43 protein-coding genes (2 of these 43 only partly in view) are annotated in these 57,671 nt (G+C 71.9%); 20 read left to right on the top strand and 23 right to left on the bottom strand.

Translation table 11 applies throughout. The features are described from left to right. On the bottom strand, positions 1-1,540 hold the 5' portion of the coding sequence (locus FYW99_RS17330) for a bifunctional acetate--CoA ligase family protein/GNAT family N-acetyltransferase (protein ID WP_150253067.1). 1,181 nt of this gene lie to the left of the window's left edge; the window shows 1,540 of its 2,721 coding nt (coding positions 1-1,540); its start codon is at positions 1,538-1,540; its stop codon lies beyond the left edge, outside the window. Between the two features lie 300 nt (positions 1,541-1,840). Here FYW99_RS17330 and FYW99_RS17325 point away from each other — a divergent pair, with 300 nt between their 5' ends. Further along, positions 1,841-2,776, top strand: coding sequence for a carbohydrate kinase family protein (locus tag FYW99_RS17325; RefSeq protein ID WP_150253268.1), 936 nt, complete (start codon positions 1,841-1,843; stop codon positions 2,774-2,776). Between the two features lie 243 nt (positions 2,777-3,019). On the opposite strand, the gene FYW99_RS17320 is transcribed toward FYW99_RS17325, so the two are convergent. Further along, positions 3,020-5,191, bottom strand: a complete 2,172-nt coding sequence (locus FYW99_RS17320) for a RecQ family ATP-dependent DNA helicase (RefSeq protein ID WP_150253066.1) — start codon at positions 5,189-5,191, stop codon at positions 3,020-3,022. Positions 5,192-5,588: 397 nt separating this feature from the next. Here FYW99_RS17320 and FYW99_RS17315 point away from each other — a divergent pair, with 397 nt between their 5' ends. The 5 genes from FYW99_RS17315 to FYW99_RS17295 all read left to right on the top strand — a co-directional run bounded on the left by FYW99_RS17315 (position 5,589) and on the right by FYW99_RS17295 (position 13,633). After that, the gene (locus tag FYW99_RS17315) at positions 5,589-8,393 is read left to right on the top strand and encodes a glycosyl hydrolase (protein WP_150253065.1); all 2,805 of its coding nucleotides are present in this window, start codon (positions 5,589-5,591) and stop codon (positions 8,391-8,393) included. A gap of 289 nt (positions 8,394-8,682) precedes the next feature. Beyond that, entirely contained in the window at positions 8,683-11,163 is a 2,481-nt protein-coding gene (locus tag FYW99_RS17310; RefSeq protein ID WP_150253064.1) for a DNA gyrase/topoisomerase IV subunit A, read from the top strand. A 90-nt stretch (positions 11,164-11,253) separates the two neighbouring features. Then, positions 11,254-11,781, top strand: coding sequence for a beta-class carbonic anhydrase (locus tag FYW99_RS17305; protein ID WP_150253063.1), 528 nt, complete (start codon positions 11,254-11,256; stop codon positions 11,779-11,781). A gap of 210 nt (positions 11,782-11,991) precedes the next feature. Further along, positions 11,992-12,318 carry a tetratricopeptide repeat protein gene (locus FYW99_RS17300; protein WP_017565283.1) on the top strand — a complete coding sequence of 109 codons (327 nt, stop codon included), beginning with the start codon at positions 11,992-11,994 and terminating at the stop codon, positions 12,316-12,318. Between the two features lie 172 nt (positions 12,319-12,490). Continuing rightward, entirely contained in the window at positions 12,491-13,633 is a 1,143-nt protein-coding gene (locus FYW99_RS17295; protein WP_150253062.1) for an L-cysteine desulfhydrase Cds1, read from the top strand. Positions 13,634-13,642: 9 nt separating this feature from the next. Here the strand turns inward: FYW99_RS17295 and FYW99_RS17290 are convergent, their stop codons facing one another. Beyond that, on the bottom strand, positions 13,643-15,748 hold the full coding sequence (locus FYW99_RS17290; RefSeq protein ID WP_150253061.1) for a DNA gyrase/topoisomerase IV subunit B: 2,106 nt from the start codon (positions 15,746-15,748) through the stop codon (positions 13,643-13,645). Positions 15,749-16,103: 355 nt separating this feature from the next. Between FYW99_RS17290 and FYW99_RS17285 the strand changes: the two genes are divergently transcribed. Then, positions 16,104-16,322 carry a DUF7455 domain-containing protein gene (locus FYW99_RS17285; protein WP_013154321.1) on the top strand — a complete coding sequence of 73 codons (219 nt, stop codon included), beginning with the start codon at positions 16,104-16,106 and terminating at the stop codon, positions 16,320-16,322. Between the two features lie 46 nt (positions 16,323-16,368). On the opposite strand, the gene FYW99_RS17280 is transcribed toward FYW99_RS17285, so the two are convergent. Continuing rightward, entirely contained in the window at positions 16,369-17,046 is a 678-nt protein-coding gene (locus FYW99_RS17280) for a GNAT family N-acetyltransferase (protein WP_150253060.1), read from the bottom strand. 157 nt (positions 17,047-17,203) lie between these two features. On the opposite strand from FYW99_RS17280, the gene FYW99_RS17275 reads away from it, so the two are divergent. Both FYW99_RS17275 and yaaA read left to right on the top strand, forming a co-directional pair. Then, the gene (locus tag FYW99_RS17275) at positions 17,204-17,932 is read left to right on the top strand and encodes a hypothetical protein (RefSeq protein WP_150253059.1); all 729 of its coding nucleotides are present in this window, start codon (positions 17,204-17,206) and stop codon (positions 17,930-17,932) included. Between the two features lie 209 nt (positions 17,933-18,141). Further along, a complete protein-coding gene (gene yaaA, locus FYW99_RS17270; RefSeq protein WP_150253058.1) occupies positions 18,142-18,882 on the top strand; it encodes a peroxide stress protein YaaA in 741 nt (246 codons plus the stop codon). A 418-nt stretch (positions 18,883-19,300) separates the two neighbouring features. Here the strand turns inward: yaaA and FYW99_RS17265 are convergent, their stop codons facing one another. Both FYW99_RS17265 and FYW99_RS17260 read right to left on the bottom strand, forming a co-directional pair. Next, complete coding sequence (locus tag FYW99_RS17265) at positions 19,301-21,004, bottom strand: RNA polymerase sigma factor (RefSeq protein WP_150253057.1); 1,704 nt, start codon at positions 21,002-21,004, stop codon at positions 19,301-19,303. A 366-nt stretch (positions 21,005-21,370) separates the two neighbouring features. Further along, a complete protein-coding gene (locus FYW99_RS17260) occupies positions 21,371-23,452 on the bottom strand; it encodes a SpoIIE family protein phosphatase (RefSeq protein ID WP_150253056.1) in 2,082 nt (693 codons plus the stop codon). Positions 23,453-24,021: 569 nt separating this feature from the next. On the opposite strand from FYW99_RS17260, the gene FYW99_RS17255 reads away from it, so the two are divergent. Beyond that, positions 24,022-24,309 (top strand): hypothetical protein, encoded by a 288-nt coding sequence (locus tag FYW99_RS17255; RefSeq protein ID WP_017565293.1) that lies wholly within the window; start codon positions 24,022-24,024, stop codon positions 24,307-24,309. 199 nt (positions 24,310-24,508) lie between these two features. After that, entirely contained in the window at positions 24,509-26,125 is a 1,617-nt protein-coding gene (locus tag FYW99_RS17250) for a hypothetical protein (protein WP_150253267.1), read from the top strand. A 55-nt stretch (positions 26,126-26,180) separates the two neighbouring features. On the opposite strand, the gene FYW99_RS17245 is transcribed toward FYW99_RS17250, so the two are convergent. From FYW99_RS17245 to FYW99_RS17230, 4 genes are all read right to left on the bottom strand, one after another. Then, a complete protein-coding gene (locus tag FYW99_RS17245; RefSeq protein WP_150253055.1) occupies positions 26,181-26,978 on the bottom strand; it encodes a tyrosine-protein phosphatase in 798 nt (265 codons plus the stop codon). Between the two features lie 53 nt (positions 26,979-27,031). Continuing rightward, positions 27,032-27,766 carry a nucleotidyltransferase family protein gene (locus FYW99_RS17240; protein ID WP_150253054.1) on the bottom strand — a complete coding sequence of 245 codons (735 nt, stop codon included), beginning with the start codon at positions 27,764-27,766 and terminating at the stop codon, positions 27,032-27,034. A 42-nt stretch (positions 27,767-27,808) separates the two neighbouring features. Beyond that, positions 27,809-30,280, bottom strand: a complete 2,472-nt coding sequence (locus FYW99_RS17235) for an AAA family ATPase (protein ID WP_150253053.1) — start codon at positions 30,278-30,280, stop codon at positions 27,809-27,811. A gap of 186 nt (positions 30,281-30,466) precedes the next feature. Continuing rightward, positions 30,467-31,165: a ribonuclease HII gene (locus FYW99_RS17230; protein WP_150253052.1), complete on the bottom strand. Its 699-nt coding sequence runs from the start codon at positions 31,163-31,165 to the stop codon at positions 30,467-30,469. Between the two features lie 326 nt (positions 31,166-31,491). On the opposite strand from FYW99_RS17230, the gene FYW99_RS17225 reads away from it, so the two are divergent. The 3 genes from FYW99_RS17225 (at position 31,492) to FYW99_RS17215 (ending at position 33,201) form a co-directional block, all read left to right on the top strand. After that, a complete protein-coding gene (locus tag FYW99_RS17225) occupies positions 31,492-32,064 on the top strand; it encodes a DoxX family protein (protein ID WP_150253051.1) in 573 nt (190 codons plus the stop codon). 77 nt (positions 32,065-32,141) lie between these two features. Further along, positions 32,142-32,798 carry a hypothetical protein gene (locus FYW99_RS17220; protein WP_150253050.1) on the top strand — a complete coding sequence of 219 codons (657 nt, stop codon included), beginning with the start codon at positions 32,142-32,144 and terminating at the stop codon, positions 32,796-32,798. Between the two features lie 211 nt (positions 32,799-33,009). Next, the gene (locus tag FYW99_RS17215; protein ID WP_013154335.1) at positions 33,010-33,201 is read left to right on the top strand and encodes a hypothetical protein; all 192 of its coding nucleotides are present in this window, start codon (positions 33,010-33,012) and stop codon (positions 33,199-33,201) included. 101 nt (positions 33,202-33,302) lie between these two features. Here the strand turns inward: FYW99_RS17215 and FYW99_RS17210 are convergent, their stop codons facing one another. After that, the gene (locus FYW99_RS17210) at positions 33,303-34,778 is read right to left on the bottom strand and encodes an SPFH domain-containing protein (RefSeq protein WP_150253049.1); all 1,476 of its coding nucleotides are present in this window, start codon (positions 34,776-34,778) and stop codon (positions 33,303-33,305) included. Next, positions 34,779-36,593, bottom strand: a complete 1,815-nt coding sequence (locus tag FYW99_RS17205) for an SPFH domain-containing protein (RefSeq protein ID WP_150253266.1) — start codon at positions 36,591-36,593, stop codon at positions 34,779-34,781. Between the two features lie 286 nt (positions 36,594-36,879). On the opposite strand from FYW99_RS17205, the gene FYW99_RS17200 reads away from it, so the two are divergent. Beyond that, positions 36,880-37,185, top strand: coding sequence for a hypothetical protein (locus FYW99_RS17200; RefSeq protein ID WP_150253048.1), 306 nt, complete (start codon positions 36,880-36,882; stop codon positions 37,183-37,185). Positions 37,186-37,252: 67 nt separating this feature from the next. Here FYW99_RS17200 and FYW99_RS17195 read toward each other — a convergent pair whose 3' ends face one another. After that, positions 37,253-40,096: a vitamin B12-dependent ribonucleotide reductase gene (locus FYW99_RS17195; RefSeq protein ID WP_150253047.1), complete on the bottom strand. Its 2,844-nt coding sequence runs from the start codon at positions 40,094-40,096 to the stop codon at positions 37,253-37,255. Positions 40,097-40,203: 107 nt separating this feature from the next. Then, on the bottom strand, positions 40,204-40,707 hold the full coding sequence (gene nrdR, locus FYW99_RS17190) for a transcriptional regulator NrdR (RefSeq protein WP_150253046.1): 504 nt from the start codon (positions 40,705-40,707) through the stop codon (positions 40,204-40,206). A gap of 652 nt (positions 40,708-41,359) precedes the next feature. Here nrdR and lexA point away from each other — a divergent pair. Continuing rightward, positions 41,360-42,079 carry a transcriptional repressor LexA gene (lexA, locus tag FYW99_RS17185; protein ID WP_150253045.1) on the top strand — a complete coding sequence of 240 codons (720 nt, stop codon included), beginning with the start codon at positions 41,360-41,362 and terminating at the stop codon, positions 42,077-42,079. Between the two features lie 108 nt (positions 42,080-42,187). After that, positions 42,188-43,279 (top strand): alpha/beta hydrolase family protein, encoded by a 1,092-nt coding sequence (locus tag FYW99_RS17180; RefSeq protein ID WP_150253044.1) that lies wholly within the window; start codon positions 42,188-42,190, stop codon positions 43,277-43,279. A 13-nt stretch (positions 43,280-43,292) separates the two neighbouring features. Here the strand turns inward: FYW99_RS17180 and FYW99_RS17175 are convergent, their stop codons facing one another. The 3 genes from FYW99_RS17175 to leuS form a co-directional block, all read right to left on the bottom strand. Continuing rightward, on the bottom strand, positions 43,293-43,919 hold the full coding sequence (locus tag FYW99_RS17175) for a hypothetical protein (protein WP_150253265.1): 627 nt from the start codon (positions 43,917-43,919) through the stop codon (positions 43,293-43,295). 275 nt (positions 43,920-44,194) lie between these two features. Next, positions 44,195-44,785: a carbohydrate kinase family protein gene (locus FYW99_RS17170; protein ID WP_150253043.1), complete on the bottom strand. Its 591-nt coding sequence runs from the start codon at positions 44,783-44,785 to the stop codon at positions 44,195-44,197. 86 nt (positions 44,786-44,871) lie between these two features. Beyond that, positions 44,872-47,367, bottom strand: a complete 2,496-nt coding sequence (leuS, locus tag FYW99_RS17165) for a leucine--tRNA ligase (RefSeq protein WP_150253042.1) — start codon at positions 47,365-47,367, stop codon at positions 44,872-44,874. A gap of 364 nt (positions 47,368-47,731) precedes the next feature. Here leuS and FYW99_RS17160 point away from each other — a divergent pair, with 364 nt between their 5' ends. Then, on the top strand, positions 47,732-49,291 hold the full coding sequence (locus FYW99_RS17160; RefSeq protein ID WP_150253041.1) for a long-chain-fatty-acid--CoA ligase: 1,560 nt from the start codon (positions 47,732-47,734) through the stop codon (positions 49,289-49,291). A 337-nt stretch (positions 49,292-49,628) separates the two neighbouring features. On the opposite strand, the gene FYW99_RS17155 is transcribed toward FYW99_RS17160, so the two are convergent. Beyond that, positions 49,629-50,528 carry a carbohydrate ABC transporter permease gene (locus FYW99_RS17155; RefSeq protein WP_061078901.1) on the bottom strand — a complete coding sequence of 300 codons (900 nt, stop codon included), beginning with the start codon at positions 50,526-50,528 and terminating at the stop codon, positions 49,629-49,631. A 169-nt stretch (positions 50,529-50,697) separates the two neighbouring features. Here FYW99_RS17155 and FYW99_RS17150 point away from each other — a divergent pair, with 169 nt between their 5' ends. Further along, positions 50,698-50,997 (top strand): hypothetical protein, encoded by a 300-nt coding sequence (locus tag FYW99_RS17150; RefSeq protein ID WP_150253040.1) that lies wholly within the window; start codon positions 50,698-50,700, stop codon positions 50,995-50,997. 23 nt (positions 50,998-51,020) lie between these two features. On the opposite strand, the gene FYW99_RS17145 is transcribed toward FYW99_RS17150, so the two are convergent. The 5 genes from FYW99_RS17145 to FYW99_RS17125 form a co-directional block, all read right to left on the bottom strand. Next, positions 51,021-51,926 carry a carbohydrate ABC transporter permease gene (locus FYW99_RS17145; RefSeq protein ID WP_150253264.1) on the bottom strand — a complete coding sequence of 302 codons (906 nt, stop codon included), beginning with the start codon at positions 51,924-51,926 and terminating at the stop codon, positions 51,021-51,023. Between the two features lie 112 nt (positions 51,927-52,038). Next, on the bottom strand, positions 52,039-53,322 hold the full coding sequence (locus FYW99_RS17140; protein ID WP_150253039.1) for a sugar ABC transporter substrate-binding protein: 1,284 nt from the start codon (positions 53,320-53,322) through the stop codon (positions 52,039-52,041). 195 nt (positions 53,323-53,517) lie between these two features. Continuing rightward, complete coding sequence (locus FYW99_RS17135) at positions 53,518-54,003, bottom strand: hypothetical protein (RefSeq protein WP_150253038.1); 486 nt, start codon at positions 54,001-54,003, stop codon at positions 53,518-53,520. Positions 54,004-54,241: 238 nt separating this feature from the next. Beyond that, positions 54,242-55,528, bottom strand: a complete 1,287-nt coding sequence (locus FYW99_RS17130) for an SAM-dependent methyltransferase (RefSeq protein ID WP_150253037.1) — start codon at positions 55,526-55,528, stop codon at positions 54,242-54,244. A 77-nt stretch (positions 55,529-55,605) separates the two neighbouring features. After that, positions 55,606-57,051 carry an FAD-binding oxidoreductase gene (locus FYW99_RS17125; protein ID WP_150253036.1) on the bottom strand — a complete coding sequence of 482 codons (1,446 nt, stop codon included), beginning with the start codon at positions 57,049-57,051 and terminating at the stop codon, positions 55,606-55,608. Between the two features lie 251 nt (positions 57,052-57,302). On the opposite strand from FYW99_RS17125, the gene FYW99_RS17120 reads away from it, so the two are divergent. After that, positions 57,303-57,671, top strand: the 5' portion of a protein-coding gene (locus FYW99_RS17120) for a glutamate racemase (protein ID WP_190394699.1). Its footprint extends 417 nt past the window's final position; the window shows 369 of its 786 coding nt (coding positions 1-369); it begins with the start codon at positions 57,303-57,305; its stop codon lies beyond the right edge, outside the window.

Genomic DNA, 57,671 nt, shown 5'->3' with positions numbered 1-57,671 from the left:
GCGGCTTGAGCCCCTGGCGGACGGCCGCGTCCTTGACCAGCAGCTCCAGGGAGTCGGAGTTGCCGATGATGCCCACGCGGGGCCCCTGGGGCAGGGGTTGGTAGGCGAACACCTGGGCGGCGTCGAACATCTGCGTGATGTCGTCCACCCGCACCACCCCGGCCTGCTGGAACAGCGAGGTGACCGCGTAGTCGGGCAGGGAGAGCCCGCCCGCGGCGTGGCCGGTGGGCGTGGTCCGCGCCGAGCCTCCGCTGCGCACCGCCACGACCGGCTTCTGCTTGGCCAGGCGCCGGGCCAGGCGGGTGAACTTGCGCGGGTTGCCCAGCGACTCCAGGTACTGGAGCACCACCTCCGTGGCCGGGTCCTCCTGCCAGTACTGCATGAGGTCGTTGCCGGACACGTCGGCCCGGTTGCCCGCCGAGACGAAGGTGGACAGGCCCATGCCGCGCTCGGCCACGCGCTGGAGGATGGCCCTGCCCAGGGCGCCGGACTGGGAGAAGAACCCGATCGTGCCCGCGGGCGGCAGGTCCGGGGACAGGGTGGCGTTGAGCGAGATCTCGGGGTCGGTGTTGGCGATGCCCAGGCAGTTGGGGCCGACCACGCGCATCCCGGCCGCGCGGGCGGTGCGCACCAGCTCGTCCTGGCGGGCGCGGCCCTCGGGTCCGGTCTCGCCGAATCCGGAGCTGACCACGACCAGGCCGTGCACGCCCTTCTCGGCGCACTGCTCGACCACGTCGACGACCATGTCGGCGCGCACCGCCACGACGGCGAGGTCGACCTGGTCGGGGATGTCCAGGACCGAGGGGTAGGCGCGCACGCCCACGACCGCCTTGGCCTCGGGGTGGACCGGGTAGACCGGTCCCTGGAACTCCCCGCCCAGGAGGTTGCGCAGGGCGGTCTGGCCGATGGTGTGCGCGGTGCGACTGGCGCCGATGACCGCGACCGAGTTCGGGAAGAGCAGGCGGGCGATGGAGCGCGACTCGGCGCGCTGTTCGCGGGCCCGCATGACCTCGGTGGAGTCGTCGGTGGGCTGGAGGTCCAGGGTGAGGCGGATGACGCCCTCGTCGAAGGTCTGCTGGGCGGTGTACCCGGCCTCGCGGAAGACGTTGATCATGCGCCGGTTCTCGGGCAGCACGTCGGCGATGAAGCGGCGCATGCCGCGCTCACGCGCGGCCGCACCGATGTGCTCCAGCATGACCGAGGCCAGGCCGCGGCCCTGGTGGGCGTCCTCCACGACGAAGGCGACCTCCGCCTCCTCCGGCGCCACCTTGTCGTAGCGCACCACGGAGACGAGGGAGTCGGAGATGGTGGCGACCAGCGCCACGCGGTCCTCGTAGTCGACCGTGGTGAAGCGTTTGACGTCGCGGTCGGAGAGCTTGGGGTAGGGCGCGAAGAACCGGTAGTAGATGGTCTCCGGGGAGAGGCGGGCGTGGAACTCGCGGAGCAGGTCAGCGTCTTCGGGGGTGATGGGGCGCAGGTGCGCGGTGCCTCCGTCGGTCAGGACGACGTCGGCTTCCCAGTGGTTCGGGTAGGACTGCACGACTGCGAGACTAGACGACAAACGGCCGAATCCGGGGAAAGTCCGTGCGGGCGGCGCGAAAACCCCGCCCGGAACCGCGCACGGTGTGTCCCCTCACTCCCGAAGTCGCGGGCCGGGGCCAGCGTCCCCGGCCGCGGACCGGATCGGCCGTCCAGTAGGCGATCGCGGCTCCGCGGGATGTCCGGAGGCGGTGTGGCCGGGGTGCTGTCACTTCGTTACACGCCGCTGACGGTTGACCTGTTAACGTCGTGCGAGCACGGATTCTGATAACCCTCGGTGGTGGCTGGCGAAATGACACGAGTGGTCGTGATCGGTGACCTGATGACCGACGCCGTCGCGCGCGCGTTCCACCCGTTGGCCCGCGGCAGCGACACTCCGGCGTCCGTGATCATGTACGGCGGCGGGTCGGGGGCGAACATCGCCTCGTGGCTGGCCGTGGAGGGCACCGACACCACGTTCGTCGGCCGCCGCGGCTCCGACATCACCGGGCGCACCCGTGAGATGGAACTCATGGGATACGGCCTGGACTCGCGGATGGTGATGGACCCGGAGCGGCCCACCGGCACCTGCGTGGTGATGATCACACACCGGGGCGACCGGACGATGCTGAGCGACCCGGGCGCCAACGCCCGCCTGCAACCCGAGGACCTGCCCCGCGACGTGTTCGGCCCCGACGGGCACCTGCACGTGTCGGGGTACACGCTCATCAACGACGACTCCCGGCGCGCCGCCCGGGTGGCGCTGCGGATGGCCCGCGAGAGCGGGATGTCGATCTCGGTGGACGGCGGTTCGCACGCGCCGCTGGAGCGCGCGGGCGCGGAGAACTTCCTGGACTGGACGCAGGGCGCGCGCCTGCTGTTCGCCAACGTCGACCAGGCCCGGGTGCTGACCGGCCGGGACGAGCCCGAGGCCGCCGCCAAGGTGCTGACCGCGTGGTACCCCAACGTGGTGCTCAAACTCGGTGAGCAGGGCGGCCTGTGGGCGTCCAAGACCCGCGACGACTGCGTGACGGCGCCGGCCGAGCCGGTGGACCCGTCCCCGGGCTCGGTGGGCGCCGGTGACGCCTTCATCGCCGGGTTCCTGCCCGCGTGGCTGCTCGGCCGCCACCCCAAGGAGGCGCTGGGCCGGGCGCACCGCCTGGCGGCGCGCGCCCTGCACCAGCCGGGCGCCCGCCCGGACCTGGGCGAGGGCCAGCCGGTGCGCCGCGGCGCACCGCGCGGCCAGCGCATCCGCTGAGTCCCAGCGACCAAGGCTTCGGGAGCCCGCCCGCACGGCCAGCGCGTCCGCTGAACCCCTGCCGCCCGGGGCCGAAGAGCCAAGGCCCCGGGAACCCGCCCGCGCGGACCAAGCCACCCGCTGCCAGCGGCCCGCACCTTCGAAAGCCCTACGGTGCAGGGACCCGGCGCCCGTGGTCGACGCGTCCGCCCGCGGCGGGCCACCCCCGTGGGGCTCCCGCCGCAGCCGCGGCCAGGCCGTCGCTCACCCCCCTGCGGTGGCCAGGGTGAGCGGCAGCACCTGGGGCGCCCCGGCTCTGCGGAGCAGGGCGGCGCCCACCGTAAGGCTCCAGCCGGTGTCGGTGACGTCGTCGACCAGCAGCACCGGTCCGGGGGTGTGCTCCTGCAGCCGTGCCATCCGCTCGGTGAGCTCCTCCCCCGCCACGAGGGCTGCGTGGACCTGTTCCAGCCGCATGGCGCTGTTGTGCCTGCGCGGCCCGGTGCCCCGCTCGGTGCGGTACTCCAGTGCCCCCACGGGCGTCAGCCGCCCGAGCCGGGACAGCCGCTCGGCCAGGTCGGTGATCATCCCGGGGCGGGTGAGCGAGGGCATCGCCACCACGCCGACGGGGCGCCGTTCCCAGTTCCAGTCGGCCAGGACGCGCACCACGCCCTGGAGCACGCGCTCGTCCACGGGAGCGTCGGGGGCGTCGGGGGCCAGGACGCGGCGCAACTCGTTGCCCCAGCCGATGTCGGTGATGCGGCCCAGGGCGCGCCCCTCCCCCGCCCGCAGCTCCCCGGGGATCTTGCCGGACAGGTCCACGCCCAGGGTGGCCATCCCGGTCGGCCACTGGCGCCGGGGCGCGATGGGCGTGCCGGGCCGGTCCAGGTGCTCGGCCGCGGCCTCGCGCCGGGTGGAGTCGACGTCCGCGGGCCAGTACTCGCCCGTGCACACGTCGCAGCGTCCGCAGGGGACGGCCTGGGGGTCGTCCAGCTGGCGGCGCAGGAACTCCATCCGGCAGGTGTCCAGGTCGAGGTAGTCGAGCATGGCGCGCTGCTCGCGCTCGCGCGCCCGGCTGACGGCCGCGTAGCGCTCGGCGTCGTAGGTCCACGGCTGGCCGGTGGCCTCCCAGCCGCCCCGCACCCGACGGACCGCCCCGTCCACGTCCAGCACCTTGAGCATCTGCTCCAGGCGGGTGCGGCGCAGGTCCACCCGGGTCTCCATGTGCGCGACGGACAGCGGCCCGCCCGCCTCGGAGAGCACGTCCAGGGTCTGGCGCACGGTCTGCTCGGGCGGGAAGGACAGTCCGGCGAAGTACTCCCAGATGCGGGTGTCCTCGCGGCCGGGCAGCAGGACCGCCTCGGCCCGCTGCACGCCGCGCCCGGCGCGGCCGACCTGCTGGTAGTAGGAGATCGGGGACTGCGGGGCGCCCAGGTGGACGACGAAGCCCAGGTCGGGCTTGTCGAAGCCCATGCCCAGCGCGCTGGTGGCGACCAGCGCCTTGACCCGGTTGGCGAGCAGGTCGTCCTCGGCCTCGCGACGCTCGTCGGGATCGGTCTGGCCGGTGTAGGCACGCACCTCCATGCCCTGCTGGGCGAGGAAGCGGGCGGTCTCCTGGGCGGCGCTGACGGTGAGCGCGTAGACGATGCCCGAGCCCTGGATCTTGGGCAGGTGCTCGGCCAGCCAGCTGAGCCGGGCGGTGGGGTCGGGCAGCCTGACGACGGCCAGGCGCAGGCTCTCGCGCTCCAGGGACCCGCGCAGGACCAGGGTGTCGCCGTGCTCACCGCCCGCCTGGAGCTGCTCGGCCACGTCGCGGGTGACGCGCTCGTTGGCGGTGGCGGTGGTGGCCAGCACCGGGACGCCCTCGGGCAGGTCGTGCAGCAGGGAACGGATGCGCCGGTAGTCGGGGCGGAAGTCGTGCCCCCAGTCGGAGACGCAGTGGGCCTCGTCGATGACGACCAGGCCCGCCCCCGCGGCCAGCTCGGGCAGAACCCGGTCGCGGAACTCGGGGTTGTTGAGGCGCTCGGGGCTGACCAGCAGAACGTCGACCAGGCCCGCGGCCACGTCGGCGTAGGCGTTCTCCCAGTCGGTGGTGTTGGAGCTGTTGATGGTGCGCGCGCGGATGCCCGCGCGCTCGGCCGCGGCGATCTGGTTGCGCATCAGCGCCAGCAGCGGGGAGACGATGACGGTGGGGCCCGCCCCCTCGGCGCGCCGCAGGGCGGTGGCCACGAAGTACACCGCCGACTTGCCCCAGCCGGTGCGCTGGACGACGAGGGCTCTGCGGTGCTCGACGGCCAGGGCGTGGATGGCGGTCCACTGGTCCTCGCGCAGCCGGGCGGAGTCCCCGGCCAGGGCGCGCAGGTGCGCCTCGGCGCGCTCGCGCAGCGCGCCGTCGGACGCGGCGGTGGGAACGGTGCTGTCAGGGGTGGGTGTGGCCATACGTCCCTTGGTACCAGAGCCGGGGGACGGTCGAGCGGTTGTCCACAGGCCCGGTCGCGCGCGACGGGGACCCAGCCCGTGTGCCGCCCCGCCCCGCCCGGCGCCGGTGCGCCCCGGAGGGACACGCGGCCCACCTGGGACGGAGTCCCCCGCCATCCTCACGGGCACCCCCGGTAACAGAAAGGATACTTTCCACTTTCCTGGCATTGCGCTCCTCCGACCGGGACTGAACACTCATTTACCAAGGCTCAGGCCTGGGAGCGCTCCCGCCGCAGAGGGCGGACGCTCTCCCGCGGAAGCGAGCGAAAGGCGCAGTATGCGGCACCCTTGGAGTCGACCGTCCCCCCACCATCCCCCCAACGGACCGACGACCGCACGGCGCGCGCGGTCCCCCCGCATGGGCGTCCTGGCCGCCGCCACGGCCCTGGTCTGCGCCGCGGGCGCGGCCTCCGCCCCTCCGGCCGCCATGGCCGCCGAGGTCCCCGTCGGCTCCGGCGGCTACAGCGACACCCTCCCCGCCGGAGCCCCCGGACCCTCCGACCTGAACGGCGCCCCGGTCGACCCCAAGGTGACCGACGACTTCGAGGGCCACGCCCCCACCAACGAGTGGTGGTCGTCGCTGATCTTCCAGCGCTACCCCGACAGCCCCCACGGTGAGAACCTCTTCGCCCACCCCGCCAGCTTCCACCCCCACGAGGGCGGGCTGGAGATGGGCTACCCGCAGGACCCCCAGCTCGTCGCCGACGGCCTCAAGTACGAGCACCCCCACACCGCGGACCTGTCCCTGGGGGTCCAGGGGCTGTCCTCCCCCGACACCCGGGTCGCCGACCACGGCGACTGGACCGTCACCGCGCACTGGGAGGGCTCCGGCCGGACCCTGCGCGTGACCATCGGCCAGGGCCTGCCCTTCGCCTACGCCGACACCGCGGGCGGCGACGCCCAGGTGACCTTCTCCGGCACCCCCGAGGTCTGGCACCAGGACGGCTCCGTGGTCGGCGCCAGCGTGGGCGGCCGCCACTACGCGCTGTTCGCCCCCTCCGACGCCCCCTGGACGCGCTCGGGCGACACCTTCACCGCCCCGACCGGCGCCGAGGGCCACTACTCCGTGGCGGTCCTGCCCTCCCCCGAGGACCTGGACGCCTTCGCCCCCTACGCCCACTCCTTCGTCACCGACTCCCGCGTGGAGTACGACTACGACGAGGCCGCCGCCACCCTGACCAGCACCTACCGGGTGGAGACCGAGCCGCGCGAGGGGAGCGGGGAGGGCACGCTCATGGCCCTCTACCCGCACCACTGGCAGGAGGCCGCCACCCCCGTCACCGACCTGTCCTACTCCTCCCCCCGGGGCGAGATGCGCGTGGCGGAGGGCGCGAGCTTCACCACCGAGCTGGCCGCCCAGGGCATCCTGCCCAGCCTGCCGACCGTGGACAGCGCCGACCACGACCGCATGCGCCAGCTCATCGACGAGGTCCTGACCGAACAGGAGCACTTCCCCGAGCCCGGCGACACCTACTGGGACGGCAAGGCGCTGGGCAGGCTGGCCCAGCTGGTGCCCATCGCCGACTCCATCGGCTACACCGAGGGCCGCGACGCGCTGCTGGACCTGGTCAGGGACCGCCTGGAGGACTGGTTCACGGCCGGGGGGACCCGCCAGTTCGCCTACGAGGCCGACTGGGGCACCATGCTCGGCTACCCGGACAGCTTCGGCTCCGCCACCGAGGTCAACGACCACGACTTCCACTACGGCTACTTCGTCTCCGCGGCGGCCGTCGTCGCCCGCTACGACAGCGCCTGGGCCGCCGAGGACGCCTGGGGCGGCATGGTACGCCTGCTGATCCGCGACGTGGCCGAGACCGACCCCAACAGCGACATGTTCCCGCGTCTGCGCTCCTTCTCGCCCTACGCGGGGCACGGATGGGCCTCCGGGCACGCGGGGTTCGCCGCCGGGAACAACCAGGAGTCCTCCTCCGAGGGCATGCACTTCGCCGCCGCCACCGCGCTGTTCGGCGCCCTGACCGGCGACGAGGAACTGCGCGACCTGGGCGTGTACCTGCACACCACGCAGGCCTCCGCCATCACCCGCTACTGGCAGAACCACGGCGGCGACACCTTCCCCGAGGGGTTCGAGCACGACGTCGTCGGCATGGTGTGGGGCGACGGCGGCGACTACCGCATCTGGTGGGACGGCGGCGACGAGGAGCACTACGGCATCAACTACCTGCCCATCACGGCGAGCTCGCTGTACCTGGGACACGACCCCGGGCACGCCGGAGCGATGTACGAGTCGCTGGTGGACCGGCTGGGCCGCGAGCCGCAGATCTGGCGCGACATCCACTGGGAGCACCGCGCCCTCTCCGACGGCGACGACGCCCTGCGCATGTTCGAGGAGCAGTGGAGCACCTACGAGCCGGAGGCGGGCGAGTCCAAGCCGCACACCTACCAGTGGGTCTCGACGCTCGCCGAGGTCGGCACCGTGGACACCTCCGTCACCGCCGACACCGCGCACTACGCCGTCTTCACCGACGGCGGGGAGCGCACCCACGTCGCCTTCAACCCCTCCGGTTCCCCGCTGACCGTCACCTTCTCCGACGGCGTCGAGCTGGAGGTGGAGCCGCGCTCGCTGGCCTCCACCACGGGCGAGGGCGGCGGCGGTGACCCCGGAGACCCGGGCGACCCCGGCGATCCGGGAGATCCGGGCGACCCGGGTGAGGGCAATGTCGGCGACGGCGGCCTGCACCTGACGCCCTCCGCGCTCTCGGACACCCCGCACGGCTCCGCCGACGAGATCACCGTGGCCTCCGCAGGGGGACGCAACCAGGACGGCCTGCCACCGGGCGACCGCGTGGTGCTGCGCGCCGACGACCTGACCGGCACCCACACCGGCGGCGCCACCGCGTTCTCGCTGCCCGTGGACTCGGGGGACGCTGTCGGCAACGCGGTCCAGGTCCGCGTGGTCTACGACCTGGACGGCGACGGCATCGACGACCGCACGGAGACCTACCGCTACTTCGCCACCAACGACCTGAACGGCTGGGAGGAGTACACGCAGGGCCAGGGCTCGGCGAGCGCCGACGGCTCCCTCGGCGACCTGGAGGGCGGCTCCGTCCGAGTCGAGCTGTGGAGCGCACTGGGCAACGCCTCCTCGCGGGTCCTGGTCGGCCCCGACGGCGGGGCCTCGGTCACGATCCCCTTCACCGACTGACGGAACCGGCCCCCGGCGCCCCTCCCGGGCGTCGGGGGTGCCGGCCGCCCCGCCCCGGGAGGCGCGAACCGAAACGGGACGCGCCCACGGCTCCGTTTCGGGAGTTCTGGGCATGATCGGTGTGTTGTGCGTCTGTCCGGCACCGAAGCACAGAAACATCGCGGACCGCCCACCGCCACACAACCCGCACGTCGCACGGGTACGCGCGACACCGCGTCACGAGACTCACACTCCTCCGGCGACGCGTCCTTGTACGTTTCAGTCTCTGGCACAGGCCAGAATTACGGACATGGCCCGTACTACTTCCCGTCCCCCCGAGGATCTCGCCGAGAAGATCATCGACATCGACGTCTCCGAGGAGATGCGCGGCAGCTTCCTGGAGTACGCCTACTCGGTCATCTACCAACGCGCGCTACCGGACGCGCGCGACGGTATGAAACCGGTGCAGCGGCGCATCCTCTACCAGATGAACGAGATGGGGCTGCGGCACGACCGCGGCCACGTCAAGTGCGCCCGCGTCGTCGGGGACGTGATGGGCCGCCTCCACCCCCACGGCGACAGCGCCATCTACGACGCGCTCGTGCGCCTGAGCCAGTCCTTCGCCATGCGCGTGCCCCTGGTGGACGGCCACGGCAACTTCGGCTCCCTGGGCGGCGACGACGCACCCGCCGCCATGCGCTACACCGAGGCGCGCCTGGACCGCGCCGCCGAGCAGCTGGTCGCCTCCATCGACGAGAACGTCGTCGACTTCCGGCCCAACTACGACGGCCAGGAGACCGAGCCCGAGGTCCTGCCCGCCGCCTTCCCGAACCTGCTGGTCAACGGCGCCTCCGGCATCGCGGTGGGCATGGCCACCAACATGGCCCCGCACAACCTGGGCGAGGTCGTCGCGGCCGCCCGCCACCTGATCGCCAACCCCGAGGCCACCCTGGAGGAGCTCACCGAGTTCGTACCGGGCCCGGACCTGCCCACCGGCGGCACCATCGTCGGCCTGGACGGCATCCGCGACGCCTACCGCAACGGCCGGGGCACCTTCAAGACCCGCGCCACCGTCGCCATCGAGAAGGTGTCCGCGCGCCGCACGGGCCTGGTGGTCACCGAGCTGCCCTACAACGTGGGCCCGGAGAAGGTCATCAGCCGGATCAAGGAGCTGGTGCAGTCCAAGAAGCTCCAGGGCATCTCGGACCTGAAGGACCTGACCGACCGCGCCCAGGGCCTGCGCCTGGTCATCGAGCTCAAGAACGGCTTCAACCCCGAGGCGGTCCTGGAGGAGCTGTACCGTCTCACGCCGATGGAGGAGTCCTTCGGCATCAACAACGTGGCCCTCGTGGACGGCCAGCCCCAGACGCTGGGCCTGCGCGAGCTCCTCGACGTCTACGTCAACCACCGCATCGACGTGGTGCGCCGCCGCAGCGAGTTCCGCCGCGCCAAGCGCCAGGAGCGCCTGCACCTGGTGGACGGCCTGCTCGTGGCCCTGCTGGACATCGACCGGGTCATCTCCCTGATCCGCGAGGCCGAGGACACCGCCGCCGCCCGCGAGTCGCTCATGGGCGCCTACGACCTGTCGGAGATCCAGGCCCGCTACATCCTGGAGACCCCGCTGCGGCGCCTGACCCGCTTCGACCGGATGGAGCTGGAGACCGAGCGGGACAAGCTCAACAAGGAGGTCGACGCCCTCACCGCGGTCCTGGAGTCGGACAAGAAGCTGCGCCGTCTGGTCTCCAAGGAGCTGGGCGACGTCGCCAAGGAGTTCGCCACCCCGCGCCGCACGCAGCTGCGCGAGAGCGACGGCGTGGCCCGCAGCGCGGTGATCCCGCTGGAGATGGCCGACAAGCCCTGCCACGTGCTGATGGGCGTGGACGGCGCGGTCGGCCGCAGCAAGGGGGCCACCGTGCCGCGCGTGTACGAGGGTCTGCGCACCCGGCACGACGCGGTCCACGTGTCCGTTCCCACCACCTCGCGCTCCGACGTCGGCCTGGTCACCGACCTGGGGCGGATGATCCGCGTGCCGGTGGTGGAGCTGCCGGAGCTGCCCGACGAGGGCGGGGACAGCCCGCCGCTGGCCTCGGGACTGGACGTGTCCGAGTTCGTCCAGCTCGACGGGGACGAACGGGTGGTGTCGGTGGTGTCCATGGACACCTCGGGCCCCGGCTTCGCCCTGGGCACGCGCGGCGGTGTGGTCAAGCGGGTCTCCCCCGACTACCCGCCCAACAAGGACGACTTCGAGGTCATGGCGCTCAGGGACGACGACCGCATCGTGGGCGTCACCCAGCTGTCCACGGGCGAGGAGGACCTGGCCTTCATCACCTCCGAGGCCCAGCTTCTGCGCTTCTCCGCGAACACCGTGCGGCCCCAGGGACGGCCCGCGGGCGGCGTGGCGGGCGTGCGCCTGTCGGAGGAGGCGCGGGTGCTGTGGTTCGGCGCCGTACCCAGCCCGCAGGACTCGGTGGTGGTCACCGTCTCGGGCACCTCCGGCGCCCTGGACGGCACCCAGGCCGGTTCGGCCAAGGTCACGCCCTTCGAGGCCTACCCGACCAAGGGCCGCGCCACCGGCGGCGTGCGCTGCCACCGCTACCTCAAGGGCGAGGACACCCTGCTGTTCGGATGGATCGGCCGCTCCCCCGCCCGCGCCGCGCGCGCGGACGGCAAGCCGGTCCGCCTGCCCGACCCGATCGACCGTCGGGACGGGTCCGGTGACGCGCTGCCCCGCGCGATCGTTACTGTAGGTAGTGGACAGACCGACTCCGGGATCACCGTTCCCGGAGCGTAAGCCTGACTCGTCTCGGAGAGCGCCGCGCGCACCGGATCCACCCGGTGCGCGCGGCGCGTCCGCGACCACGGGACAAGGGAGCGCCTCCACGTGAGCGACAACAGCGGTACCACCCCCTCCGGCGTCTTCGACGACTTCCTAGCCGCCAACGAGGACTACGCCAAGTCCTTCTCCCTCACTGGGCTCGAACCCGTCGCCGCACGCGGCCTGGGCCTGGTGACCTGTATGGACTCCAGGATCGAGCCTCTGGACATGCTCGGTTTGAAGCCCGGTGACGCCAAGATCCTGCGCAACGCCGGCGCTCGCGTGACCGACGACACCCTGCGCACCCTGGTGCTGGCGGTGTACCTGCTCGGTGTGGACCGGGTCCTGATCATGCCGCACACCCGGTGCAAGATGGCCTCGGTAGAGGGCGACGACGCCGTCCACGACCTCATCGAGGAGGAGTACGGGGTGGACACACGCAGCCTGGAGTTCCACACCGACAACGACCAGCTGGGCGCCCTCCGGCACGACCTGGAGCGCATCCGCCACCACCCGCTGCTGCCCGAGGACCTGCCGGTCGCGGGCGGGCTGTACGACGTGGACACCGGCCGGCTCACCCTGACGGACCTGTGACCCCTCCCGAGCGGAGGCGGTGACCGCGGCCGACCACGTGTGCGCCGCACGTGCGCGGGGATCTCTTCAGTGGGGCCGGAGACGCGGGAGGGCCCGGCGGGCTCCTCCCGGCGCCTCCGCCCCACACGCCCTACACGCCCCACCAGGGAATGCGACCGGTACACCGGCCGTTGTGATCCGGGACGGCCCCGCGCCGTCGGAAGGAGCACCGTGGAAGAGAACACCTACGACACCTTCAACCGCGCCCGCATGTTCATGGAACTGGGCGACCCCATCTACGCCGCCCGCACCCTCGAACCGATCGTCGAGGACGAACCCGACAGCCGCTCCCTGCTGGAGCTGCTGGGCCGCGCCTACTTCCACTCCGCGCAGCTCAACAAGGCCGAGCGGACCTTCCGCAGGATCATCGAGCTCGACCCGGTGGACAACTGGGCGCACATCGCCCTCGCGCGCACGCTGGAGCGCCAGAGCCGCCACGAGGAGGCGGCCACCTACCGGCGCATGCACGCGGTGATGTCCGGCGGCTCACTGGACTGAGCGGCCTCCCCCGGCCACCGCACCCGCGTGCGCGGGCGCACCGGGCCGGGAAACCCCTCGTCCCCGAACCGCTCCCCCGCGGCCGGACCGGCCGGAGACCCCGTCCGGGGCAGGAGCGAGGCCGGGCCCCTCTGGGCCCGGCCTCTCCCGTGTGCGGACTACGCTGCTGGGCATGGCATCCTCACCGACAGGTCCGCGGCCCGGCGACGACACCCCGTGGGTGGACCGGTGCGACGACAGCGCCCGCTCCTGGGCGGACGAGGCGGTACGCAGGGTCGTCGCCGACGCCAACCGCTCGGCCGACACCCACCTGCACGTGTTCCCCCTCCCGCCGGAGTGGGGCATCGACCTGTACCTCAAGGACGAGTCCGTGCACCCCACGGGCAGCCTCAAGCACCGGCTGGCACGCTCGCTGTTCCTGTACGGGCTGGCCAACGGGTGGATCCGGGAGGGCACCACCATCGTGGAGGCCAGCTCGGGCTCCACCGCGGTGTCGGAGGCCTACTTCGCCCAACTGGTCGGCCTGGACTTCATCACGGTCATCCCGCGCAGGACCAGCCCGGAGAAGATCGCCCTGATCGAGCGCTACGGCGGCAGGTGCCACTTCGTGGACGCCCCGCCCGCGATGTACGCCGAGGCCGAGCGGCTGGCAGCCGAGACCGGCGGGCACTACATGGACCAGTTCACCTACGCCGAGCGGGCCACGGACTGGCGCGGCAACAACAACATCGCCGAGTCGATCTTCGAGCAGCTGGCCATGGAGCGCCACCCGTGCCCGGAGTGGGTCGTGGTGGGCGCGGGCACCGGCGGCACCTCCGCCACCATCGGCCGCTACCTGCGCTACCGCCGCCTGGGCACCCGGCTGGCGGTGGTGGACCCGGAGAACTCGGCGTTCTTCCCCGGCTGGGTCACCGGCGCGCCCGACTACGCCACGGGCATGCCCTCCCGGATCGAGGGAATCGGCCGCCCCCGCATGGAGCCGAGCTTCGTGCCGTCGGTGATCGACCTGATGATGCCGGTGCCCGACGCCGCGAGCATCGCCGCGATGCGCCACCTGCACGACCGCACCGGGCTATCCGCCGGAGGTTCCACGGGCACCAACCTGTGGGGTGTGTGGCACCTGGTGGCCAGGATGCTCCGTGATGGGCGCAGGGGCAGTGTGGTCACCCTGATCTGCGACGGCGGCGAACGCTACCAGCACAGCTACTACAACGACGCCTGGGTGTCGGAGCGGGGACTGGACCCGGAGCCCTACCGCGCGACCATCGACCGGTTCCTCGCCGAGGGGGTCTGGGAACCGCCCCAGACCCCCTGAGGGACCCGGTCAGGCGTCGATGCGGGCCACGTCCAGCTCCTGGGCGCCCTGCTGGATGAAGCGGCGGCGCGGGGCGACCTCGTTGCCCATCAGCAGGTTGAACACGGCCGAGGCCTCCTCGCCCTGCTCCACCCGGATCCGGCGCAGGGTGCGGTGGCGCGGGTCCATGGTGGTCTCGGCCAGTTGGTCGGCGTCCATCTCGCCCAGGCCCTTGTAGCGCTGCACCGGCTCCTTCCAGGAGATCTTGCGCTTCTCCAGGTCCAGCAGCGTGCGGGAGAGCTCGGCGTCGGAGTAGGTGTAGATGTAGCGGTCCTCGGGCTTGCTGCCGCGCTTGCGCCGGGTGTTGGTCAGCTCGATGCGGTGCAGCGGCGGCACGGCCGCGTACACCCGCCCGGCCTCCAGCATCGGCCGCATGTAGCGGTAGATGAGCGTGAGCAGCAGGCAGCGGATGTGCGCGCCGTCCACGTCGGCGTCGGCCATGAGGATGATGCGGCCGTAGCGGGCCGCGTCGATGTCGAAGGTGCGCCCCGAGCCGGCGCCGACCACCTGGAGGATGGCCGCGCACTCGGCGTTCTTGAGCATGTCGGTGACCGAGGACTTCTGCACGTTGAGGATCTTGCCCCGGATCGGCAGCAGCGCCTGGAACTCCGAGTCCCGGGCCAGCTTGGCGGTGCCCAGCGCCGAGTCGCCCTCGACGATGAACAGCTCGCTGTGCTCCAGGCCCTCGCTGCGGCAGTCCACCAGCTTGGCGGGCAGCGCCGAGTTCTCCAGGGCGGTCTTGCGCCGCTGGGTCTCGCGCTGCTGGCGCGCGGCCAGGCGGGCCTTGGCGGCGCCGACCACCTTCTCCAGGACGCTGCGCGCCCTGGCCTTCTCCACCTTCTTGGTGGAGGTCAGGAACTCGCGCAGCTCCTTGCCGACCACCTGGGAGACGATCCTGGTCGCCGCGGAGGTGCCGAGGATCTCCTTGGTCTGGCCCTCGAACTGGGGCTCGGGCAGACGGACGGTGACGACCGCGGTGAGCCCCTCCTGGGTGTCGTCCTTGGTGACGGGGTCGTCGCTGTTCCTCAGCAGCTTGGTGGTGCGCAGCTGCTCGTTGATCACCCGCACCAGGGCCCGCTCGAAGCCGTTGATGTGGGTGCCGCCCTTGGGGGTGGCGATGACGTTGACGAAGGAGCGCACGGTGGTGTCGTAGCCCGTGCCCCAGCGCAGGGCCACGTCCACGTCCAGGCGGCGCTCGACGTCGGCGGGCACCATGTGCCCGGCGTCGTCCAGGACCGGGACGGTCTCGGTGAAGTTGCCGCTGCCCTGGATGCGCAGCACGTCGCTGACCGGCTCGTCGGGGGCCAGGAAGGTGCAGAACTCGCCGATGCCGCCGTCGAAGCGGAACTCCTCCTCGTAGGCGGGTTCCCCCTCCACGCGCTCGTCGCGCACGGAGATGGTCAGCCCCGGCACCAGGAACGCGGTCTGGCGGGCCCGGTCCAGGAGCGCCTCGCGGGCGATGTCGGCGTCCTTGAGGAAGATCTGCATGTCCGGCCAGAACCGGACGCGGGTGCCGGTGATCTTCTGGGCCACCTTGCGGACCTGCTCCAGGCCCGAGACGGGCGTGAACTCGGCGTCGGGGCCGGATCCGGCGAAGCGGCCGGGGATGCCCCGGCGGAAGCTGATCGCGTGGGTGTGGCCCTGGCGGTCGACCTCGACGTCCACGCGGGCCGACAAGGCGTTGACCACCGAGGCGCCGACGCCGTGCAGGCCGCCGGAGGCGGTGTAGGAGCCGGAGCCGAACTTGCCTCCCGCGTGGAGCTTGGTCATGACCAGTTCCACACCGGACAGGCCGGACTTGGGCTCGGCGTCCACGGGGATGCCGCGTCCGTCGTCGCTCACCGACACGGACCCGTCGGAGTGCAGTGTGACGTCGATCCGGAGGCAGAAGCCGCCCAGGGCCTCGTCCACGGAGTTGTCGATGATCTCCCACATGCAGTGGGTGAGGCCGCGGCTGTCGGTGGACCCGATGTACATGCCCGGCCGTTTGCGCACCGCCTCAAGACCTTCGAGGACCGACAGGTGTCGGGCGGAGTAATCCTCGGGGTCGTGGATGGCTGCGGTCAAGGCGGTCACTCGGACATCTCCTGCGTCTTCAGGGCCATCAGGGCGCTGTGCGGTGCGTGCCCTTTGTACCGCGCCGCACTGACGAATGGGGGGGCGGCGTGCCGGTCGCTTGCTACCGCCGGGACATGGCGGGAGGACGGGGGCCTGCCCCGCGCGAGACTACCACCTCCGGTGGATGCGACCCGGATGCTCCCCTTTTCCTGGGATGCAGAGCCAAGAGGCGGGTACAACAAGGACATGAGACGACATCCAGGCATCAACCAGGCAGATTCCGCTGTCGGCGTACACGGGACCAGGTTGGGAACGTCCTGGTCGGGTTAAATGTTGTCAGAGGTGACTAACGCCGAGTATTGAGGATGGCGAAGTGACTGGAACCCTTGCCCCCACCCAGCCGCTGACGGCTGCTGACCGTTGCGACCGCTGTGGTGCGCAGGCTTACGTCCGGGTGCTGCTGAACTCCGGCGGCGAGCTGCTGTTCTGCGCCCACCACATGCGCAAGCACGACGACTCTCTCCGCAAGATCGCCTCGGACATCCAGGACGAGACCGACAAGCTCACCGAGAGCAAGACGGACGAGCGTTAGCCACAGAGCACAACAGAACAGGCCTGAACACCGGCGGCGGCTCCCCTCAGGAGCCGCCGCCTTCGTGCGAGCCCTCCCACACACGGCTGTGGTACCGGGACACCTCGGCGAACCCCGCGCGCCCGTACAGCCGCAGCGCCGGGACGTTGTCGGCGACCACGCACAGGTAGGCCCGCCGCGCGCCGCGGTCGTGCCCCCAGCGCAGCAGGTCGGCCAGCAGCCCGGCGGCCACGCCGCGTCCGCGCGCCGCGGGGTCGGTGAACATGGCGCAGACCGCCACCGACTCCCCGTCCAGTACCGCCGCGCCCCGCCCCAGGCCCCGCTCGGCCACCCCGTAGGCGGCGTCGACCCGGCCGAGGATGCGCGCGGCCTCGGGAGCAGGCCACCCGGGTCCGGGTGAGGTGGACACCGAGGACGTGCCCGGGGCCTCGGGGCGCCCACCGAGGTCGCGGGCCAGGACCAGGGAGGGCTCCACCACCGCGTAGCCGTGCTCCGCCAGCCTCCGGTCGACCTCCTCCTCGCCCGGCCACACCTGCACGCAGGGCCTCAGCCCGCGCCCGGTGTAGTAGGCGGTGACCTCCGCGACCCGCGCGTCCGGGTCCAGTACGAGCGCGCAGTTGGCGCGCTTGGTGATCCCCTCGGCGAAGCCGAACCGCCAGCCGCCGCGCTCCTCCACCTCGAACGGCGGCCAGTCCCGCGTCACCCGCCGCGCCCACTCGTGCACGCCCGCTCCCCTCTCCCGAAGCCGCCGATACTATCCGGTGGGCTCACGGCGCCCGAAGGCGCGCCCCCGATAGGGGCGCCCGGGGGGTGTGGGCACCCGGCGGACCGTCGTGGCAGCGTTCCTGACACGGCATCCTCCCGGCACCGAGGATGACGGCATGCGCTCCACTTCCCGAAAGGGCCCTTCCACGTCCGGCCCCCTGAGGACGGCCCTGCTCCGCGACCTGCCGGGACGGGCCGAGGCCCCCGTGCCCGGCCCCCTCCCCGGCCGCTGGCCGACCGCCGTCTCGCTGGCGGCTGCTCCGCCGCTGCTCCTGGCGGGCGAGCTGGCCAAGGCGCCGCACCACTTCTACTTCCCGGACCAGATCGCGGCGTACTCCAGTGATCCCGGCCAGATGACCTGGGGGTACGGGCTCTGGTTCGCCGGGCTGCTGTTCCTGGTGCCCGCCTTCGCCGGACTGGCCACCGCGATCGCCGGGACCCGGCCCGCGCTGGGCGCCGCTGCGGGGATCGTGTGTCTGCTCGGCCTGATGGCGGCGGCCTTCTTCGAGGGCGCCAACTTCGTCGCCCTCCAGCTCGCCGGCGCCCACTCCCCGGAGCTGGCCACCGCGTTCGTCGAGTACCTCTATCCCCGTGCGCACGTGGTGTACGCGCTGGTGTGGGCCCCCAACCTGGGCTGGGTGCTCCTGGCCGCGGGGCTGCTCGCGACCCGCTGTGTGGGCCCGGTCCGCTTCCTGTGCGTCCTGTCGATGGCGCTGCACGCCAACGGCATCCTCAAGGGCTTCAGCCTCGCGGGCACCGCCCTGGACGTCCTGCTGTGCGTCGCCTTCGTCACCCTCGCCGTCCAGGTCCTCCGGCGCCGGACGCCATCCCCGCACACGCCTTAGGGCATGTCCGGCGGACACATACCCTGCTGCGCGACGCCCCAACACAACCCTCGCGGCGTTCTCATCAGTCGACAGCCAAACCAGGATGACTCCTTCTTCGGCCTTGCGAGAGCCGCACTGGATGCGCCGCTCGCGACGGGCAGCGTCCACCGAACACGCCCTAGCATGGGCGGGTACCCGACCACCGCCTCCACCTGGGAAGTTCCACCATGCTCATCCTGCTGCCGCCGTCCGAGGGCAAGGCCGCCTCCGGCGAGGGGCCCCGTCTCGACCTCGGGACGCTGACCCTTCCGGAGCTGACCGGGGCCCGCGAGCGGGTCATGGCGGCGTTGGCGGACCTGTGCTCGGGGCCCGAGGAGACCGCGCTGGAGACCCTGGGGATCAGCGCCAGGCAGGCCGACGCGCTCAAGCGCAACCTGGACCTGGCCACCGCGCCGACGCTGCGGGCGGCCGACCTGTACACGGGCGTGCTCTACGACCGGCTCGGCCTCCCCGACATCCCCGACGCCCGGGTCCTGATCTTCTCCGGCCTGTGGGGCGTGGTCGGGCCCGCCGACCGGCTGCCCCCGTACCGCCTGTCCATGGGCGTGAAGCTGCCGCCCCTGGGCGGCCTGGGCTCCTACTGGCGCCGGGCGGCCGCCGCGCCCCTGGACGAGCTCACCGGGGGGCAGCTCCTGGTCGACTGCCGCTCGTCCACCTACGCCGCCGCCTACGCTCCGGGCACCGGCGTGGCCGTCAGGGTGCTACGCGAGCGCACGGTGGACGGGGTCGCCAGGCGCACGGTGGTCAGCCACATGGCCAAGGCCACCCGTGGCGACATCGCCCGCTCCCTGCTGCTGGAGGGCGTGGACGCCGCCACCCCCGAGGAGCTGGTGTCGGCCCTGCGCGACCTCGGGCACACCGTGGAACTGCCCGACCAGCGCGTCCTGAACGTCGTCGTCCGCGACTGAGGGACGGCAGCCGGGCGCGGGCCGCGGCGGCGGATCCGCGCCCGTCCGCGTGCGCCCGGAGCAGCCCCTCGGGCACACGGAAACGGGGAGCAGCCGGAGGCCACTCCCCGTCACATAACGACTCGGTATCGCGACTTTATGCCGCACCTACAGTACGTGCGGCACGATGGACACCGTCGGATGGATGACACAGCGCTTGGGAGAAAGGACGCTCCCGGGCGCGACTGGCACCCCGGAGCACCAACGGGGGCTGCTCCGGCACACGCGGACGTCGCCACAGCCGCGCGGACCCGGGGGCACCGGTCCCGGGTCAGCGCGCCCCGCCTTCGGGCAGGGGCGCGGACCCGGGACCGACCCGGTTCTCCTCGGCCGCGGGTCAGCGGTCACAGCCGCCGACCGGCCGACCACCTGGGCGGATCTAGTCCAGGTAGTCGCGGAGCACCTGCGAACGCGACGGGTGGCGGAGCTTCGACATCGTCTTGCTCTCGATCTGCCGGATGCGCTCACGGGTGACCCCGTAGACCTTGCCGATCTCGTCTAAAGTCTTCGGCTGGCCGTCGGTGAGACCGAAGCGCATGGACACCACGCCCGCCTCGCGCTCGGACAGGGTGTCCAGCACCGAGTGCAGCTGCTCCTGGAGCAGGGTGAAGCTGACCGCCTCGCCCGGCTGGATCGCCTCGGAGTCCTCGATGAGGTCACCGAACTCGCTGTCGCCGTCCTCGCCCAGCGGGGTGTGCAGGGAGATCGGCTCGCGGCCGTACTTCTGCACCTCGACGACCTTCTCGGGGGTCATGTCGAGTTCCCTGGCCAGCTCCTCCGGGGTGGGCTCGCGGCCCAGGTCCTGGAGCATCTGGCGCTGGACGCGGGCCAGCTTGTTGATGACCTCGACCATGTGCACCGGGATGCGGATGGTGCGCGCCTGGTCGGCCATGGCCCGGGTGATCGCCTGGCGGATCCACCACGTGGCGTAGGTCGAGAACTTGAAGCCCTTGGTGTAGTCGAACTTCTCCACCGCGCGGATCAGACCGAGGTTGCCCTCCTGGATCAGGTCCAGGAAGAGCATGCCGCGGCCGGTGTAGCGCTTGGCGAGCGAGACCACGAGCCGGAGGTTGGCCTCCAGCAGGTGCTTCTTGGCGCGGCCGCCGTCCTCGGCGATCCACTCCAGCTCGTCGCGCAGCTCGACGGTGAGGAGTTCGGCCTCCTCGGCCAGCTTCTCCTCGGCGAAGAGGCCGGCCTCGATCCGCTTGGCGAGCTCGACCTCCTGCTCGGCGTTGAGCAGCGGGACCTTGCCGATCTGCTTGAGGTAGTCCTTGACCGGGTCCGCCGTCGCACCCGCGGCCACGACCTGCGCCGCGGGGGCGTCGTCATCGTCGTCGTAGAGGACGAAGGACTCGTCCTCGTTGGCGGGCTTGGCCGGCGCGCCCACGGCCTCGGGCTTGGCGGGCTTGAGGTCCTTGTCCGCCGGGTCCGGGGTGTCCTCGACCAGCTCCAGCTCGGCGCCGGTGTGCTCGAGGTCGTCCAGGCCGTCCTCGTCCTCGTCGAACTCGCCGTCCGCCGCGAGTCCGATCTCCTTGGCCGCCGTCTTCTTGGTGGCGGCGGCCTTGAGGCCGGTGGCCTTGGCGGCCGGACCCTTGGCCGCGGTGGTCTTGGCGGCCTTGGCCGCGGTCTTCTTGGGCGCCGCCTTCTTGGCGGGCTTCTTGGCCGCGGGCTTCTTCTCCGCCTTGCTGGCGTCGCCCTCGGTGTCCTCGACGGAGCCGACCACGGCGGTGACCGTCTCGGTCTGCTCCTGGGCCGCCGCCGCGCGCACGGGCTTGGCGGCCCTGCTCGCCGCGGTGGTCTTGGTGGACCTGGTCGAGGTGGACCGCGTGGCCGCCGCCTTGCGCCGCGGTGCCTTGCGCCGGGAGGAGGCCGACTCGGGAACGAGTACGGTCACGCCCTCCTTCGCGAGGCTGCGGAGCACGGACTGCGCCTGCGACATCGGGATTTCGGCCTCTTCGAAGGCACGGCGCACGTCCTCGGGCTCAAGGAAGCCCTGGGACCGCCCACGCTCGATCAGCTGCTGAATGACGGGCTCTTGCAGTGACTCGGACTGCTTCGAGCGAGTCGAACTGGCAGATGACACAAACACCTCTCGAACGGACGTGTGGCGAGATTGTCGGACCCGGTGGTCCGCCTGGCCGGGACCGGGCACTGCGCCCTCTCCCACCTGCGGCCTGGGATCGTCCCCACTGGGGCGGGGAAGCCGTTGGTCTTTCAAGCGTATGCGCTCTCCAGGGTCGTCCCCGTCCAGCGTATGCGCTCCTGGAGGTCACCCCCGCAGAGGATCACCCCTGCATCGCGGGGCGGAACGGCTTCTTCACTGTAGGCAAGGCAATGGACTTGTTCGTACGGTCTGTCATCGGTCTACCGCCGGTCCACCGGCACGGCGCGGACCGGTGCGCACCGGTCCGCCACAGACCGGTGTCCACCAGTTCGCCTCGAACCGGCACTATCGCTCCGACACGGAGTCGATCACCGGAAGCTGGACGGCGAGCAGAGTGACGTCATCGTCCTGCTCATACCCATCGAGCATGCTCTCAACAAGGTACTCCAGCATCTGCTGTGGATCGCCCACCACCTCCGAAGGGGCCGAGGACGCCACGTGGACGAGCTCGTCGAGTCCGGAGTCGACGGACCGTTTGCGGTTCTCAACCAGTCCATCGGAGTACAGGGCGACAGTGTTACCGGGTTGGACGAAGAATTTGTGGTGGCCCCTCGGGGAGCTGACCCCCAGCGGCGTGTCGGGTTCGGTGTCGAGCAGTGACGGCCGCGCGCCGCCCGCCACGACCAGCGGCGGGAGGTGTCCCGCGTTGCTGAGGTCGAGCTGCCCGGTAACCGGGTCGAGCACGAAGTAGACCAGCGTGGTGACCTGGTCCATACCCTCCGTGGCCGAGAACATGCGGTCCAGGCCGGCCAGGACGTCGGCGGGTTCGGGCATGGAGAAGGCCAGGGCGCGCAGCGCGTTGCGGATGCGGCTCATGCCGGCCGCGGCCGGGATGCCCTTGCCCATGACGTCGCCGAGCACCCCCGCGACGCGTCCGTCGGGCAGCGGGAAGGCGTCGTACCAGTCGCCGCCGACCTGCACGTTCTGCGACCCGGACCGGTAGTAGGCGGCCAGGCGCACGCCGCGCACCTCGGGCAGTTCCTCGGGCAGCAGGCTGCGCTGGAGCTCCTCGGCGGTGCTGTGCTCCTGCTCGTAGAGGGTCGCGCGGCCGATGGCCAGCGCGCACTGCCCGGCCAGGGCCTCCAGGAACACGCGCTCGTCGTCGGAGACCTCGCGCGGGGTGGAGAAGGCGAAGCGCAGCGCGCCGATGGGGCGCCCCGCGGTCATCATCGGCAGCGCGATCCAGGCCCGCTCGGGCGTGGACCCGACGAGTTCGTCGACCTCGGGCGCTCCGTCGAACAGCGCGCCCAGCTCGGCCGGGTTGGCGGCCAGGCGGGGCAGCCGGTCGGCGACCGCCAGGGCGGCGATGTCGGGGTGGTCCGCGGGGAAGGAGGAGCGGGGCAGCTGGTGGGCGTGCGCGGCGGCGATGGTGCGCAGCCGCAGGCGGTCGCGGTCCAGCAGCACGACGCAGGTGTGGTCGGCCCCCACCCCGGAGCGGCCGATCTCGGACATGGCGTTGACGACCTCGTCGGCGGTGAGCGCCTCGGCCAGGTCGGAGGTGGCCTTCTGGAGGCGGGCGGTGCGCATGGCCGCCTCGCTGAGCTGCTGGTTGAGGCGCTGGCGGAGTTCGTCGGCCTCGCGCTCGTTGGTGATGTCGGCGAGGGTGCCGACCCATTCGGCGGTCCGCGTGCCCTCCATGACCGGGTGGGCCCTGGCCCGGTAGTGGCTGTAGCCGCCCGAGCGGGTGCGCACGCGGAACATGGCGTCGAAGGGGGTGACGTCGAGGACGGAGTCCTCCCAGGCGCGCTCGACGCGGGGACGGTCCTCGGGGTGGAGGGCGTCGAGCCAGCCCCGGCCCAGGTAGTGCTCCAGTTCCTGACCGGTGACGGCCCGCCACTGGGGGCAGTCCTCGCGGATCTCGCCGCCGGGTCCGGCGGCCCAGACGATCTGGTTGCCCGCCTGGAGCAGGGCGCGCAGCCGCTGCTCGTCGCGGCGCACGGCGGCACCGTCGTCGACGGGTTCGGACCCGTCACCGCCGGGGACCGCGATGAGGGCGACGTACTCCTCGTCCGTGCCCGGTTCGGTGACGGGGAACCAGGTCAGGTCCCACAGCTGCCCCGCGGGGGTGCGGTGGCGTCCGCGGACGGTCCGCCCCCTCTCGCGCACCTGGGCCAGGCGGGTCCGGTGGTCGGCGGCCGCGTCGTGGTCGCCGCTCTCCTCCAGCAGGTCGCCGGGGTCGCAGCCCAGGCACTCGGCGGGGGCGCGCCCCAGGACGTCGGCGGCCAGGCGCTGGTTGATCGTGCCGAGGAGGTCGTCGGGGTCGAGCAGTGCGAACCCGATCGGGGAGTCGGTGAGGAGGGATCTGACCGCGTCGGGAAGTTCCGCCCTGCTGACCCGGGGCGGCGGAATGGACGTCTCGGCGCTCAACTGCTCGACACCTCCGGAACCGTCGATTCCCCAGCCGTGTTTCGTTGGGGGGTGCTGCCTGGGCCGCGCGGCCCCTGTCGACCGGCCGCCCATGGCGTGAAAGCCGGAAGTCGCGCGGCGCCGAAGGTGATCGGGGGGCTCCGCGGCTCCCGGGAGTCACGCTCGATGACTCCTCTCGGCCGCTGTCACGGCTCAAGCATAAGACACAGCCGTCCACGCGCAACGGCCGTCGTGGAGGGACGCCGTCCGCGGACGTGGAAGGTAAACAATAAGCCACCCGCCGGTCGCGTCACAGCGGACGAGGTGTTTCGGCTGCGTGTTTTCCGCCAATTCCCGGCGATGGGTGTTCGCGGGAGGTTTGCGTTCACCACTCGGGGCCAGGGACGTTATGTGCCCGAAACACCCTTTTCGCCTTGTTGAACTGCGATGATGCTGGTGTTCGGGTAAACGATGCGTCCCGGAGGTTTTATCAACAGCGTGCCGGGAGAGGGGTTGACACTCCGTCCAGAACAAGTGAAATGGGTGGAGGTCACCGTCCAGGCCATCTTCAGCTAGGGGTGTGAGCGAGAATGCTCCAGACCTTCCCGGTCCAGGATCTCAGTCGGATCTCGGCACGGCTCCACGACGAGTTCAGTGCCCTGTCCCACCGATGTGTCGAACGCTGCGTCAGCGACACCTGGAACTGCGTCGAACACCTGGGCATCACGGTCACGCCACACCTGGTCGAGCGGGTCGCCCGCGAGCACCTGGAGGCGATGGTGAACTCCGTGCCGCCCTCCCCACCAGCCAGGAAGTCGGCGCGCAGGTCGGCCGCGGGCCTGTTCGGCGGCCACCGGGGCCTACCGAGACCGCGCTGAACGCGGCGGCCACCGCGAGGGTTGCTACCTCCCCCGGGAGGAGCCGACCCCCGGTCGTACCCGGCCCCGCCGGGGCGCCGCCGCCGGTTCGCGGGAACGGAAGAGCGCACACCCGGGGCTGGCATACGCTCGGGTGGTGCCCTCCCCGATGTCTCCGTCCCCAGGTTCCGAACCGGTTCCCCGCGCCGTCTTCGACGAGATGCTGCGCGCCGCCAGAGCTCTGCTGGCCATGCGCCACCCCCTCGACGCCGAGCTGGCCTTCAGCGAGCTGCTCGGCACCTGGTGGGGGGAGCGGGTCCCCGGCGTGGACGTGGAGAGGCTGCTCGGTGAGGGCCTGGTCGCGCACGCCACCGCCTCCGGCAAGCCCGCGGGGCTGGGCGTGCTCGCGGCGGTCACCGCCCTGGGCACCTCGTCCGAGCAGCGGAGCCTGGCCGAACAGGGGATGATCGCGCTCCGCGAGCGCGGCCTCCAGGTGCCGGTGTGGGCCTCCCAGCTCGGCGTGGTCACGCCGGTGGCCGTCTACGTCAGCACCGACCAGTTCGGCGACACCGAGGACTTCGTGTGCGTGTTCAGCCGCGACGGCGACCGCCCCGGCCACCCGGGGTCGCTGCCGCCCGAGCACGCGCTGATCCTGGTGCTGGACCACAACGGCGGCGGCGTGCTGCGGGACGCCTGGGTGACCACCAAGGTCGAACAGCTGCTGGAGGGCTGCCGGGCCAGGGCCGAGACGGACGAGTTCGCCCGGTTCACGCAGGTGGAGCTGACCGAGGCTCGCGCCCTGCTGTCGCGGGCCCTGGAGCGCACGGAGCAGGTGGTGGCTGGCGCGTCGGCCGACCGGGCCTCGGGAGCACTCGTGGAGCCGGTGGGGCTGAAGGTCTCCGACCTGACCGGGGGGTCGCTGGCCGCGCACTTCGCGCTGGCCAACGCGCGGGTGCGGTCCCTGCCCGCACCTCCCGAGGGGGTGGACCCCTTCCCCGCCCCGGTGTGGCGGCGCGACCGGCGAGCGGTGCTGGCCGCGCGCTTCCTGGCCTCGGACGAGGCCGCCGAGCTCTCCGACTCCTACGCGGCGAGCCGCTGCGCCGACCACATCATCGCGCACGGCTGCGACGTGGACGGCGGTCGGCCGATGCGCGTCAGTCCGCGCAAGGTGGAGTCCTTCCTGCTGCACTGGCTGCCCGGCCGGGTCGTGCTGCTGCCCGAGGAGCAGGAGGCCATGCCGCACGTGCTGGCGGCGTGGGTGCGCTGGGCGGGCGGACGCGGCGGGCTGCCGGAGGTGGCGGTGGGCGCGGCGCTGGACGCGGTGTGGGAGTCCACCTCGGAGTTCACCCGCACCTACCGCGATCCGGCGCGCCCGCTGGGGCTGCGACAGGAGGCGGTGCGGCGGCTGATGCCGGACGGCGACTTCGCGTCGCTGGCGCGGCGGATGTTCGCGTTCCCGCTGCTGGCGAGCGAGCTGGTGACGTGGGCGCCGGAGGAGTTCGACCCGGACACGGCCCGGGGCCGAAGGGCGCTGCTGCGGTTGGACCACTACGGCGAGTACGAGGCGGCCACACCGCACAGCGGCCGCCACTCCAGCGGACAGGACCGGTGGTACCGGCCGGTGACCGGCGACGACCCCGAGCGGGAGCGGGAGCTGGACCGGCACGAGCGCCTGGCCCGACGGCTGTGGCACGGCAGGCCCGCGAACCTGTGGGCGGCGGCGCGCCGGATGCTGGACCGCGGCGTGGACCGGCCCAGCGTGCTGGCCGCGCTGGGCGAGGTGCTGGACTCCGCCTCGGGCGAGAGCGACCTGCGCCGCCGCCTGGACGCGCTGTAGGCGGCGCCCACCCCGGGGCCGCGCTCCGCCTGTGCCGCCCGACGCCCGAACCGCCCTACTCCAGCATGCGCTCGCGCAGCTGCTCGACGGTGGCGTCGGAGAGCTTGAGGCCCTCGGTGACGTAGGCGTCGAAGGAGCCGTGGACCTCGTCCACGTGGGCGAAGGCGGTCTCCAGGTACTCGGCGCGCACCCGTGTCATGGGGACGACCTCCTCCCAGGTCAGGGCGCTGTGCCGGGCGAGCCTGCGCATCCACTCGTCGGTGTTGGCCTGGCGCTCGTTGCTGGCCAGGTAGTCGGCGACCACGGTCTCGCGCTCCACGCCCAGCAGGCCGAGCAGCAGGGCGGCGCCCCAGCCGGTGCGGTCCTTGCCCGCGCTGCAGTGGAAGACCAGGGAGGCCGGTCCCCGGGCCACCCGCTCGACCAGCTCGCGGTACCCGGTGAGCGCCTCGGCGTCGGTCACGAGCTCCCGGTAGACGCCGTGCATGAAGCGGTCGGCGGCGCCGTCGGCGAACATGAGGCGGGCCTTCTCGGGATCGGCGAGGGCCAGGGAGAAGTTGGCTCCGGCCGCCTCGGGGTCCTGCACAGCCACGACCGCGTACTCGGCGCCCTCGGGGACGACGTCGGGCAGGGTCTCGCGCTCGTGCGGGGTGCGCAGGTCGACGAGCTGGCGGATGCCCAGGCCGTTGTAGACCGGCAGCTCGTCCGCGGCGATCGCGTGCAGGGCGTCGGAGCGGTACACGAGTCCGCGGCGGACCGTGCGGCCCGAGGCCGTACGGTGCCCGCCGAGGTCGCGGAAGTTGGGGGCGCTGGAGAGGAGGAAACCGTCGTTCGTCACCCTGGTGACGATACCCACCCTCCCCGGCGCCCCGTCAGCCGACGTCCGCCCTCCCCCGGCCGGGCCCGGGGTCAGGCGCCCCCGCGCATGGCGGTGATCTGCTCCCCCGCCTCCTTGACGTCCTTGGCGGTGTCCACTCCGCGCCAGAAACCGTCGATGCGGTAGGCGGCCAGACGCCCCTCCTTGGCCAGGTCGGGGAAGGTGGAGGACTCGTGGTCGCCCTTGGTCGGCAGCAGCGGGGTGATGCCCGGCTCGAACAGGTACACCCCGGCGTTGATCCACACCGGCAGCAGCGGGCTCTGGGTGAACCCCTCGATCCGGTCCTGGTCGTCCACGTCCACGATGCCCCAGGTCGTGCGGAACTGGGCCAGGGCCAGGGTGGCCAGGCCGCCCCGCTCCCGGTGGTGGGCGGTCATCTCGTCCAGGGGGAACCAGGTGAGCACGTCGCCGTTGAGCGCGAAGTAGGGGGCGTCCGGGTCGTGCAGGCCGGTGGAGGCGAAGCGCAGGGCTCCGCCGCGGCCGAGCGGCTCGTCCTCGACCAGGAGCGTGACCCGCGGGCCGCCCTCGCGGCCCTCCAGGTACTCGCGCAGGACCTCGGCCTTGTAGCCGCAGGAGACCACGACGTGTTCGACGCCGTGACCCGTGAGCCACTCCAGCTGGTAGTCGATGATGGGCCGTCCGGCCACCTCCACCATCGCCTTGGGGCGGGTGTCGGTGTAGGGCCGCAGCCGGGTGGCCTGGCCACCGGCGAGGATGAGCGCCTGGGTGACGGGGGGCGCGGAGGAGGAAGTGGGTGCAGCGGTCATGATCCGGACACTAGCAGCACGCCTGTGCGCGTCCCCTCTGGTCTACTGCGTCGCCTCGGCGTAGGCCTTGCGGACGTCGACGCTGGTCAGCACGGTGAGTTCGGCGGCGGTCGCGGCCTCGCCCAGCTCCTGGGACACGCGCAGGTCGCGGTGGGAGCACGCCTTCTCGAACAGGGAGCGGGCGAAGCGGCCGTTGCCGAGCTCGTCGATCCACCCGGCCTCGCACACGTGCGCGAAGATGCTGCGCAGGTCCTCGCGCGCGGTGTCGTCGAAGGCGTCGCCGGTGCGGGCGGCCACCGCCTCGGCGATCTCGGTGAGCTCGTCGGCGGTGTAGGAGGGGAAGCGCACCCGCACGTTGAACCGCGAGGACAGTCCGGCGTTGGAGGCCAGGAAGCGCTCCATCTCCGCCGGGTAGCCCGCGAGCACGACCACGAGCCGGGAACGGTCGTCCTCGGCCCGCTTGAGCAGGGTCTGGATGGCCTCGGAGCCGAAGGCGTCACCGCCGCTGTAACCGGGGTTGACCAGGGAGTAGGCCTCGTCGACGAACAGCACGCCGCCCAGCGCGCGGTCCACGAGCCGGTTGGTCTTGACCGCCGTGGCGCCCAGGTGCTCGCCGACCAGGTCGGCGCGCTGGGCCTCGACCACGTCGGCGCGGCCGAGCAGGCCCAGCGCCGCGAAGACCCGGCCGAGCACCCGGGCGACGGTGGTCTTGCCGGTGCCGGGCGGGCCGGAGAACACGAAGTGCCGCATGGGCGCCTGGTTGAGCAGCCCCTGCTCCTCACGGAGCTTGGCCACCCGCAGCTGGGCCACGATGGAGCGGACCTGCTCCTTGACCGGCTCCAGGCCGATCATGGCGTCCAGTTCGGCCAGCGCCTCCCCGATGCCGGGCGCCTCGCCGAAACCGGGCAGGCGGGAGGTCAGTTCCCGGTGGGCGGCCTCCACGTCCGAGGCCCGGACGGTGATGAGGTCCTCGGCCTCGGGGCGGGGCGCGGGCTCCGCGCCGTCCACCCCGGCGGTGACCACGCGCACGTCGCGGGCCTGGGCGGCCTTCTCGACCACCGAGCGGGCGAAGCGGCCGTTGCCGAGCTCGTCGACCACCTCGCGCTGGACCACCTGGTCGAACCTTCGCCGCAGCGCCTGGGCGGCTCCGTCGTCGAGGGTGTCGCCGCGCTGGTGGACGAGGGACTCGGCGATGCGGAACAGCTCGTCGGCGCTGTAGCTGGGAAAGCTGATGCGGGTGGCGAAGCGCGAGGCCAGACCGGGGTTGGAGGCCAGGAAGGCGTCCATCTCCTTCTCGTACCCGGCAAGGACGACGACGAGTTGGTCGCGGTCGTCCTCGGCTCGCTTGAGCAGGGTCTGCACGGCCTCGTTGCCGAACCGGTCGGCCTGGCCGTCGCCCTCGTTGACCAGGGAGTAGGCCTCGTCCACGAACAGCACGCCGCCCAGCGCCCGGTCGATGAGCTCGTTGGTCCTGATGGCGGTCGCGCCCAGGTACTCCCCCACGAGGTCGGCGCGCTGGGCCTCGACCACGCGGGAGGTGGGCAGCAGCCCGAAGGAGTGGAAGATGGTGGCCAGGGTGCGGGCGACGCTGGTCTTGCCGGTACCGGGCGGGCCGGAGAAGACCAGGTGGCGCAGGGGCCGCTCGACGGGGAAGCCCGCGTCGGCGCGCAGGCGGGCCGCCTCGATGGAGGCGGCGATCCCGCGCACCTGCTGTTTGACCGGGTCGAGACCGACCATGTCCTCCAGTTCGGCCAGGGCCTGGTCGACCGGGACGGGCTCGTCGTCGGTGGCCGCGGCGGAGGCTCCGCGCGAGCCGGCGCCGGTGCGCCCGCGCAGCGGCCGGGTGCGGCCCTCGGCGCCGTCCTGGCCCCCGGCTGCGGGCGAAGGGCCCGAACCGCCGTTGCGGCGCGACACGGGCATGGACTTGGCGGTCTCGCGCCGGTTGGCCTCGCTCTCCCGGTGGATCTGGCGGGAGGCCGACAGCCGCCACAGCAGGCAGGCGCCCGCGGCGGCGTAGAGCAGGATGATCCCCCAGGAGGCGGGGAAGGGCTCGACGACCAGTCCGACCAGGGCCAGGGAGAACCCGGCGATGAGCCCGGCGGTCAGCGAGAGCACGGTGGTGTGCCAGACGGGGAACTCGCGCGCCCGCCCGGCGGCCAGGACCACCAGCAGGGGCAGGGGCAGGACCAGCAGCGTGACGGGTTCGCCGGTGAGGGGGATCTGGAAGAGGGGGACGGACACCGCGAGCCAGAGCACGCACACCATGACGGTGGCGAAGGCGTCGACGGAGCGCATGAGGGCGGCCAGGACCGTCAGCAGGACCAGGGCCGCGGTGACCGCGCCGAAGACGGATGTGCCCGTGACGAACGCGACGACGGCGACCACGGTCAGCAGGACCAGGGCGGACACGAGCCGTCGGCCGAGGGGGATCCGGTGGTAGAGGGCGCGCAGGCGGTCGAGTCCCGAGGCGCGTCCCGGCTCCGCGGCGGCGGTGGAGCGCATCTCACGCGTCATCCATGCACCTTCCTGCGTGGGGGTCCGTGGCGGTCGGCTCTCCTGACCGGCGGGGGTCGGGGCGGGGGGCGTCGGGGGGCCGACGTCCACAGCCACAGCCTTGCCCCAAGTGGGGCGGATGTCCAGTGCGGGACCGCGTGTCGTGCCCCCTGGCCGGGGGCGGCCCGGGGCCCGCGGGTCCGGTGCTCACAGCAGGGGGAGCTGCCCGCCGGAAGCGGGGCGGACCCTGCGCAGGTGCTTCCATCGGGGCAGGTCGTCGAGGTAGGCCCAACTCATGCGGTGGTGCGGGGTGGGTCCGGACTCGGCCAGGGCGGCGCGGTGCACGGGCGAGGGGTACCCGGCGGCCCGCTCGAACCCGTAGCCCGGGTGGTCGGCGGCCAGGTCGGCCATGAGGGCGTCGCGGTGGACCTTGGCCAGGATCGCGGCGGCGGCGACGCTGACGCAGGCCAGGTCGCCCTTGACGCAGGTGCGCACCCGCCAGGGGCGGCCGATGAAGTCGTGCCTGCCGTCGAGGATGACGGCGTCGGGCCGCGGGGAGAGCGCGTCCAGGGCGCGGCGGGAGGCCCGGTGCAGCGCCTCGGTCATGCCGACCTCGTCGATCTCCTCGGGGGAGGACCAGCCGAAGGCGTGGTCGGCGACCCAGGGTCGCAGCTGGTCGGCGATCTCCCGACGGCGTCTGGGGGACAGGCGCTTGGAGTCGGTCAGCCCGGAGGGCGGGGCGCCCTCACCGGGGACGGCGGCGCAGACCAGGAGCGGCCCGGCCCAGGCGCCGCGGCCCACCTCGTCCACTCCGGCGACCACCCGCGCGCCGGAGGAGCGGAGTTCGTCCTCCAGCTCGTAGGTGGGTGCGGCGGGCGGCGGGGCGGGCGTGGATGTGGTCGGCACAGTATCCACCTTAGGGTGTGCCGCGCGGACGCCGTGCGGGGCAGGGCGTCCGCGCGCGGGACCCCGCCCCCCAGGGGGGAGGGCCTCGCGGGGAAGGCCTCAGGCCGCTCGGGCCGCCGTCGGGGCCGCCAGCGCACCGGCACACGGCCCGGCACGCGAAGGGCGCGGACCGCGGCCCCGGAACCCGCGCGCCCGGAGCCGATCCCGGACGAGAAGTCCTCGCACGCGCCCTTTTGCGCGACTCGCCGACCACCACAAGAGGTTACAGGCCATCACCTTGTGTAGTTTCCGCTTGTCAGGACCGCCGGCCGCCGGGAGGAATGGACATGCAGCGCGCCAGGCCGTATCCGCGGCCACGGATCTCCCGGAGACGCCTCCACGACGTCGCCGCCGCCCTCGTCCGGGTGGGCGTCGGATGGATGTTCACCGAGTACGGGCTCGCGCTGCGCGACCGGGAGGCCGCGGTGGCCGAGCACCTCGCCGCGGCCGGGTTGGGCGCGCTGTCCCCGGCCGCGGGGGCGCTGCCCGCCCTGCTCGTGGCGCTCTCGATCGCCTTCGCCGTGGGCCTGCTCACATGGCTGACGGGTCCCCTGCTCGCCGCCGCGGCCGTGCTCGGCGCCCTCGCGGCGGGCGCCCCCGATCTGGCGCCCTTCTCCTCGTGGGGCACGACGTCACTGGTCACGGCGGTGTGCGTGCTGATGGCGGTGAGCGGCGGACGCTGGTCCTGGGACCACCTCGTCCTCTCGCCACGCGTCAACGTGCGGCACCGGAAACACCGCCGTCGGCCGTCCGGAATCCGCGGGAAAGACGGCGGCGTTTCCCCGCGTCTCCCCGAACACGCCCCGCCACTGCTCTATCCTGTGGAACAGGCCGTGCTTCGGCGGCCGTATCGACTGTGACGCGGCCCCCTGCGGCCCCTCTTCCCGTTCGCTCCGGGTCCGCGTCCCCATGACACGGATTCGGTGGGGGGAACGCCATGTCCGCCGCAGCTTCCGGCCCGGCCCCTGACAGGTCCCTGGCCAAGCTGATCGAGATCGCGGAGAAGCCGACGCTCGGCCAGCGCCTGATCAGCTGGGCCTCCCGTCCGCCCGGCCGGCTCTACATCCCCGCCTGCGGCGTGGTCGGCCTGGTCCTGCTCTTCGAGGACAGCGTCCCCGGCGGACACCTGCCCACGTTCTTCGCCGCCCTGGTGGGCGGCCTGCTGCTCGCCGGGATGGGCGCGCTGCGCCTGGGCATCGCCCTGGCGGTGGCCCGCCCGATGATCCGCCACTACTGGCTGCGCTGGGTGTCCGCTCCGGTGATCGCCGCCGCCGCGATCGGCCTGGCCGTGGCCGACGTCCCGCTCCAGAGCCGGATCAGCGCCTCCGCCGACCAGCTGCTCTCGCTGCGCGAGGACACCGACGGCCGCACCTCCATCCCGCTCAACGGCGAACGGGTGGGGCTGTACTCGCTGCGCAGCGTCTCGGCGTACGAGGGCGTCACCCACTACGCCGTTGAGGGATCAGGGCTGTTCAGCCCCTCCGGTCTGGCCCACAGCGCCGAGCAGATCCCCGAGGGCGTCTTCGTCCCCGGGCAGGGCTCCAGGATCTACGAGCACGTGTCGGGCGACTGGTACGTCTGGGTCAACCACTGACCGCGCCCACGCACCCGTGATCCGCCCGCCGCGCCACCGCCCGCCGCGCCACCGCGCGGCGGGCGGCCGCGTTTTCACCCTCACCTTGCCGGTCCTTGTCCCCCTCCAACCCTGCTCTCACCCTCGCCGGGTACACAGGGACGCAACCCCCCGGGGGAGAGCCGCAGGTCCTCCCTCTCCGGCAGCGCCGCCAACCCTGAGAAGAGGCACCATGCGCGAGTTCGCGCTCACCCTCCACGTGCGCATCCACGACTCGATCACCGCGCTGCGCCGCGCCCACGCGCTCGGCGACGACGACCTGGCCAGCGCACAGGCGGGCGAGGTCGAGGACCTGGTCGAGATCGCCGCGCGGAACGGGATCGACATCGCCGGTGGCTACTCCTCCCTCTCCCCCGTCGCCTGAGCCCAGGACGGAGGAAGGACCCGCGACCGCTCCCGGTCGCGGGTCCTCATCTCGTCCCCGGTCCCGCCCAGCGGTCCGGCCGCGGGGCGGAGCCGTCGGGGCTAGCGGCGCCTCTGCCCGCCGTACCCCTCACCGCGCTCGAACTGCTCGCGCATCGCGGCGCCCTGCTGGCGCTGGTACTCGTCGGCCATCTGCTGCTGGCGCTCGGCGGCCACGGAGAGCGCGCCCTGAGCGGAGTCCAGGACCTCCCTGGCCCCACCCGAGCCGCCGGAGCCGCCCGAGCCGCCCAGCGGCGCCCGCGAACCCCGGCCGTCCATCACCTGGGGCAGCAGCTGCGCGGTCAGCAGCGTCGACAGCGCCGAACCGTCCCCCGCACCGGCCTCGGTCTGCACCACCACCGGGCGCGGGGCGCGCCCGGCCAGGGTGGCGCCCACGTCCAGACGGCGGCGGGCCAGCTCGTACTCCAGCACGGCCCGGTTGTCCCGGTAGGCCGTGGCCAGGCGCTCCTGCGCCTTCGCCTCGTTCTCGGCGGCCACCAGGTCGGCGCGCCCGCGCGTCTCGATCTCGTAGCGCACCCGCTGCGCCTCGGTCTCCTGCTCCTCCAGCATCTGCGCCACGTCCTTGCGCGCCTTGTTGAGGGAGGCGTTGACCTCGACGATCTTGGCGTCACGGGTCTTCTTCGAGCGCTCGATGTCCATCAGCAGGGTGTCGATCCGGCGCTTGCGCGTCAGCTCCCACTCCTGCTCGTAGGCCACCAGCTCCTTGGCCACCCGCTCCCGGGTGGACAGGTGCTGCTGGTACTGGCTGGGCAGCTGCACGTCGGGGATGTTGCAGCCGGTGATCCGCACACCGTACTTCTCCAGCTGCCCGTTGAGCAGGCGGCGCATGTCCTCGACGTTGGAACCGCGCAGGTCGTAGGCGGACTCGGTGTTGACCAGGCGGCTGCGCTGGCGGATGGCGTCCTGCACCGCGCTGGAGAGCACGAGGTCGAAGTTGCTCGCGCCGATGATCGTCACGAACCGGATCGGGTCGGTGATCTGGAACTTGAGGAAGAACTCGATCGACTTCAGCGGCACGTTCTCCCTCGTGGGACAGGCCAGGACCGGCGCCGTGTAGGGGATCTCCGTGCGGGTGTCCACCACGAAGTCCACCCGCGACCACGGGTGCCACAGGTAGTGGCGGCCCGGGCCGATCGGCTTCACGATCGCGCCGTACTTGGTGAGGATGCCGTGCGTGCCCTCCTCGATCTCGACGATCGAGCTGCGCCACCACCACAGACCCGCCACGACGATGCTGAGGAGACCGACGATCAGGGTCGGCACGGCCAGCACGACGTAGGCGATCCCGAAGCCGAACCCGCCCGCCGAGGCGTTGAGGGCCATCATCAGCGCCGAGCACAGGGCGAACAGGCCGAACCAGACCAGAACGGTCCACCGCAGGCCGCGGTTGTCGCGCGGGATGACCACGGGGACGATCGCGCCCTGGTCGCCGCCGCGCAGCAGACCGGCCAGGTCGCCCCAGGAGGCGAGGGACTCCTTGATGCTGGAACCGCCGCCGGCGTTCACTGACTGGCTCATCTACTGACCTCCCTCGTCGGGGCCGAAGCCCTGGGTGCCGCGCGACCACGGCGGCGGGGGCGGGTCCTCGGGGAACCGCTGGGTGGCGTCGGAGGGGGGCGGCGCGTCGACCGGCGGCCGGGCGGGGTCCTGCTCCCGCGTGGCCTCGTGCCGACCATGCGTCTCCTGGGACTCCTGTGTTGCTTGAGGCGCCTGGGGTGCCTCGGACATGCGCTCGTCGATGGCCTGCTCGGAGACGGACTGGCGGATCTCCTCCACCAGCTCCTCCCCCGGGTCCTCGCCCCGGCCCCGCTCGGCCCTGGGGCCGTCGGCGTCCCGGACCAGCGCGCTGATCTCCTGCTCGCGCTCGGCGATACGGCCCCGGATGGCACCGAGGCGGGAGCGGATGGCCTCCATGTCCTCCTGCGAGAACAGGGCGGTGTCGGCCTGGCCGATGATCTCCTGCGCGATGCGCAGGTAGTCGACGCTGGCGGAGTCGCCCGACCCGATCCGCAGGACCTGCGGGAGGCTGTCGGCGACCCCCTCCAGCTTGTCCAGAAGGGTCTCGCGGAAGCGGTAGTTGAGGATCTCGGGGGCGTCGGCGGCGCTGACCGCGCGGATGTCCAGGGCCTGGGCCTGCAACAGGGCCGCGTTGGCGTTGGCCTCGGACTCGGCCTCGACGAAGCGCTGGTGGGCCAGGGAGCGGGCCCGGTTGGTCTCGCGTTCCAGGGCGGTGTCCATCTGCGCCTGGTACTGGGCGATGTCGGCCTGGATCGCGGACAGGGTCTCGTTGAGGGTCGCCAGCTCCTTGTTCAGGTCACCCTCGTTCTGCTCCTTGCGCAGTTGGAGCTCGTACTCGAAGGTGTAGGCGTCCTTGGCGACGCGGACCATCTCCGGCGCCGCCAGGTCCATCCGGTACTCCTGGTTGGAGGGCTCGGCGTGGGTGATGTTGGCGCTGGTCAGCTCCACGATCCCGCTGAACTGGCGGTTGAGCTGCTCCACCAGGCTCTGGGTGTTGTCGCCGACCATGTCGTAGATGGCCGAGGCCTGCTGCTCGTAGATGAGGCTCCGGGTGGTCTCGCTGATCGCGTTGTTCAGCTTCTCCTGGAATCCGTTCACGCCGCCCAGCGTGTAGACGAAGTCGGTGGCGTTGACGATCCGGAACTGCACGAACAGGTCTATGGAGGCCTGCACACCGCTCTTGGTGGGCGCCGAGCGGATCGGCGCGTTGAAGGGGTACTCGCGGGTGGTGTTGACGATGTAGGAGACGCGCTTCCAGGGGTTGAAGAGCGTGACCCGCCCGGCCTTGAAGACGTTCTCCATCTTGCCGAAGCGGGTGACGATGGCCTCGCAGCCCTCCGGCACCATCACCATGCCCTGGCGCCACCACATGAACACGGCCACCGCGATGGTGATCAACCAGTAGTGGATACCGAAGACGGGGTTGACCAGGGGGTTTCCACCGGCGACGGCCTGGGGGACCAGGACGAGGACGGCGCCCACCACACCGAGGGCCACCAGCGCGATGGCCGGGAGCATCGTCACGAAGGTGCGCCCGCGGGGGATGACCATGGGACAGATGACGTGGATCGGTCCGCCGTCGCCGCGCTCGTAGTAGCTGCGGTTGATCGCCTCGCCCGCGTTGTTGAGGGAGGTGCTCTTCTGCTCGATGCGGGTGCCGACGGAGTCACCCTGTTCACGGGCGGCGACGAAGTCCCGGGGGTCGAGGCCACCGCCCTCGGTGGCCTGTTGCAGCGCGTCGGACACCGCCTGGCGCGGATCGCCCCCCTGGGCGACGGCACCGGCCGCGCCGCGCACGGTCTGCGCGAACGACATAGGCATGGGCTCCTTGGTCGGAGGTCGGGAACTATCGGCTACGACGTCGCGTACCGCGGTCCGGTTCCAGGTGGGAGCCTGTTCCGTGACCGGAGGGGCCGTAGCGGACAACACCAACCCTGTCATGGGACGCGTCCGGAACCCAGGGCTGCAAACCGGAACGTGACGGGGACGTCCCCCGCGGATCCGGCCCGCGAGGGCCGGATGGCACCGCCGCCGGGCGGCGGATAACGTCGTTGGCGCACGCAGCCACCGGCTCCGGCCGCAGCGAGAGGGGACACCACCGATGCCCGCAGTACCCAGCTCCGTCCTGACCACCGCGGGCCTGATCGGCGGCTACACGGTGGCCCGCGCGACGGGCAGCCGCCCGCTGGGCGGAGCCGTGCTGGCCGCGTTCGGCGCCGCGGCCTTCGAGACCTGGCGCCGCCGCTCGGGGGTGGGCACGGCGGTCGCGCTCACCGGCGTGTACGTGGGCGCGTTCGGGCTGTCCCACCCGCTGGCGAAGAAGGTCGGCGCCTGGCCCGCCGTGCTGGGGGTGACCGCCGCGACCGCCGCGGTCGCGGCCGCCTCGGGGGACTGCGACCGCGGCTGACACGGGACCCGTGCGTCGGGGAGGGGCGCGGATCCGCCCCCTCCCCGGCTCGTCCGTCCGCCGCGGATCAGCTGCAACCGCTGGTGGCCCCGCAGCCCTCACAGGCGTAGCAGCTGCCCGACGGGCGCATCTTGGTACCGCAGGTCACGCACAGCGGCGCGTCCGCCACGAAGCCCTTGCCCTCCATCAGCTCCGCGGTGGAGTGCGCCCGGGTCGGCCGCTCCGCCGCCGCGTGCGGCTCCTCCACCGGGGCCGCCGGAGCCTCCTCTACGGCGTCCGCCCCGCGGGTGGCCGCGGACTGGGCGTAGGACTCCACCTGCGTGGCGACCTGGGCCGGGTCCTCCCCCGCCACCTGCGCCTGGCGCTCGGCGGCCGACAGCACCCCCAGCGCGGCGCGCTCCTCGTAGGGGAGGTGGTCCAGGGCCAGGCGGCGGAAGATGTAGTCCACCACCGACTGGGCCATGCGGATGTCCGGGTCGTCGGTCATGCCCGCCGGGTCGAACCGCATGTTCGTGAACTTGTCCACGTAGGTCTCCAGCGGAACCCCGTACTGGAGGGCGATGGAGATCGCGATGGAGAAGGCGTCCATCACCCCGGCCAGGGTGGACCCCTGCTTGCCGAGCTTCATGAACACCTCGCCCAGGCCGTCGTCCGGGTAGGAGCCCGCGGTGATGTAGCCCTCGGCCCCGCCCACGGAGAACGACGTGGTCTCGCTCGGACGCTTCTTGGGCAGGCGGCGGCGGACCGGCCGGTGCACCTCGACGGTCCGCACCTCGGGTTCGGCCTCCTTCTCCCGCGTCCCGCCGGTGGACAGCGGCTGGCCCACCTTGCAGTTGTCACGGTAGACGGCGAGCGCCTTCAGGCCCATCCGCCAGCCCTCGAAGTAGATGTGCTCGAAGTCCTCGACCGAGGCCTCCTCCGGCACGTTCACCGTCTTGGAGATCGCGCCGGACAGGAAGGGCTGCACCGAGGCCATCATCCGCACGTGGCCCATGGGCCGGATGTAGCGGCGCCCCATCGCGCAGTCGAACACCTCGTAGTGCTCGGTGCGCAGACCGGGCGCGTCCACGACGTGGCCGTTGTCGGAGATGTACTCGACGATGGCCTCGACCTGCTCGTCCTGGTAGCCGAGGTTGCCCAGCGCGCGCGGGATGGCCTGGTTGACGATCTGCATGGAGCCGCCGCCGACCAGCTTCTTGAACTTGACCAGCGAGAAGTCCGGCTCGATGCCGGTGGTGTCGCAGTCGAGCATGAAGCCTATGGTCCCGGTGGGCGCGAGAAGGCTCGCCTGGGCGTTGCGCCAACCGTTGCGCTCGCCGATCCTGAGGCACTCGGCCCACTCACGGGTGGCCGAGGCGTGGATCGGCTCCTCCAGGGTTCCGACGGTGCGCAGGTCGTCGTTGGCGGCGGCGTGCTTGCGCATGACCCGCTTGTGGGCCTGCTCGTTGCGCCGGTAGCCGTCGTAGGGGCCGACCACCCCGGCCAGCTCGGCGCTGCGCCGGTAGGCGGTGCCGGTCATCAGCGAGGTCACCGCGGCGGCGACGGCGCGCCCGCCCTCGGAGTCGTAGGCGTGGCCGGTCGCCATGAGCAGGGCGCCCAGGTTGGCGTAACCGATGCCGAGCTGCCGGTAGGCGCGGGTGGTCTCTCCGATCTTCTCCGTGGGGAAGTCGGCGAAGGTGATGGAGACGTCCATCGCCGTGATGACCAGTTCGGTGAGCGCGGTGAAGCGCTCCACGTCGAAGGCGTCGTCCTCACGCAGGAACTTCAGCAGGTTGATCGAGGCCAGGTTGCAGGACGAATCGTCCAAATGGAGGTATTCCGAGCACGGATTGCTGGCACTGATACGTCCGCTCTCGGGTGTGGTGTGCCAGTCCTGGATCGTGCCGTCGTACTGGATGCCCGGGTCCGCGCACTCCCAGGCGGCCTTGGCCATGCGCTGGAACAGCTCCCTGGCGTCCACCGTGGCGACGACCTCTCCGGTGGTGCGCGAGGTCAGGCCGAAGTCCGAGCCGCTCTCCACGGCGCGCATGAACGCGTCGGAGACCCGCACGGAGTTGTTGGCGTTCTGGTACTGGACGCTGAACATGTCGTCGCCGCCGAGGTCGACGTCGAACCCGGCGTCGCGCAGGGCACGGATCTTGTGCTCCTCGCGGGCCTTGGTCTCGACGAAGTCCTCGATGTCGGGGTGGTCGACGTCCAGCACGACCATCTTGGCGGCCCGGCGGGTGGCGCCGCCGGACTTGATGGTCCCGGCCGAGGCGTCGGCGCCGCGCATGAAGGAGACGGGCCCGGAGGCGGTCCCGCCGGAGGAGAGCAGCTCCTTGCTGGAGCGGATGCGCGACAGGTTCACACCCGCGCCGGACCCGCCCTTGAAGATGATCCCCTCCTCCTTGTACCAGTCCAGGATCGACTCCATGGTGTCGTCCACGGAGAGGATAAAACACGCGCTGACCTGGGCTTTTGCACTCGTACCGACGTTGAACCACACCGGGGAGTTGAAGCTGAACAGCTGGTGGGCGAGGGCGTGCTTGAGCTCGTGGTCGAAGACCTCGGCGTCCTCGGCGGAGGCGAAGTAGCCGTGCTCGCGGCCGGTCTCGGTGTAGACGCCGACGACGCGGTCGATGAGCTGTTTGAGGCTCCACTCGCGCTCGGGGGTGCCGACCGCGCCGCGGAAGTACTTGCTCGCCACGATCTGGGTGGCGTTCATCGACCAGGAGGTGGGGAACTCCACTCCGCGCTGCTCGAAGTTGACCGTGCCGTCGCGCCAGTTGGTCATGACGACGTCGCGGCGCTCCCACTCCAGGGAGTCGTAGGGGTGCGTGCCCGGGGAGGTGAAGACCCGCTTCACCCTGATCCCCTTGCGGCTTCCCTTGCCCTTGCGTCCGGCCGGGCCGCTGGCGGTTTCCGTCATCGCCGGGCCTCCCCTCACTCGTGGGCACGGTCACCGACCGTGCCCGGCGTCCTCTGTACCGGGAGTGGTGTGGCCCCGCGCGCGGTCGGTGTGCGGCCGCGGGGGCGCTATCCCGTGGTGGCGCCGCTCCGGCCGTCGGCCCCGGCGCCCCTGTCGGTCTCGGCCTCGCGGTCCTGGCGCAGGCTGGCGATCTCGGCCTCGAAGTCGGAGAGGCTCTCGAAGCCGCGGTAGACGCTGGCGAAGTGCAGGTAGGCGACCTCGTCCAGGTCACGCATCGGGCCGAGGATGGCCAGGCCGATCTCGTGGGCCGGGACCTCGGCCACGCCGCGGCCGCGGATCTCCTCCTCGACCTGCTGGCCGAGCTTGGCCAGGGCGTCCTCGGAGACGGGACGGCCCTGGCAGGCCCGGCGCACCCCGGCGATGATCTTGGTCCGGCTGAAGGGCTCGGTGACCCCCGAGCGCTTGGCCACCATCAGCAGGACGGTCTCCTGGGTGGTGAACCTGCGCTCGCAGACGGGGCAGGACCGGCGGCGCCGGATGGCCGCGCCGTCGTCGGTGGACCTGCTGTCGATCACCCTGGTGTCCGGATGGCGACAGAACGGACAGTGCACCCTGGTTCACCTGCTTCTCTCACCGAACGACAACGCCTAGGTACCACTAAACCACAACTTCTGGGCAACCACTCCTGTCGCAACACCAGATGTTGTGGTCGAACCTAGACTCCTTCCTGACCCGCCGCAACCCTGGCGCGGGTGTGTTCCGACACGGGCGAGCGACCGCGCGGCGTCGCGACCCGCGGCGGCGGGGTGGGGCGGGGGGATTCGGCGCGGTCGGACTGCTCCGGGGACCCGGCACCGCGGTCAAGGATAGCGTCGCCGACCGGAGCCGCCGCGCCCCCGGCGGCGGGCACCGGAATCCCGGCGCCACCGGGATTTCGGTCGAGCCGACGCCCCAGGATAAGACCCCCGCGCCTGGCCGGAACCGCTGTCGCGGGCACGCGTTCGCACATTCCGGGGACAACAGTGCGTGAACGCGTGTACACACGTAAGTGCAGGCCGGAAATTGACCGCGAATACGCGCGGCGGCAATTTCCCCCGGCCTCGAACGCTTGTTTGATATCACCGTGTGCAACGACTAAAGTTGACCTTGATTTCACACCGGTTTCGCCATCACGTGGACCCCCAGGTCGGCACGGTCGCGGACCGGGGGTGGCCAGTCACACAAGCAGGCCCTGACCGAACCGAATGCCGAGGAGGCCCGGCCGTGCCGGAGGAGAATCCCGGAACCGCAGATACCGCCACCGTTCTCGCACCAGCGGAGAACGCGGGCGGGTCCACGCCCGAAGCCCCCAAACTCACCGCACGCCAGCAGAGCGTGCTGAACTGCATCCAGCGCTATGTCCGGGAACGGGGTTTCCCCCCGTCGATAAGGGAAATCGGGGAAGCGGTCGGCCTGTCCAGCCCGTCCAGCGTGGCGCACCAGCTCAAGGTCCTCCAGCGCAAGGGCTACCTGCACCGTGACCAGAACCGGCCGCGCGCGGTCGAGCTGCGCACGCCCGGGCGCGCCTCCGGGCGGACCCTGGTCCCCGAGGACATCGACCTCTCACGCGCCGCCGCCGTGCCGCTGGTCGGCCGGATCGCCGCCGGCGGTCCGATCCTGGCCGAGGAGTCGGTGGAGGACGTGCTCGCCCTGCCGCGTCAGCTGGTGGGTGAGGGGCGCCTGTTCATGCTCACCGTCGTCGGTGACTCGATGACCGACGCCGCCATCACCGACGGCGACATGGTGGTGGTGCGCCAGCAGCAGGACGCCAACAACGGCGACATCGTGGCGGCGCTGCTCGACGACGAGGCGACCGTCAAGGTGCTGCGCCGCGAGGAGGGCGGCCACGTGTGGCTGATGCCGCGCAACGAGGCCTACGAGCCGATCAACGGCGACGACGCCACCATCCTCGGCAAGGTGGTCGCGGTCATGCGCCGCGTCTGAAGGGCCCGCGTACCCGCGCCTCCGGTCCCTCTCCCCTCGGAGGGATCGGGGGCGCTTCCCCCTGTGGACGACGCGGGGCCGACGGGCGCGGGCCGCTAGTCTGAGGAGGTGTTCACACGTGCCTCCTCCCCCGCCGCCCGCTGGCGTACCGCGTTGGTCGGTGCGGTCAGCGCCGTCCTGTTGTCCACCGCCGCCTGCGCCCCCGCCGACGACGGGGCCGCCGAGGCACCGGGGGTCGGCGGCGTCGAACGCGAGGTGGCCTTCGAGGGCGGCGGGCACCAGGTGTCGGGCACCTTCCGGATGCCCGAGGGCGTCTCCGGCACCGTTCCGGGCGCGCTCATCATCTCCGGCAGCGGTCCCACCGACCGCGACGGCAACAGCTCCGTGCGCCCCAACGCCGGTACCAACCAGAACCTGTCCCGCGTGCTCGCCGACGTCGGGGTGGCCTCGCTGCGCTACGACAAGTACGGCAGCGGTCCGGACTTCGAGACGCCGGGTCCCGGTGAGATCGCACCTGTGGACCCCGTGATCTTCGACGAGCAGGTCGCGGCCGCCTACGAGGAGCTCGTCGCCCAGCCCGAGGTGGACCCCGAGCGGGTGGTCGTCGTCGGGCACAGCGAGGGCGCCCTGTACGCGCTGCGCGCCCACGAGCTCATCGGTGCGGAGCACCCCTCCCCCGCGCTCGTGCTCGCCGCGCCTCCCGGTACGCGCTACCTCGACCTGGTCGACCGCCAGCTCACCGAGCAGATGCGTACCGTCGAGGCCTCGGGCCAGGTGGAGGAGAGGCAGGTGGTCCAGCTGCTCTCCGACGCCCGCGCCGGACGGGCCGCGATCAGGTCCGGGCGTGCGCTCAGCGACGTGGAGATGCCCAGCGGGGGCGTGTTCGGCGTCTACACCCTCGCCAACGAGGACTTCCTGGCCTACATGGACGCCTTCGACCCCGTCGAACTGGCGGAGGACCTGCCCGGGGGGACCCCGGTGCTGGTGCTGTGGGGAGAGGAGGACACGCAGGTCTCCCGGGATGACGTGGACCGGCTGATGACCGGTCTGGAGGGCGCCCGGCGGGTGGACGTCCCCGACACCGACCACGTCTTCCGCCGCTACCTGGACGAGCCCGGGGCCACGGTCCTGGACGAGCAGCGCCCCTTCGCCGAGGAGGTCGCACCCGCGCTGGAGGAGTTCCTGGGCACGGCCTGGTAGCCGCGCCGGGGCCTCACTCGGGAATGGAGTCCGGCAGCGCCTCCGTCACGGACAGCGCGAGCTCCTTGGCGCCCGTGACCATGCGCTCCCGGTCTCCCGGGTTCTGCGCGTCGTAGCTGGCCGCCACGCTGTAACAGGTCTCCAGGTACAGGTTGGACACCCGGGCGCCGACGCAGGCGACCGTGTACGGGTCCTCCTGCACCCAGGCGACCGCCTCCTCGCCGACGCCTTCCAGCTCCTGCGTCTCGTACCGGGAGGTGGTGGTGCGCAGGTTGTCGACGGCCGTCGTGACGCCGCCCGGGTCGGGGGCGGCCACCGCCACCAGCGTCGCGGTGGCCGGGACCCGCTCGCCCGGGCCGCCGGGGGTCGCCCACCGGCACTGCCAGCCCGAGCCGAACGCCTCCTGTACGCTGCCGACCGGCTCCTCGACCTCCAGCTCGTGGCCGGGCACGAGTTCGTCCAGCGTCCCGGTCTCGGCGACGGAGCACTCGGGCGCCGCCCCGAAGGCGCCCGTCTCCGGGTTGTCGCGCGCCACCACGTACCAGATCGCCCCGGCGGCGAGCACGGCCAGCACCAGGACTGCGGCGACCACGGCGACGGTGGCGCAGCCCCGGCTCTGCGGCTGGACGGAGGCCACCACCTCGGGTGCGGGCTGCTGGGGGCGGGGCTGCTGCCACGGGGGGTTGGGGGGCGGCGGATACTGCCCCTGCGGGGCCTGGTGGGGGTGGTAGGTCTGTTGTTGCCCGTGGGGCTGTCGTGCCTGGGGCGGTGGCGGAGGCTGCTGGTGCTCGTGCGCCTGCGAAGGTTCCTGTGGCCCCTGCGGCTGTGGCCCCTCGTGCTCCCACTGGGACTGAGGTTGCGGAGGCTGGTGTGCCTGGGGCTGTTCGGGGTCCCGCGCATCGGGGTGCTGGTCGCTCACAGGGCCTCTCCGAGCTGCACGGCGAACTCCACTGCCAGGTCCCGGGCCTCGCCGAATCCGACCGGCTCGGTGCCGGAGGTCCCGGCGTAGGACACCCGCACCAGCAGGTTGTCGGCGGGGAAGGCCAGCTCCGCGGTGCCGGGCACCTGGCCGCGCCACACCCGGCCCTCCCCTGCGGGCAGCTCCACGGCCTCGCCGCGCGCCGGTACCAGGGCGGTGTAGGCCTCCCGCGCCCGCTGGGCGCCGGTGACCGGCTCCTCGCCCGTGGTGTCGGTGAAACGGGCGGACAGGTCCAGCCGGAGCACCCCCTGTGGCCCGTCGGCCAGGCCGGCGGAGGACCACGAGCACGTGGTGCTGTCGCCGTCCGCCAGGGGACCGTGCTCGGAGGACTCCAGGACCGCGCCCGGCACGAGGCCGGTGACGAGCGCGTCCGAGACCACCGCGCACCCGGGCGCGGCGGCGTGGGCGTCGCCGCTCTCGGGCACGCCCGGGTCGTCCCCGGACAGCCACAGTCCGCCGCCGATCGCCACCGCGGACAGCACCACCGTGCCCGCGCCGATCACGGCCACCCGCGCGAGGGGACCCACCCGGCCACCGCCTCCCTGTCGGTCACCGCGCCGACCGCACACGGGCGGCGGCCGCTGCACGCGGCCGCCGCCTCCGGTGTGCCTGGTCAGCCGACGACGATGTTCACCAGCTTGGGCGCGCGCACGACCACCTTGCGGATCTGCTTGTCGCCGATGAAGCCCTGTGCCTTCTCCGAGGCCAGGGCCAGCCGCTCCAGCTCCGCCGGGTCGATGTCGGGCGCCACGGACAGCTTGTCACGGACCTTGCTCTGCACCTGCACCACGCAGGTCACGGACTCCTGCACCAGCAGGGCCGGGTCGACCACGGGCCAGTTGCCGACGGCGACGCTGCCGGTGCGGCCGAGCTTCTCCCAGCCCTCCTCGGCCACGTAGGGCGCGAACAGGGACAGGGCGACGGCCACGGCCTCGGCGGCCTCGCGGACCGCCGGGTCGGCGGCGCCGGGACCGGAGTCGATGGCCTTGCGGGCGGCCGAGACCAGCTCCATGGTGCGGGCGATGGCCACGTTGAACCGCCGGGACTCGACCAGGGAGGTGATCTGGTCGACGGTGCGGTGGGTGGTGCGGCGCAGGTCGGTGTCACCCCTGGCGGGGTCGGTGCCCGGCGCGCTGGCCGCGCCCGTCTCGCTCATCACCCGGTAGGCGCGGTTGAGGAACTTCTGCGCGGCGACGACGGAGACGTCGGCCCAGTCCACGTCCTCCTCGGGCGGAGAGGCGAAGAGCATGGTCAGCCGGACCGCGTCCACGCCGTAGGCGTCGATCTCCTTGCCCAGGTCCACGCCGTTGCCCAGGGACTTGGACATGGCGCGGCCCTGGTTGATGACCTGGCCCTGGTTGGTCAGGCGGCGGAAGGGCTCGGTGAAGGAGACCATGCCCATGTCGTGCAGAACCTTGGTGAAGAACCGGGCGTACATCAGGTGGAGCGTGGCGTGCTCCTTGCCGCCGATGTAGTGGTCCACCGGCCCCCACTTCTCCACGGCCTCGGTGTCGAAGGGGGCGGTGTCCAGGCGCGGCGAGCAGTAGCGCAGGAAGTACCAGGACGAGTCCACGAAGGTGTCCATGGTGTCGGTGTCGCGCTCGGCGGGGCCGCCGCAGGAGGGGCAGTCGACGTTGACCCACTCGGTGGCCGCGGCCAGGGGCGAGACGCCCTTGGGGGCCAGCTCGGCGCCCTTGAGTTCGGGCAGGGTGACGGGCAGCTGCTCGTCGGGGACGGGCACCTCCCCGCAGGAGGGGCAGTGGATGATCGGGATGGGGGTGCCCCAGTAGCGCTGGCGGGAGAGCAGCCAGTCGCGCAGGCGGTAGTTGATCGTGCCCTGTCCGGTGCCGCGCTCGGCCAGGATCTCGATGATGCGCGCGATGGCCTCGGTCTTGGCCAGGCCGTCCAGCGGGCCGGAGTCGCGCAGGACGCCCTCCCCCGCGGTGGCCGTGCCCGTCTCGACGGGGTCGGGCTCGCCGGTCTCCACCACGACCCGGACCGGCAGGTCGAAGGCCAGGGCGAAGTCCAGGTCGCGCTGGTCGTGCGCGGGCACGGCCATGATGGCGCCGTGGCCGTAGTCGGCCAGGACGTAGTCGGCAGCCCACACGGGCATGCGCTCGCCGTTGACGGGGTTGATCGCGTAGCGGCCCAGGAACACGCCGGTCTTGGGGCGCTCGGTGGCCTGGCGCTCGATGTCGGAGAGCTTGGCGACGTCGGAGCGGTAGGCGTCGAAGGCCTCGCGCTGCTCGGGCGCGCACAGCTCGTCGGCCAGGTCGGCGTCGGCGGCCACGACGAAGAAGGTGGCCCCGTAGAGGGTGTCGGGCCGGGTGGTGAAGACGGTGACGGGCTCGTCGCGGCCCTCGATGGCGAAGTGGACGTCGGCTCCGGTGGAGCGGCCGATCCAGTTGCGCTGCATGGCCAGGATCTCGTCCGGCCAGCGGCCGTCGTCGAGCTGGTCCATGTCGTCCAGCAGGCGCTGGGCGTAGTCGGTGATGCGGAAGTACCACTGGTTGAGGCTGCGCCGCACGACGTCGGCTCCGCAGCGCTCGCACCTGCCCTGCACGACCTGCTCGTTGGCCAGCACGGTCTGGTCCTGGGGGCACCAGTTGACGTGGCCGTCCTTGCGGTAGGCCAGTCCGCGCTCGAAGAAGCGCGTGAACAGCCACTGGTTCCAGCGGTAGTACTCGGGGTCACTGGTGTGCAGGCGGCGCGACCAGTCCACGCTGATGCCGTAGCGCCGGAACGAGGCCGCCTGGGTCTCGATGTTGGCGTAGGTCCACTCGGCGGGGTGGGAGTTGTTCTTGATGGCCGCGTTCTCGGCGGGCAGGCCGAAGGAGTCCCAGCCCACCGGGTGCAGGACGTTGTCGCCGCGTTGGAGGCGGTAGCGGCTGATGACGTCGCCGATGGCGTAGGCCTCCGCGTGGCCCATGTGCAGGTCGCCGGAGGGGTAGGCGAACATGTCGACGATGTAGGAGCGCGGGCGGCTGTCCGCGGGGTCCTCGTCGGCCTGGAACGGAAGCTCGGCGGCCCAGCGCGCCTGCCACTTGTCCTGGAGGGCGCGGGCGTCGTAGGTGTCGCCCGTCGTCTGGTCGCCGTCTACCGCTGTCATCGCCACGTGTTCCTTAGCCGGTTCGGGGTGTACACGACTCAGGTTAGCGGTTGGCGGGTCGGGGCGCGGACGGGTTTTCCCCGCCCCGTGAGGGTGCGCCCGGGGCGCTGGCCCGGGCCCGGATCGGTGCACCCCGCTCTCTGCTCCCCCGTGCGGACGGGCCCGCTGCCGCCGCGTCCCGCGCTCGGCGGCGGGCTCATGGAGGGCGAAGCGGAAGATCGGTGAGATTACGGACTCTCGCCCCCTCCACACCGACCGGCCGGTTTGTTACTCTGCCGTCAAAGTGGCGCAGAACACGCGATGCGGGTCACATCATCCCGAATCGTCGTGCGTTCACTGGACCCATCTGGCTGCGGGAGGCCCCATGCTCAACCTGTCCGTGCTTCTGGAGGACGGCGCCCGGTCGGCTCCGGAGAAGGAGTGCCTGGTCTTCGGCGACCTGCGCCTGAACTACGCGATCACCAACATGATCGCCAACCAGGTGGCCAACCTGCTGGTCGCGCGCGGAATCAGGCCGGGGGACCGGATCGCGTTGGCCAGCCCCAACGTGCCCTACTTCCCCTTCGTGTACTTCGGCGCCCTCAAGGCGGGCGCGGTGGTCGTGCCGCTGAACGTGCTGCTGACCCCGCGCGAGATCGCCTACCACCTGGAGGACTCCGGAGCCAGGGCGCTCTTCGCCTTCACCGGCACCCCGGAGCTCCCGCTGGGCGAGCGCGCCTTCGAGGCCTTCGGCCAGGTGGACTCCTGCGAGTTCTACGTGGACCTGCCCGCCTCCCCGGGTGCCACGGAGTCGACCATCGACGGCGCCGAGACCTTCTGGAAGGCGCTGGAGGGCCAGCCCGGCGAGTTCGAGACGGTGCAGGCCGGTTCCGAAGACACCGCGGTCATCATCTACACCAGCGGCACCACCGGCAAGCCCAAGGGCGCCGAGCTGAGCCACCACAACCTGCTGCTGAACGCGGTCGGCTCCTCCAGACTGGTCGAGCCCCACCCCGACGGCCGCGACGTCGCCCTCGTGGTCCTGCCGCTGTTCCACATCTTCGGCCAGACGGTCATGCTCAACGCGGCCCTGTACCGGCACGGCACGATGGTCCTCATGCCGCGCTTCGACGGCGCCGAGGCGCTCAGACTCATGGAGAAGGAGGGCGTCACCGCCTTCGCGGGCGTGCCCACCATGTACTGGGGGCTGCTGGGCGCCGTCCAGGCCGCCGAGCCCGGCACCTACGACCTGGAGACGATCGCGGGCAACATGGTGGACGCGGTCTCCGGCGGCGCCGCCCTGCCCGGCCAGCTCGCCGAGGACTTCACCAAGACCTTCGGCGTGGGCATCAAGGAGGGCTACGGCCTGTCCGAGACCTCCCCGGTGGTGTCGTTCAACAACCCCAAGGTCAAGGCCAAGACCGGCTCCATCGGGCTGCCGGTGTGGGGGGTGGAGATGAAGCTCATCGACCCCGAGTGGAACGAGGCCGCGGAGGAGGGTGAGATCGCGGTGCGCGGGCACTGCGTGATGAAGGGGTACCACAACCGCCCCGAGGTCAACGCGGAGGTGATCCGCGACGGCTGGTTCCGCACCGGGGACATCGCCCGCCGCGACGAGGAGGGCTTCTACTTCATCGTCGACCGGTCCAAGGACATGATCATCCGCGGCGGCTACAACGTCTACCCGCGTGAGGTCGAGGAGGTCCTGATGACCCACGAGGCGGTCAGCCTGGCCGCGGTCGTGGGCGTGCCCCACGACACCCACGGCGAGGAGGTCAAGGCGTTCGTGATCCCCAAGGAGGGCGCCGAGGTCACCGCCGAGGGGCTCGTCGCGTGGGCCAAGGAGCGCCTGGCCGGGTACAAGTACCCGCGCGAGGTGGAGTTCCGCACCGAGCTGCCGATGACCTCCACCGGTAAGATCCTCAAGCGCGAGCTGCGCGGCTGACTCCCCGCGCGGCGGGGCCGGTCCTGTCCCTCGGGGCCTCCGCTTCGCTTCGGCCCGCCCGTCGCCCGCCACCGCCCGCCGGGGCGCTCCGCGACGGGGCGGGCCGCCACCCTCAACGGCCACTGCGCACAGCACTCTCCTGGTTCGGGCGCCCTGCGGTACGGGAACCGGGTCGCAGCAGGCACAGCGGCGCCTCCGGCGAGACGGCCCGTACCCACCCGTCGCCCACCGCCCTCGACCGACGCCTACGGCGCAGCCTGCTCCCAGTCCCGCCTGCGCCGCCTCCAGAACCCCGCGGACGCCCGAACCCTCCCCCCGAGGACGGGCGGCCCCGCCCTCACCCCTTGACGGCTCCCTGGACGAGCCCGGAGACCAGGAAGCGCTGCACGAGGACGAAGAAGACCATGACCGGGATGGTGATGAGGGTGGAGGCGGCCATCACGTGCCCCCAGTCGTTGGCGTACTGGCCGAAGAACTGGCGCAGGCCGACCGCCACCGTGTAGTTCTCGCTCTGGGTCATGAAGGTCAGCGCCAGCACGAACTCGTTCCACGCCACGATGAACGAGAAGATGGCCGTGGCCACCAGGCCGGGCGCCACCAGCGGGAACAGCACCCGCCAGAACATCTGGCCCCAGGAGGCCCCGTCGATGTAGGCGGCCTCCTCCACCTCCACGGGCACGGCGGCCACGAAGCCGCGCATCATCCACACCGCCAGCGGCAGGGACAGCGCCACGTAGACCACGCCCAGGCCGAGCATGGTGTTGAGCAGCTGGAGGTCGCGCACCTGGAGGAAGAGCGGGATGACCAGCGCCTCCAGCGGCACCATCTGCACGATGAGGATCATCACCAGCACCGCGGTGCGGAAGCGGAACCGGAAGCGGGCCACCGCCACGGCGGCCAGCAGCGACAGCACGCACGCTCCGGCCACGGTGATGCAGGCGACCGTGAGCGAGTTGAGCATGTACTGGCCGAACCTGGCCTCGGTGAGCACGTAGACGAAGTTGTCCAGGGACAGCCCGGCGGGCAGCAGCGCCCCGGCCCCCGAGGTGGCCCGGTCCGAGAACGCGCTGATGAGCATGAAGTAGACGGGGAAGAGCGTGAACAGCAGCAGGACGGCCACCCCGGCGGACTTGGCCAGGAACCGTCCCGTCCGCCGGACGTCACCCCTGCGGCGGGCGTCGCGGACGCGGCCCTCCCAGTCGGTGTCGGCGGCGGGTGCCTCTGTGCGCGTGACCACGGGCGTTCCTTCCTCAGCGGTGACCGGAGGCCTGAATCCGGTTGTTCCGGGCTCGGACGGGGCCGTTAGACTGCTCGACTGTCCGGGGCGGGACGTCCTTCGCACCCCGGCGGCGGAGAAGGAGTGAGGGCCGTGTCGACAGGGTCTCCGGAGACGGTGGCGTAGCGCCGTGCGCGATTCCGCCGGACCCTCCCCCACCGAGGTCGTCATCAGCTGGATCCCCCATGACGCGCGCTTCCGGGACCGCGCCGTCCGGCACGCCCTGCGCGACCCCAGCGGGCGGCTGCTGCACGCCTACGTCGAGAACCTGGTCAACCGGGACAACGACGACGGGCGTCCGCTGGGCGAGTACGACCTGCGAACCATGGGCGCGGTGCGCGAGGACCTCGACCGGCGCTCCCTGGCCTCGGTCGACTGGCGCCGCGTCCGCGACAAGCTGGTGGCGGGGGTCCACGGCCCCGCCAGCTGAGCGGGCCGCGGAGGCCGCCGTGCTCATCGGAGCTCGTCCTCTCGGAAGAGCGCGCGCAGGTAGAACACGGTGATCACCAGGAGCAGCAGGGTGAGCAGCACGGCGATGGCCGAGCCCAGGCCGTAGTCGTTGTGGCCGAAGGAGCGCACGTAGGACCACACGCCCAGGTTGAGCATCTCCGAGCCGCCCACGTCGCCGCCGGGCATGAGGTAGATCTGCGCGAACACCTTGAAGTCCCAGATGGTGGAGAGCACGGTGACCACGGCGAACACCGGGCGCAGCACCGGGAACGTGACGTGCCAGAAGCGCTTCCAGGCACCCGCGCCGTCGATGCGCGCGGCCTCGTGCAGTTCGCCGGGGACCGTGAGCAGTCCGGCCAGGACCGTGACCGCCACGAACGGGAAGCCCCCGTGCACCACGTTGAGCGTGACGATGGCGTAGAAGAACAGCCGGTCGGCGAACCAGTTGTACCCGGAGGGCTCCAGCAGGCCCAGGGAGGTCAGGGCCTGGGAGACGACGCCGCTGTCGACGTCGAAGATCCAGATCCACACGTAGGTGCCGCTGACCGCGGGCATGGCCCAGGCGACCATGATGCAGGAGACCACGATGATCCGGGGCACCGGACGCAGTGTGGCCAGCAGCAGCGCCACCAGCGTGCCCACGACGATGGTGGTGACCACCGCGACCACCGCGAAGGCCACCGTGTTGAGCAGGGCGACCCGCCACAGGTAGGGGTCGGTGAGCAGGGCGGCGTAGTTGGCGAGCCCGATGAAGTCGGACTCGCCCGAGACGAGGTTGCGCAGCTGGTACTCGCGGAAGGACAGCCACACGATCCGGCCGAGCGGGAGCAACAGCAGCAGTCCGATGACCGTCAGCGCGGGGGCGAGCAGCACCCAGGGCAGGAGCGCCCTGCGTCCGCGCTGGCCCAGGAGCGGCGCCCGCCGCGGCCGGGACCGTCGCGGTGACGGCTCGGCGGAGCGGCGGGCCTTCGGCCCCGGTTCGCTGCTGGCGGTGCCCAACCCGACCGGTGTTCGCACGTGTCTACCCCCCGTTGAGGATGCGCTCGATCTCGTTGGCCGCGTTCTCGGTGGCCTCCTCCACGGTGGCCTCGCCGTTGAGGATGTCCTGCTGCATGCCGACCAGGACCTTCTCGGCCTCGACCTGGGTCCAGGCGGGGGTGACGGGCACACCCCGGCTGGCCTCGTTGAGCTGGACGGCGAAGGGCTCCAGAATGGGGTCGGCGGAGGAGGAGAAGGTGTCGACCCGGTCGACCACGCCCGGGAAGAAGCCGGTCTCCTCGGCCCAGCGCATGGCGAACTCCTCGCCGGTCAGGTGCTGGACGTACTGCCAGGCGGCCTCCTCCTGGCCGGTGCCCTCGAAGACCGACAGCAGCGAGCCGCCCGCGAAGGAGGGCATGTACCCACCGTCCTGGCCGGGCAGGGTGAAGGAGCCGAGCCTGCCCTCCAGGTCGGGGTTGGCCTCCAGGATGGCCTTGGGGTTGGCGCTGCCGAGGATGGCCATGGCGGCCTCCTCGTCGGCGACGGCCTCCATGACGGCGATCTCGTTCCAGTTGACGGCGCCGGTGGTGGAGGTGCCGTCCTCCAGGGCCAGGTCGGTGAAGAACCCGACCCCGGCGCGGGCCTCCTCGCTGTCGATCTCCGAGACCCAGGTGCCGTCGGGCTGCTCGACGGCGATCTCCCCGCCGCCGCCCCAGATCCACGGCATGACCGAGTACTGGGCGTCGCCCGGGACGGGGAAGGCGATCATGTCCTCCTCGGCCTCGGACAGGGCCAGGGCGGTCTCGCGCAGCTCCTCCCAGTTCTCGGGGACCTCCAGGCCGTGCTCCTCGAAGACGTCGCTGCGGTAGACGACGGAGCGGATGGAGGCGTACCAGGGGACGCCGTAGACGCCCTCGCCGAGCTGGCCCATCTCCATCAGGCCGGGGATGTACTGGGAGGTGTCGATGCCGTAGCCGGACAGGTCGTGCAGGGCTCCGGCGTCGGCGAACCCGGGCGTGAAGGTGTTGCCGAGCTCGGCGACGTCGGGCATGGTGCCGCCCGCGATGGCGGTGGAGATCTTGTTCTGGGCGTCCTGCCAGGGCACGAACTCGACGTCGACCTCGATGCCGGTCTCCTCGGTGAACGCGGCGTTGGCTGCCTCGAAGAACCCCGTCTCGTCGGGGTTGGTGCCCTGCATGATCCAGACCAGGAGGCCGTCGGAGCCGGAGGCCCCGCCTCCTCCGCTCCCGCACGCCGTCGCGGCCAGGACCAGCGCCGCGACGGCGGCGGGGAGCGGAACGTACTTGTGGGTTCGTCTGCGGGCCATCGGCACGCCTCCCGTTCCTTTCGAGGGTCCCCTGAGGGTTGGTAGGAAACCTACGTAAAGAACCGCGTCGAGTGAAGTAAACCACTGCCTTTTGTGTCTGAGCTGTTAGAGGGCAGGGCATGTCCGGAGTGTCGCGGCCGGTACGGCGTGTCCCACGGGCCCCTTCGGGCCCGTGTGTCCCTTGGTCACACGCCCTTACTCGGACAGTCCGGTGACCTGGCGCAGGATGGACAGGAGTTCGGCGCGCTTGTACACGGCCAGGCCGATGGCCGCGCCGAAGGCGGCGAGCATGTGCACGTAGACCATGGGGTCGCCCCGGGTGAAGCGCTCCGCGGTCTCCTCCTCACCGACCGAGTGGGCCTCCCACGCGGTGGAGACGGCGAACTCCAGTTCGGGCGGGAGCATCTCGGCGACCATGCGGGCGACGGCCTCGCGGGAGTCGGCGGGCTTCCAGACCACACCGGTCTGCTGCACGCGGCGGCCGAGGAAGGCGGCGATGACCTTGAGCTCGGACGTGACGGCCTCGACGTCGTCGGAGGCGCGCGGGACGACCGCGTCGAGCTCCTGCCGGTTGCGGTCCGCGTAGGCCTCGATCAGGTCGATCGCGGTCCGCTTGACGTGGTCGGGCGCGTCGGGCGCGGGCGTGGTCCCGTCGGTGCTGCCGTCGGAGGATGAGGACACGTCGTGGTCCCTTCTGGTGGGTGGGCGGCCGGGGTGTGTCCGGCTGGATCCCGCCGGTCGCGCGGCGGGTTGTGCGTCCGTCGGACACGCCCCGGGTCCATGATGCCGCGAAGCGGGCCCGCCGGTCCCCTGACAGGCCGAAGGTCCTCCCCCGGCGAACAGGGAGGGGAGGACCTTCGACGCGCTCGTGCGGGCGCCGCCTCGGGCGGCGGGCCGCGGCGGCGGGTGGGCCGACCGGTCAGAACCAGGGGCGCAGCGGCACGTGGGCCTCGGTGCCGTCCAGCTTGACGCCGAGGATCTGGTGCAGCTGCACCACGTCGCGTTCGAAGCCGAGCACGCATCCGGCCATGTAGAGCCGCCAGACCCGGGCGGTGCCCCCGCCGACCTCGGCGACGGCCTCGTCCCAGTTGCGGTCCAGGTTGGCGCCCCAGTGGCGCAGGGTCAGGGCGTAGTGCTCGCGCAGGTTCTCCTGGTGGCGGATCTCGAAACCGGCGTCGTTCATGGCGGTCTGGATCCGGCCGGGGCCCTCCAGCTCCCCGTCGGGAAAGACGTAGCGGTTGATGACGCCCCCGCGGTTCAGGGACGGGAGGTCGTTGCGCGGCCGGGTGATGCAGTGGTTGAGCAGCCGCCCGCCGGGCACGAGCTTGTCGTTGAGCGAGGTGAAGTAGGAGGCCAGGTTGTCCGCCCCCACGTGTTCGGTCAACCCGATGGAGCTGATCCGGTCGTAGCTGCCGTCGGGGACGTCGCGGTAGTCCATGTGGCGGACCTCGGCCAGCTCGGACAGCCCCTCCTGGGCGATCCTCTTGGCCGCCCACTCGGCCTGCTCCTTGGACAGGGTGACGCCGAGCGCGCGGACCCCGTGCTCGCGGGCGGCGTGCATGACCATGCCGCCCCAACCGCAGCCCACGTCGAGCAGGCGCATGCCGGGTTCCAGGCCGAGCTTGCGCGAGATCAGTTCGTACTTGCGGAACTGGGCGCTCTCCAGGGCTCCGTCGGAGCGGCCGACCCGGTCCGGTGCCCCGTCCTCGTCGTCGAAGACGGCGCAGGTGTAGGTCATCGACGGGCCCAGGACCATCTCGTAGAAGGCGTTGGAGACGTCGTAGTGGTGGTGGATGACCTCGGCGTCGCGCTGCCTGGAGTGGCGCCAGCCCAGTCCGCTGAGGCGGCCCTGGCGCATCTCCTGCGGGGGCGGGGCGACCCGGTTGACGAACTTGACCCAGCCCACCGACCGCGCGATCTCGACCGCGTCGCGCACCGAGACCCTGAACCCGTCGGCGAAGACGAAGTCCGCCATGCGTCTGAGGGCGGTGTACATGTCCCCCTCCAGCTCCAGGTGGCCGGAGACGTAGGCCCGGGCCAGGCCGACGGCGTTGGGGGACTGCGCCAGGTAGTTCACCGCGACCGGGGTCCGCACGTGCAGGGCCACGTCGCTGTCGGGGTCCCCCGCGCCGCTGCCGTCGTAGGCGGTGAACCGGATGGGTGCGTCGGGTCCGACGACGCGTTCGAAGATCTCAGCGAGCCGCATTGCTCTGTCCTTCCCTCTTGCCCTCTTGCCGGTCGCGTGCCCGTCCCCTCGGGCCGCGTCCCGGTGGTCTCGTGCCGTCAGCGGTTGCGTACGCACTTGGCGTACAGGTCGAGCAGCCGCCCGTCGGGGTCGTAGGCCTCCTTGAGCCCGGCGTAGGCGGTGCCGTTGTACAGGCGCCAGAACTCCTCCTCGCCGTAGAAGGAGTCCGAGTACAGGGACTTGTGGCCTCCCAGGTCGGCCACCGTCTCCTCGACGAGGCGGTTGTGGTGGGCCCGGCGCTGCCCCGGCTTCATGTCGACCAGGCCCCAGAAACCGAAGTTCACGTAGAGGCGGTCGTGCTCCAGGGGGTAGAGCGGCCACACGTGCTCGTCCTCGCCCTGACCTGGGCGCCGGGGCTCGCGGAGCCGGAGGGGGCACATCCACACGGGGGTCATGTCGATCTCGGCGTGGTAGGTGTCGAGGAACTCCGCGCCGCGTTCGACGCCCACCTCGATGTCCTGGATGAGGGGTTCCTGGGGCCGTCTGCCCCGGTAGTGGTTGAGGAGGCGGGAGAAGTCGGTGCGCCGGTCCCAGGCGACCAGCCTGCGGTAGACGTCGGAGCGCTTGAGGGAGCGCGGCCACAGGGGGCGCACCAGCGGGTGCTGGGTGCCGAAGGCGCGGGAGCACCAGAACCAGTCCGTGTCCCAGCGCCACAGGTAGTCGGCGATGGCGAGGTAGTCGCCGGGGCCGCTGCCCGCGTAGCGCTGGATGGACCGGTAGTAGACCTCCCGGCCGGTGTAGTCGCTGGTCCAGGGGGCCTGGTCGGTGAAGCGGGCCAGGGTCAGGTACAGCTCGTCGGGGCCGAAGGCGACCCCGTCCACGAAGTCGACCGGCTGGCCCCCGTGCTCCCGGTCGGCGCAGATCAGGGCCAGGGCGTCCATGGCCTCGGCGGCCTTGTGGAAGCGCAGGTGGCGCAGGTGCACGTACGGGGAGACCGGTTCGAGTTCCACGCGCAGGCGCAGGCTGTAACCCAGGGTCCCGTAGGAGTTGGGGAAGCCGTGGAAGAGGTCGCTGTACTCGTTGTCCCTGGTGGCGGTGACGACGTCGCCGCCTCCGGTGAGGATCTCCATCTCCTGGACGGCCTCGTGCGGCAGCCCGTTGCGGAAGGAGGAGGACTCGATGCCCATGCCGGTGACGGCGCCGCCGAGGGTGATGGTGCGCAGCTGGGGGACGACCGTCGGCATGAGGCCGTGCGGCAGGGTGGCGGCGACGAGGTCCTCGTAGGTGGTCATGCCGCCGACGTCGGCGAGTCGCTCGACGGGGTCGATGGCGATGACGCCGGTGAAGGCGGACACGTCCAGGGCCGGCGCGCCGGTGGGCTCGCGGAACCGGAAGAGGTTGGAGGTGGGCTTGGCCAGGCGCACCGGCGCTCCCGGGGGCAGGGCCCGGTAGTCGCGGCGCAGTCTCTGGACTGCCGCTATGTGCTCGGCGAGCCCCGTCCGCGCGGAGGTGGCGCTGCCCGTGCCCTGCTGTTGAGGAGTCATCCCAGTTCCCGTTCCGGTGTCGGCGGCACGCACTCGCGTGCCGGATCGGCCATGGCCGCCGGGCGGCTGGGACGGCCGATCCACTCAGTTCTACCTATCGGTAACGACCTTGTGCCACCCCATTTGTTCCGTGTCTTCCCCTCAGTTGCCCTGCCTGCGGTTGTGTCCGGGACACGGCCGCCCGGCGGGTCCGGCCCCGCCGGGCGGTGTCCCGCCGGTGCGGTGCGGAGGTGGTCGTAGGATCGGGATTCGTGCGTATCGCTCTCGTTGACTCCGGTATCGGCATGCTCTCGACCGCGGCGGCCCTGCGTGTGGCACGGCCGGACGCCGACCTGTTCCTGTCGATGGACCCCGACCACATGCCCTGGGGTCCGCGTACCCCGGACGAGATCGTCACACGCGCCCGGGCCGGGGCCCGGGCCGCCCAGGAGGCCGCAGGGGACGCCATGCTGGACGCCGTGGTGGTGCCGTGCAACACCGCCTCGGTACACGGACTGGCCGAGTTGCGCGCCGAGTTCGAGCCGGGTGTCCCGGTGATCGGGACGGTGCCCGCCATCAAGCCCGCGGCGGCGGCCGGAGGGCCGATCGCGGTGTGGTCCACCGCCGCCACCACGCGCAGC

This window comes from Nocardiopsis deserti, assembly GCF_008638355.1.
In the GTDB taxonomy this organism is placed as follows: Bacteria; Actinomycetota; Actinomycetes; order Streptosporangiales; family Streptosporangiaceae; genus Nocardiopsis; species Nocardiopsis alborubida.
This window is presented reverse-complemented; position numbering and strand designations above follow the sequence as displayed.

What these genes read in the sequence shown, in the direction of transcription:
- FYW99_RS17320 (WP_150253066.1), bottom strand. Translation starts at nt 5,191, where the DNA reads ATGGCCACACCCACCCCTGACAGCACCGTTCCCACCGCCGCGTCCGAC.
- FYW99_RS17315 (WP_150253065.1), top strand. Translation starts at nt 5,589, where the DNA reads ATGGGCGTCCTGGCCGCCGCCACGGCCCTGGTCTGCGCCGCGGGCGCG.
- FYW99_RS17310 (WP_150253064.1), top strand. Translation starts at nt 8,683, where the DNA reads ATGGCCCGTACTACTTCCCGTCCCCCCGAGGATCTCGCCGAGAAGATC.
- FYW99_RS17295 (WP_150253062.1), top strand. Translation starts at nt 12,491, where the DNA reads ATGGCATCCTCACCGACAGGTCCGCGGCCCGGCGACGACACCCCGTGG.
- FYW99_RS17275 (WP_150253059.1), top strand. Translation starts at nt 17,204, where the DNA reads ATGCGCTCCACTTCCCGAAAGGGCCCTTCCACGTCCGGCCCCCTGAGG.
- yaaA (WP_150253058.1), top strand. Translation starts at nt 18,142, where the DNA reads ATGCTCATCCTGCTGCCGCCGTCCGAGGGCAAGGCCGCCTCCGGCGAG.
- FYW99_RS17255 (WP_017565293.1), top strand. Translation starts at nt 24,022, where the DNA reads ATGCTCCAGACCTTCCCGGTCCAGGATCTCAGTCGGATCTCGGCACGG.
- FYW99_RS17250 (WP_150253267.1), top strand. Translation starts at nt 24,509, where the DNA reads ATGCTGCGCGCCGCCAGAGCTCTGCTGGCCATGCGCCACCCCCTCGAC.
- FYW99_RS17240 (WP_150253054.1), bottom strand. Translation starts at nt 27,766, where the DNA reads ATGACCGCTGCACCCACTTCCTCCTCCGCGCCCCCCGTCACCCAGGCG.
- FYW99_RS17235 (WP_150253053.1), bottom strand. Translation starts at nt 30,280, where the DNA reads ATGACGCGTGAGATGCGCTCCACCGCCGCCGCGGAGCCGGGACGCGCC.
- FYW99_RS17225 (WP_150253051.1), top strand. Translation starts at nt 31,492, where the DNA reads ATGCAGCGCGCCAGGCCGTATCCGCGGCCACGGATCTCCCGGAGACGC.
- FYW99_RS17220 (WP_150253050.1), top strand. Translation starts at nt 32,142, where the DNA reads ATGTCCGCCGCAGCTTCCGGCCCGGCCCCTGACAGGTCCCTGGCCAAG.
- FYW99_RS17215 (WP_013154335.1), top strand. Translation starts at nt 33,010, where the DNA reads ATGCGCGAGTTCGCGCTCACCCTCCACGTGCGCATCCACGACTCGATC.
- FYW99_RS17210 (WP_150253049.1), bottom strand. Translation starts at nt 34,778, where the DNA reads ATGAGCCAGTCAGTGAACGCCGGCGGCGGTTCCAGCATCAAGGAGTCC.
- FYW99_RS17205 (WP_150253266.1), bottom strand. Translation starts at nt 36,593, where the DNA reads ATGTCGTTCGCGCAGACCGTGCGCGGCGCGGCCGGTGCCGTCGCCCAG.
- FYW99_RS17200 (WP_150253048.1), top strand. Translation starts at nt 36,880, where the DNA reads ATGCCCGCAGTACCCAGCTCCGTCCTGACCACCGCGGGCCTGATCGGC.
- FYW99_RS17195 (WP_150253047.1), bottom strand. Translation starts at nt 40,096, where the DNA reads ATGACGGAAACCGCCAGCGGCCCGGCCGGACGCAAGGGCAAGGGAAGC.
- leuS (WP_150253042.1), bottom strand. Translation starts at nt 47,367, where the DNA reads ATGACAGCGGTAGACGGCGACCAGACGACGGGCGACACCTACGACGCC.
- FYW99_RS17160 (WP_150253041.1), top strand. Translation starts at nt 47,732, where the DNA reads ATGCTCAACCTGTCCGTGCTTCTGGAGGACGGCGCCCGGTCGGCTCCG.
- FYW99_RS17140 (WP_150253039.1), bottom strand. Translation starts at nt 53,322, where the DNA reads ATGGCCCGCAGACGAACCCACAAGTACGTTCCGCTCCCCGCCGCCGTC.
- FYW99_RS17130 (WP_150253037.1), bottom strand. Translation starts at nt 55,528, where the DNA reads ATGCGGCTCGCTGAGATCTTCGAACGCGTCGTCGGACCCGACGCACCC.
- FYW99_RS17125 (WP_150253036.1), bottom strand. Translation starts at nt 57,051, where the DNA reads ATGACTCCTCAACAGCAGGGCACGGGCAGCGCCACCTCCGCGCGGACG.